General features: G+C 47.6%; 34 protein-coding genes (2 of these 34 only partly in view). 6 read left to right on the top strand and 28 right to left on the bottom strand.

The features are described from left to right. Positions 1 to 496 carry the 5' portion of a hypothetical protein gene (locus BUC30_RS10930; RefSeq protein ID WP_139260831.1) on the bottom strand. The gene continues 314 nt to the left of window position 1, outside the view, so 496 of the gene's 810 nt are visible here — the first part of the coding sequence; its start codon is at positions 494 to 496; the stop codon falls past the left edge of the window. A gap of 268 nt (positions 497 to 764) precedes the next feature. Here BUC30_RS10930 and BUC30_RS10925 point away from each other — a divergent pair, with 268 nt between their 5' ends. Both BUC30_RS10925 and BUC30_RS10920 read left to right on the top strand, forming a co-directional pair. Continuing rightward, complete coding sequence (locus BUC30_RS10925) at positions 765 to 2,159, top strand: sugar porter family MFS transporter (RefSeq protein ID WP_073424889.1); 1,395 nt, start codon at positions 765 to 767, stop codon at positions 2,157 to 2,159. Between the two features lie 113 nt (positions 2,160 to 2,272). Then, a complete protein-coding gene (locus BUC30_RS10920; RefSeq protein WP_073424888.1) occupies positions 2,273 to 3,544 on the top strand; it encodes a polysaccharide deacetylase family protein in 1,272 nt (423 codons plus the stop codon). A gap of 140 nt (positions 3,545 to 3,684) precedes the next feature. Here the strand turns inward: BUC30_RS10920 and BUC30_RS10915 are convergent, their stop codons facing one another. Then, positions 3,685 to 5,868: a glycosyl hydrolase family 8 gene (locus tag BUC30_RS10915; RefSeq protein WP_085491597.1), complete on the bottom strand. Its 2,184-nt coding sequence runs from the start codon at positions 5,866 to 5,868 to the stop codon at positions 3,685 to 3,687. A gap of 144 nt (positions 5,869 to 6,012) precedes the next feature. Next, positions 6,013 to 8,220: an ATP-binding protein gene (locus BUC30_RS10910; protein ID WP_073424886.1), complete on the bottom strand. Its 2,208-nt coding sequence runs from the start codon at positions 8,218 to 8,220 to the stop codon at positions 6,013 to 6,015. Positions 8,221 to 8,504: 284 nt separating this feature from the next. Here BUC30_RS10910 and BUC30_RS10905 point away from each other — a divergent pair, with 284 nt between their 5' ends. Beyond that, positions 8,505 to 10,031: an HD-GYP domain-containing protein gene (locus BUC30_RS10905; protein WP_073424885.1), complete on the top strand. Its 1,527-nt coding sequence runs from the start codon at positions 8,505 to 8,507 to the stop codon at positions 10,029 to 10,031. Positions 10,032 to 10,040: 9 nt separating this feature from the next. Then, positions 10,041 to 10,391, top strand: coding sequence for an Hpt domain-containing protein (locus BUC30_RS10900; RefSeq protein ID WP_073424884.1), 351 nt, complete (start codon positions 10,041 to 10,043; stop codon positions 10,389 to 10,391). 52 nt (positions 10,392 to 10,443) lie between these two features. On the opposite strand, the gene BUC30_RS10895 is transcribed toward BUC30_RS10900, so the two are convergent. Both BUC30_RS10895 and BUC30_RS10890 read right to left on the bottom strand, forming a co-directional pair. Beyond that, on the bottom strand, positions 10,444 to 12,828 hold the full coding sequence (locus tag BUC30_RS10895) for a hybrid sensor histidine kinase/response regulator (protein WP_073424883.1): 2,385 nt from the start codon (positions 12,826 to 12,828) through the stop codon (positions 10,444 to 10,446). Positions 12,829 to 12,946: 118 nt separating this feature from the next. After that, entirely contained in the window at positions 12,947 to 14,095 is a 1,149-nt protein-coding gene (locus BUC30_RS10890) for an acyltransferase family protein (RefSeq protein WP_073424882.1), read from the bottom strand. 155 nt (positions 14,096 to 14,250) lie between these two features. Here BUC30_RS10890 and BUC30_RS10885 point away from each other — a divergent pair, with 155 nt between their 5' ends. Next, the gene (locus BUC30_RS10885) at positions 14,251 to 15,771 is read left to right on the top strand and encodes an HD domain-containing phosphohydrolase (protein ID WP_073424881.1); all 1,521 of its coding nucleotides are present in this window, start codon (positions 14,251 to 14,253) and stop codon (positions 15,769 to 15,771) included. A 147-nt stretch (positions 15,772 to 15,918) separates the two neighbouring features. Here the strand turns inward: BUC30_RS10885 and BUC30_RS10880 are convergent, their stop codons facing one another. From BUC30_RS10880 to BUC30_RS16125, 11 genes are all read right to left on the bottom strand, one after another. After that, entirely contained in the window at positions 15,919 to 19,554 is a 3,636-nt protein-coding gene (locus BUC30_RS10880; RefSeq protein WP_073424880.1) for a response regulator, read from the bottom strand. Between the two features lie 194 nt (positions 19,555 to 19,748). Next, positions 19,749 to 21,515 (bottom strand): endo-1,4-beta-xylanase, encoded by a 1,767-nt coding sequence (locus tag BUC30_RS10875; protein ID WP_073424879.1) that lies wholly within the window; start codon positions 21,513 to 21,515, stop codon positions 19,749 to 19,751. Positions 21,516 to 21,774: 259 nt separating this feature from the next. After that, the gene (locus tag BUC30_RS10870) at positions 21,775 to 23,601 is read right to left on the bottom strand and encodes an endo-1,4-beta-xylanase (RefSeq protein WP_073425022.1); all 1,827 of its coding nucleotides are present in this window, start codon (positions 23,599 to 23,601) and stop codon (positions 21,775 to 21,777) included. 428 nt (positions 23,602 to 24,029) lie between these two features. Continuing rightward, positions 24,030 to 25,907: an endo-1,4-beta-xylanase gene (locus BUC30_RS10865; RefSeq protein ID WP_073424878.1), complete on the bottom strand. Its 1,878-nt coding sequence runs from the start codon at positions 25,905 to 25,907 to the stop codon at positions 24,030 to 24,032. A 202-nt stretch (positions 25,908 to 26,109) separates the two neighbouring features. Next, positions 26,110 to 27,771: a carbohydrate-binding protein gene (locus tag BUC30_RS10860; RefSeq protein ID WP_073424877.1), complete on the bottom strand. Its 1,662-nt coding sequence runs from the start codon at positions 27,769 to 27,771 to the stop codon at positions 26,110 to 26,112. 261 nt (positions 27,772 to 28,032) lie between these two features. Then, on the bottom strand, positions 28,033 to 31,035 hold the full coding sequence (locus BUC30_RS10855) for a glycosyl hydrolase family 95 catalytic domain-containing protein (protein WP_073424876.1): 3,003 nt from the start codon (positions 31,033 to 31,035) through the stop codon (positions 28,033 to 28,035). 335 nt (positions 31,036 to 31,370) lie between these two features. Next, entirely contained in the window at positions 31,371 to 34,868 is a 3,498-nt protein-coding gene (locus tag BUC30_RS10850) for a beta-galactosidase, LacZ type (RefSeq protein ID WP_073424875.1), read from the bottom strand. A gap of 107 nt (positions 34,869 to 34,975) precedes the next feature. Next, positions 34,976 to 35,425 carry a hypothetical protein gene (locus tag BUC30_RS10845; RefSeq protein WP_073424874.1) on the bottom strand — a complete coding sequence of 150 codons (450 nt, stop codon included), beginning with the start codon at positions 35,423 to 35,425 and terminating at the stop codon, positions 34,976 to 34,978. Between the two features lie 27 nt (positions 35,426 to 35,452). Further along, positions 35,453 to 35,623, bottom strand: a complete 171-nt coding sequence (locus BUC30_RS16130; protein WP_170861536.1) for a hypothetical protein — start codon at positions 35,621 to 35,623, stop codon at positions 35,453 to 35,455. Positions 35,624 to 35,646: 23 nt separating this feature from the next. Beyond that, positions 35,647 to 36,192, bottom strand: coding sequence for a hypothetical protein (locus BUC30_RS10840; protein ID WP_073424873.1), 546 nt, complete (start codon positions 36,190 to 36,192; stop codon positions 35,647 to 35,649). A gap of 68 nt (positions 36,193 to 36,260) precedes the next feature. Beyond that, positions 36,261 to 36,431 (bottom strand): hypothetical protein, encoded by a 171-nt coding sequence (locus tag BUC30_RS16125; RefSeq protein ID WP_170861535.1) that lies wholly within the window; start codon positions 36,429 to 36,431, stop codon positions 36,261 to 36,263. 138 nt (positions 36,432 to 36,569) lie between these two features. Here BUC30_RS16125 and BUC30_RS10835 point away from each other — a divergent pair, with 138 nt between their 5' ends. Further along, entirely contained in the window at positions 36,570 to 36,938 is a 369-nt protein-coding gene (locus BUC30_RS10835; protein ID WP_073424872.1) for a hypothetical protein, read from the top strand. A gap of 11 nt (positions 36,939 to 36,949) precedes the next feature. Here BUC30_RS10835 and BUC30_RS10830 read toward each other — a convergent pair whose 3' ends face one another. The 12 genes from BUC30_RS10830 to BUC30_RS10775 all read right to left on the bottom strand — a co-directional run. Next, positions 36,950 to 37,756 carry a hypothetical protein gene (locus tag BUC30_RS10830; RefSeq protein ID WP_244536594.1) on the bottom strand — a complete coding sequence of 269 codons (807 nt, stop codon included), beginning with the start codon at positions 37,754 to 37,756 and terminating at the stop codon, positions 36,950 to 36,952. 236 nt (positions 37,757 to 37,992) lie between these two features. Continuing rightward, complete coding sequence (locus BUC30_RS10825; protein ID WP_073424870.1) at positions 37,993 to 39,399, bottom strand: 5-methylcytosine restriction system specificity protein McrC; 1,407 nt, start codon at positions 39,397 to 39,399, stop codon at positions 37,993 to 37,995. A 4-nt stretch (positions 39,400 to 39,403) separates the two neighbouring features. Continuing rightward, positions 39,404 to 41,014 carry an McrB family protein gene (locus tag BUC30_RS10820; protein ID WP_073424869.1) on the bottom strand — a complete coding sequence of 537 codons (1,611 nt, stop codon included), beginning with the start codon at positions 41,012 to 41,014 and terminating at the stop codon, positions 39,404 to 39,406. A 6-nt stretch (positions 41,015 to 41,020) separates the two neighbouring features. Next, complete coding sequence (locus BUC30_RS10815) at positions 41,021 to 43,069, bottom strand: DUF2779 domain-containing protein (RefSeq protein WP_073424868.1); 2,049 nt, start codon at positions 43,067 to 43,069, stop codon at positions 41,021 to 41,023. A 42-nt stretch (positions 43,070 to 43,111) separates the two neighbouring features. After that, positions 43,112 to 44,533 carry a BspA family leucine-rich repeat surface protein gene (locus tag BUC30_RS10810; protein ID WP_083555767.1) on the bottom strand — a complete coding sequence of 474 codons (1,422 nt, stop codon included), beginning with the start codon at positions 44,531 to 44,533 and terminating at the stop codon, positions 43,112 to 43,114. Between the two features lie 21 nt (positions 44,534 to 44,554). Further along, positions 44,555 to 45,454, bottom strand: a complete 900-nt coding sequence (locus BUC30_RS10805) for a BspA family leucine-rich repeat surface protein (RefSeq protein ID WP_073424867.1) — start codon at positions 45,452 to 45,454, stop codon at positions 44,555 to 44,557. 17 nt (positions 45,455 to 45,471) lie between these two features. Continuing rightward, entirely contained in the window at positions 45,472 to 46,422 is a 951-nt protein-coding gene (locus tag BUC30_RS10800; protein WP_244536593.1) for a BspA family leucine-rich repeat surface protein, read from the bottom strand. 199 nt (positions 46,423 to 46,621) lie between these two features. After that, a complete protein-coding gene (locus tag BUC30_RS10795) occupies positions 46,622 to 48,688 on the bottom strand; it encodes a family 43 glycosylhydrolase (RefSeq protein ID WP_073424866.1) in 2,067 nt (688 codons plus the stop codon). Positions 48,689 to 48,710: 22 nt separating this feature from the next. Then, positions 48,711 to 51,308, bottom strand: coding sequence for a carbohydrate-binding protein (locus BUC30_RS10790; RefSeq protein ID WP_073424865.1), 2,598 nt, complete (start codon positions 51,306 to 51,308; stop codon positions 48,711 to 48,713). Between the two features lie 263 nt (positions 51,309 to 51,571). Next, positions 51,572 to 53,464: a carbohydrate-binding protein gene (locus tag BUC30_RS10785; RefSeq protein WP_073424864.1), complete on the bottom strand. Its 1,893-nt coding sequence runs from the start codon at positions 53,462 to 53,464 to the stop codon at positions 51,572 to 51,574. Between the two features lie 243 nt (positions 53,465 to 53,707). After that, a complete protein-coding gene (locus BUC30_RS10780; protein ID WP_073424863.1) occupies positions 53,708 to 55,195 on the bottom strand; it encodes a carbohydrate binding domain-containing protein in 1,488 nt (495 codons plus the stop codon). Between the two features lie 352 nt (positions 55,196 to 55,547). After that, positions 55,548 to 57,671, bottom strand: the 3' portion of a protein-coding gene (locus BUC30_RS10775) for a beta-xylosidase family glycoside hydrolase (RefSeq protein ID WP_073424862.1). The gene runs 213 nt beyond the window's last position; only the last 2,124 of its 2,337 coding nucleotides appear in the window; its start codon lies off the right edge, out of view — the gene reads right to left on this strand; the stop codon is at positions 55,548 to 55,550.

The raw sequence follows: 57,671 nt of genomic DNA, 5'->3' as shown, positions 1-57,671 counted from the left end.
CATTGTACAGAATAAAACCGTCAAAACGTCCCGTCGGATTTTTCACATTAGGTTCATAATTTTCTTTTTGTTCATTGGAATAATAGCCACCCACAAAAGAGACTCCCGCCCCTAAATATGCAGGGCCAATCCATTGCACAACACTCGGGCGCACCCCAATATCCATCGGAATTGAAAATGGAACAGACAAAAACAATCCGCCCTTTTGCCCTGCAAGCGAGTAATCAAACGAAAGCAATTCTACCCTTCCATTGAAAGCCCCACCACCAACAGAGCTTGTTGTATGCGGGGACGAAATTTCTCTATTTTCATCGCCCGCGAAAATTCCACTCGCCTCGATAAAGCGAAATTTTTTCTGATCTGACGAATACTTGAGAACAGCCGCATCGCCCAACATGTTCCCCGACGAGGTCACCGCACACCCCGAAAAAGCCAATGCAGACAAACAAAGAAAAACGGAGCAGGCACACCATCTTTTAACAAAAGAAAAGAACATATTACCTCCAAAGAGTATTCCAACTTAAACTAATTTACCAAAAATAAATTCACAAAATTCGCAAGAAAATTCGCCCACTGTAAGAAAATTATATATATCTATTAATAAATAGGACGGGAGCAGTGAAGCCACAACTTTCGACTTATGTAAGAAAACCGTTAGTCCTTTTTGGACTATCGAGATTTATTGTAAACCTTGAATTTACAATTTCTTGATAGCTATATTAGCGGCTAATCCATTTGAAAAAATCAAAAACAGAGGTACGAAAATGGCAGTAGAAGACAATTATAAAGTTGGACACGTCGTTATGATAACCCTTTCCGCCGCCATCGGAGGGTTCCTTTTCGGCTTTGACTCATCCGTGATTAACGGAGCCAACGTGGCCCTCAAGGGCTATTTCAACTGTAACGATATGCAGCTTGGTCTTGCGGTTTCTCTCGCATTGATCGGCGCTGCCATCGGTGCATATTTCGCCGGCCGTCTGGCCGATAAGTTCGGACGTGTGCGTTGCATGCTTGCAGCCGCCGTCCTTTTCTTTATCAGTGCAATCGGTTCTGGTCTCCCCTTTACCATCTACGATTTCATCGCTTGGCGCGTGATCGGCGGTATCGGTATCGGTGTGGCATCCATCATCGCCCCGATTTACATTGCCGAAACTTCACCGGCGCACTTGCGTGGGCGACTAGGTTCCATGCAGCAGTTCGCTATCGTTATCGGTATTTTCGTGGCACTGCTTTCGAACTACATCATTGTCCGCATTTCGGGTTCCGCAAGCAACTTGATTATGGGCATTGAATCCTGGAAGGTGATGTTCTGGGTCGAAGCTATCCCGGCTTTCCTCTACGGTGTCGCCGCCTGGCAGCTCCCGGAATCCCCGCGTTTCCTCGTGAGCAAGGGTCGCATGGAAGAAGCTCAGAAAGTGCTTTCGATGATTGCATCCGTCGGCATCAAGGAAAAGGCTCAGGAAATCGAAGACTCCTTCAAGACTCACAAGCCGGCCAAGCTTTCTGACCTCCTCGAAACGGTCGCTGGCAAAAAGCGCGTCGCTCCGATTGTCTGGGCTGGTCTCAGTATCGCCATTCTCCAGCAGCTCGTGGGTATTAACGTGATCTTCTACTATGGTTCCATGCTTTGGCAGAGTGTCGGTTTCGGTGAAAGCGATGCATTCCTTACGAGCGTGATTTCCAGTGCCATCAACTTGACCATGACTATCGCTGCTATTCTCCTTATCGATAAGATTGGTCGTAAGCCGCTTTTGCTCATCGGTTCTGCAGGCATGACCGTTACGCTCGGCATTCTCGCGTGCTGCTTCCTCTTCGGTTCCGACGCTAGCGGTAACCTCACAGGCAATAGCGGTATTTTCGCCCTCCTCGCCGCAAACTTCTACGTGGCTTTCTTCGCCGCTACTTGGGGTCCGGTGATGTGGGTGATGCTTGGCGAAATGTTCAACAACCGCATTCGTGCCGTGGCAATCGCAATATGCGGCCTTGCCCAGTGGGGTGCAAACTTCTTGGTCAGCTGGTCTTTCCCGGTTCTCGTCGGCAAGGACGGCATCGGCATCGGCCCGACCTACTTGATTTACACGACCTTCGCAGCAATAAGCTTTGTGTTAGTCGCCAAGCTGGTGAACGAAACCAAGGGCAAGAAACTCGAAGCCATGTAATCACAAGATTTGCTATAAATCAGCCCATCGAAGGTCTCGGATTTTCCGGGACCTTTCCTTATATAACTATTTTAATTTTTATTGGGTATTTAAATTGTTGTTGGACTAGGATTATGAATTACAAAACATTAGCACTCACTTCTGGACTCGCGTTCGGACTCGCAGGCATTGCCATGGCAAACCCCATCAAAACCATTCCTTGGAACGGCCATGTCGGAGCCGTAAGTTTCACTTTCGATGACGCTCTCGAAAATCAAATCGAAAATCTAAAGCCTGTGCTTGACAAACTGCCCGACGTGCACGTCACGTTTTTCCTCACAAGCATGGGGAGCGGCTATAGGCAACAGGCTGACGGTTATGCAGCGCTCGCAAACAGTGGTCACGAAATGGGCAACCATACCGAATCGCACGGGCACCTGACTTCGATTAGCGACAACAGCGAATTGGAAAAAGAAATCATCCAGTTTGCCGAAAACATCGAAAAGACGCTCGCGGACAACGGAGCAAACATACGCGTGATTTCATTTGCCACTCCTTTCTGCGAAAACAATGACAATATCAAAAGCATCATTGCCAAGCACCATTTCATCAACCGCGACTGCGGTTGGCATGGGCGCAACGAATGGGATACCGAACCGGACTGGTTAAGCCTCAGAGCAAAAATCTGGACGCGCTCAGGCGCCACCGTAGACGAGATGCTTTCGTCGCTCGACACGGCGGCTTTCATCGGCAACTTCGAAGGCGCGAACCCGTGGGACGTTCAAGTGAAAGGCGGTTCTTGGCTCGTAGTCTTGAACCATGGCGTCACTGACGACCAGGGCGACGATTACGCCATCGACCCTGCGGATATCGAAAAGCAATTCAAGCACGCTATCGAAAACAAGCTTTGGGTCGCACCGTTTGGCACCGTAGGCGCCTATTACCGCGCCCACTTTATCGTCGATGCAGCCAAAGAAACCGCAACAGACGATGGTTTTACTGTAGAATGGGAAATTCCTAGCGAGTACATGCCCGCAAGCATTCCGCTCCGAGTAAACATCGACACTCAAAGCGTTGGCGAAAATGCAATCGTAGAACAGGGCGGCAAAGCCATCAAGCGCGAAAGCGACGGCAGCTACGTTATCGAATTCACGGAAAAAAGCCTCAAGGTTCGAAAGCCAAAGCCTGGCGAGAATCCCGATTCGGAAACGTCACTTCCGAGCGTAGCAAAACGCCCACTCGCAGGTTCTCAAAACTACACAAAGTACACACTCTTCGACTTGAACGGAAATGCTCTTGGGAACGTCAACGGCTTTGAAGTGCCTGCAAAATTTCCAAAAGGCACGTACATCATCCGCGCCGAAGCGGCCAGTCAAATGCCTTTAATCAAAAAAGTTCATCGATAGCCTTCTTGACCTAACGAAAATACAAGAAATAACTGGATCCTTCGGGCTTAAGCCCTCAGGATGACAGGCCGGGATGACATCAAAAAAAACCGGGGCTTTCGCCTCGGTTTTTTTGCAAATTCGCTTTGTAACGTTGCGGATTACTTGACGTTGACGCGGTTCATTTCAGAACCCACGCGAACGATGTAGGAACCCGTAGCCGGAACGTTAACGGTCAAGCTGCTGCTCATCAGCATGCCACCAGCAATTGCCTTGCCCTGCATGTTGTAGACAGCGAACACGCTACCAGCCTTAGCACCGTTGATTTCGAGCTTCATGCCGTTTGCACGGACACTGAAGGTCGGCATCATGGAGACCTTGTAGAGGCTGACCGGCTTGATTTCCACGCCAGTGAGCTTGACCGGATCAATAGCCTGCTTAGAACCATCGAGGAATTCGACAGCCTTGATGGAGATTTCACCAATGCCACCCTTAGCATCCTTGACTTCCCACTTGAGGCCCTTGATAGCCTTGAGGATCTGAGCGCCTTCCGGAGCATTGTTTCTGCTGACCCAGTCAAGAATGGTAATTTCACTCTTGCCACCCAAGCCAACGAAACCGTAATCGCTCGGGGTCATATCATAGGTCACTTCCTTGTAGTCTTCGGTGTTGTCAACATAGACACCCGGTTCAGAACCAGCACCAGCGTTTTCGACCTTCTTTTCTTCGTTTTCGTCAGTAATGGTATTGAGAATAGCCATGCGGATCGGGCCAGTAGACTTAGCCGTCACGCGGATGTACTTAATGCCGAGAGCAGAGAAGTCCACACCGCAGCTCTTGTCCTTCTTGCAGTCATCCTTCTTGAAGGAAACGGCGATACCAGCAGACGGATACTTGAGGGTACCAGCAGCGGCAGCTTCCGGAGTCCATTCCGGTTCCGGACCGATTTCCATAGAAGCGCGGGCAATGATAGAACCATCATCCAACTTGTAAAGCGGAGAGTCACCAGAATCCGGGACCATCTTGGTACCGATACCGAGCTTGTCGTGGTATGCACCCCAGTTCCAGAGGCCAGAAACACCAACAGTCGTATCACCAAATGCCAAGTGTTCACCATCGCCTTCCTTGATGGACGGAGCCTTGGACGGATCCGGAGTGAAGGCGGTAAAGCCAGTCATGTTATAGAAGTTCGGCATGTTACCCGTCACGAGGAGGAGGTAGAGCATGTTCAAAGTAGCCGGATAGTACTTTTCACCAGCGACAGAACCTTCACCGCAACCCTGGGCGGTAGTGCAGCTTTCCTTTTCCTTAAGGACCTTGTAAACCGTACCGAGATAGGTTTCAGCTTCCTTGCTATCGATAGAAGACGTTGCAAGGCCGAGACCGCCGGAGAACGTAGAAGAAACAAAGTTACGTTCGTCGCTCTTGTCAGCCATGAAGATGCCACCAGTGTACTTATAACCAGAATTTACGCCACTAGCCGTGCGGGTTTCCGGAATGAGCCAGTCCACAATCTTCTTGTTGAAAGCCTGAGCCTTGGTATCACCGTACCAGTAATATGCCCATGCCATACGCCACGGCGTACGGGCTGCGTCATCGTAGAAACCAATGTCATTGGCAACGGCTGCAGACGTCAAAATCGGCTTGTGAGAGTTCCAGTCGCACCAGTCCGGAACAAGACCTGTCTTGGAATCCTGGCAAGCGTTCAAGTCCGTATAAGCCTGAGAGATGACGCTAGACCAAGAACCACCGGCAACGTCCTGGAAAAGCTGGAAGTTGGCTGTCGTTGTATAGCTCGGGTTGAAACCGTCGTTCCACTGGTTACCCGGCTTAATCTTGTTGCTGCCGATATCGTTAGAAGCAATCCAGGTAATGAGGGACTTACCGGCAGTGAGGTAAGAAGCATCATTCCACTGCTTAGAAGCCATCACGAGAGCGAGAGCAGCATCGAAGTCAGCGTCAGATGCAGTACCTGTACCGCCACTGCATCCGATACGCCAGTTCATACCACCATTGGCACCAACACTGTTGCTTGTCCAAGTCTTATAAAGATTTTTGAAAACTTCCTGATCATCCATATAGACGGTAATCAACATACCGTAAGCAATAGCTTCAGAAACGGTAGAACACGTTCCTTCCGGAGCGAGCACATAACCATTGCTAGCCTGGTACCAAGCCTGTTTCCACTTTGCATAGTGGGACTTGATCATGTCCGTATCGGCGTATTCAATAATCTTGCCGTGCGGATACTTCGTGTTCTGCGGAAACGGGAAGTTTCCTGCAGCAGATGCTGTCACTGCAGTTGCGGCTGCGAGGCCCAGCATAACTTTTACCAAATTCTTCATATGAATTCCTTTAAAAAAAAAGATTTCACCCATCCAAGCTAAAAGATAGTTTGATACTATATAAAAAATCAACCCTTCTTTTGTAAAAGGATTGACATAATGCGTAAAATCACACAAAAAGTGTTCTTAAAGTGTTCCTATACATCAACTTACGTTAACTTTTCTTTGCATTAAGGAGCTCATCGTCCCGAGAACCTTCGCCGCGACAAACGGTTTCTCCAAATGAGCATCCATTCCCGAAGCCATCGACTTCTGACGGTCTTCTTCAAAAGCATTCGCAGAAAGCGCGACAATAGGTAACTTTGAACTCGGATAAAGCTTACGGATAGCCATCGCTGCCTCATATCCATCCATCACAGGCATCTGCACATCCATCAAAATGCAGTCGTAATAACCCGCCGGTTGCTCGCTAACTTTCGTCACCGCCTCTAATCCATTTTCGGCACATTCGACAACCATTTCGGCATCATGCAAAAAATCTTGCGCGACTTCACGGTTGAACTCGTTATCTTCAACGAGCAATACACGCTTGCCCTTTAAAAATTCGGCATTTTCAAGCGAACACGTCTCTACATTTTCCAGGGAAACATCGCTTTCGCTTACAATTTTGAACTGTGTGCGCACATGGACTGTTGTTCCCAAGCCAATTTCACTCTGGACATCTATTTCACCTCCCATCATATCGACAAGGCGCTTTACAATAGACATGCCCAGCCCCGTTCCCGGCACTCCGCTTTGGGTCGAAGACTGTTCACGGGCAAATTCATCGTAGATATGTTCCAAAAATTCCTTGGACATACCAAGACCGTTATCACTTATTTCAAAGTTGAATACCGCAAATCCACTAACACGGCACGGGAGTTCTTCAACGGTAAAAACGACACGCCCGCCAAACGTCGTAAACTTTTGCGCATTCGAAATAATATTGTACAGGATTTGGCGCAGGCTATTCACATTGGCGACGACAAAGTTATTCTTGATTGCCGAAAAGTCCCTGACAAACGAGATATTCTTATGCTTCATCATGGGTTCACAGGCATCGCAAAGCTCGTCCATGCAGGAGGTAAGATTCACCATGCGTTCCTTGAGCGACACTTGCCCGGACTCTATTTTCGCCATGTCCAGCACTTCTTCAATCAGCTGGAGCAAGAAACCGCCCGACAGGCGAATTTTCCGCAAGGCATCCTGGACATCTACCTGGTTTTGAAGGTGGCGCTCGGCACGGTCCGCATAACCGATAATCGCATTCATCGGTGTACGGATATCGTGACTCATGTTGAGGAGGAACTTAGATTTTGCCTCTTTAGCCTCAGCAGCATAGGCATTCGCCTCGCGCAACTTGAAGTCCAGTTCATCTTGGCGATTTTTTAAGCGACGTCTAAAAGCAATCCAGACAAGCGAGCTAAGCAACATCAGTCCAAGAATCCCAAAGACAGCGCCAAACACAACCATAATCTGAGAATACTGGTGTTCCACCCCCGAGTAATTGGGCATCCGGAAACCGGCATACTTGATGACTTTCGCACGAACAGTCTTTGGAGAAATCGCCAGCATGCTCTTCGTCAAGACAGAAGCCAGTTCACGAGGGACATCTCTTGGAACGGCAATGCGCAAGCCAAGCAACAAGCTGTCGTTATGGTCAAACAACCGGTCGCGCAAATATTCCGGCGTAAAGACCCACCAATCGTCACCGCCCGCCATGTCATACGTTGCATCAAGAACTATCTGCAATTTCTTGAATTTAACGCTATTATCGCCATCATTTTCTGACGGTTTAACAAATTCATACTTCAAGCCGTATTGCCCTGCAATTTCAGCAAAGAGATCCATCAAGACGCCTCTTGCGACATCACCATCCATATAGGCGTACGGGAATTTTGCATCTTGAACAGTAACCTTCAAAAACTTGTTAGATTGTTTCAAAGCCTTCAGAAACAACCGTTCGCGTTCGCTAAGCACCGATGAATTATTTTGTTCTTTATCAAAATATTTAAGATAAAGTTGGTTTCTCCAGCTTGGGTTTTCATCATCCATTTGACCAATCGCATAATTGATTTCGTCAAGCAAACCCTTATCGGACTTGCGGACGAGAATGCAATCATCATTGGGTCCGACAGGCAAAGAGCAGGTAAACAACGCCCCTAGATTTTCAGTCTTTTGATTCGATGTTACAAGGTCAATATCGCTACTTTCGAGCATCTTGAGCATGTCGTTCCAAGTCTTATCGTAGCCGACAAATTCAAAATTCAAATCGGCATAGCGCGACATCAAGCGGAGCAGCTCGTATACGTAGCCGCCCTTTTCACCCTTTGGAGAAATTTCATGATAGCCGGAATTAGCGAAAAAGCCCACTTTAACAGTCTGTGGACTCGCAAAGATCTGCCCCCCAACCAGCAGAAAAAACAATACACTTAAGAGCGTTACGCGCATAAGCAAACATCCAGCCAAATTTTATTATAATTATATTACAATATATATACAATTTTTATAAAAATGGCAATATTGAACATATTAGCACAAAAAGAGCGTTGTGACGGCAAGCAACTTTTTCAACGAAGTTACAATTTTCTTACACTTGATTTTCAAAATTATATACATTTATTACGTATTGTATTTGGGTTTCAAAGGATTGCGTTATGGATGTGAAACGCCCTCTTATACTGATTGTTGACGATGTGGCCATGAACAGGGCACTGTTATCGGACGTACTCAGTGACAAATACAACATTATCGAAGCTGAAAACGGCAACGAAGCGTTGCTGATCCTCCGAGAAAAGACCTCCGAAATTTCACTCGTGCTCCTCGACATGGTGATGCCCGAAAAAGACGGCATGGAAGTGCTCGCCATCATGAACAAGAACGGTTGGATTAACGAAATCCCGGTCATCATGATCTCTGGCGAAACCGCACACGCGCTTATCGAAGGCGCCTACATGCTCGGCGTGACCGATTTTATCGGACGACCGTTCGACGAGATGGTCCTCAAGAACCGTGTAAACAACACCATCCGCCTCTACCAAAAGCAAAAGAACCTTTCGGACCTCGTCTTAAACCAGATTTACGAAAAGACTCGCAACAACAGCATGATGGTGACTATGCTGAGCCACATTGTGGAATTCCGCAATGGCGAAAGCGGCATGCACGTGCTGCACATCAACACCATCACCGAAATGCTCTTGCGCGAACTATTGCACCGTTCGAACAAGTACCAAATCAATAAAAACGATATCGTGATTATCTGCACGGCATCTTCCATGCACGATATCGGAAAGATTACGATTCCCGACGAGATTTTGAACAAGCCCGGCAAACTCACGCCCGAAGAGTTCAACATCATGAAGGCGCACACCGTCAACTGTGCCCAGATGCTCAACGCGGTCCCGGTCGGGAAAGACGAACCGTTGATGAAGTACGCCTACGAGATTTGCCGCTGGCACCATGAACGCTATGACGGCCGCGGATACCCAGACGGTCTCAAGGGTGACGAAATCCCTATAGCCGCACAAATCGTCTCCATCGCAGACGTGTACGACGCTCTTACGAGCGAGCGCTGCTACAAGCACGCCTTCACGCACGAAAAAGCACTCGAGATGATCCACAACAACGAATGCGGCGTATTCAACCCCATCCTGATTGAATGCCTCGACGCCATCGCCGACAGACTTGTGACTGCGCTACAGACGTTCGACTGGAGCAAGCAAGCGGACAAGGACTTTTACTACATCGCCGATGCGATGATGAACGACCAAAATCATCCGATTTACAATCAGGCGTTCAGGCAGTTAATTGACGAACGCAAGAAATGCCACTTCTTTGAATACTCACTGAACGGGATTCTTTTCGAATACACGTTCACCCCGTCGGTCATAAAGCTTTCTTCAAAGGCATCACAAAAGCTTGGATTACCAAGAACAATTATCGACGAATACAAGCCAAACGAAGAAGCCAAAGACGTCGCAGAAAACCTCGAAAAGATCAGGAAAATTATACGACGCAAATCGACACCCAAAGATAAGCCAATCCTTATCAAGCAAACATTCAACATAGACGGTCAAAGCACCCCCTGCAATGTCAAGGCGCTTCAGATTTGGACTAAAGGCGCGAATGATGTTCCGGTCTTATCTGCCGTTTATGGACACATCGATATTTCAAAACAAGGTTAGGATAAATTTATGACACTCTCTGAATTTTACAGCTCTCTCGGTGAATCATTGGACGAAGTTCTTGAAAGACTCCGCATGGAATCTCGCGTTGCAAAGTATTTGGGACTTTTTTTGAACGACCCGAGCTTTAATGAACTCAAGACAGCCTTTGCCGGAAACGACGCCAAGACGGCATTCCGCGCAGCACACACGCTCAAAGGCGTTGCCGCCAATCTCGGACTGAACAAGCTCTCCGCATCGAGTAGCGCACTCACCGAAGACCTGCGTCCGGAAGCATTTACCGCCAATTCTCAGGCACTCCTCGAAAAAGTCGAAGCAGACTACGTTGCAGCAGTGGCTGGAATCAAGCAATTGACCTAATTACTCAGCTTCACTGGATCCTTCCGCTTTCAGCGTCAGGATGACGGAGTAGCTATTTCTTGAGATACTTCTTCAACGCATCTTCGAGTTGGGCGATGACGATGGGCTTTGCCAAGTGACCATCCATGCCCGCTTCGAATGACTTGCGACGGTCTTCATCAAACGCATTTGCCGAAAGCGCAATAATCGGAATTCGCTTGTCCGGGAACATCTGGCGAATAGTACGCGTCGCCTCAAAGCCGTCCATTACCGGCATCTGGATATCCATCAAAATGCAGTCGTAGTAGTCAGGACCTTTTTCTTTTAATCGTTCCACTGCGATGGAACCATCTTCTGCCGATTCCACGACAACACCAGCACTTTCCAAGATATCTTTGGAAATTTCGAGATTCAGTTCGTTATCTTCGACGACTAGAACCTTAAAGCCCTCGAACGAAACCGCTTCCTGCTCGGAATGCGCAAAGCGCACCTGTTCAACGTCTTCGGGATGTTCCTGAATGCGCATCGGGATACGGATAGTAAACTTGGACCCTTCCCCTACCTTGCTATCCACTTCGATGGAGCCTTCCATCATATCGATAATGCGCTTGGTAATCGCAAGTCCAAGACCTGTTCCCTGCTGCTTACTGACTGTAGATGTCCGCTCACGGGAGAATTCATCAAAAAGGTGCTGCTGGTATTCGGCACTCATGCCGATTCCCGTATCCTTGATGACAATCTGGTACAGTCCATAGCCTTCCCGTTCCGACGGAATCTGGGATATATCCACCGTCACAGAACCGCCCGACGGCGTATATTTCACGGCATTCGAGACAACATTGATAACCACCTGATTCAAACGCAAGAAGTCGACATAAACGTATCGATTCTGGATATCATGTTGTGCAAAATCAAAGTGAACGTTTTTCTTTTCGGCAAGGGAACGGAGCATCGGCACATAATCTTCGCTATTTTCACCCAAATTCACCGGATTCAAATCCAGTTCCACCTTGCCACTTTCAATGCGAGACATGTCCAGCACGTCGTTGATTAAGGACAAAAGATGCTCACTCGAAAGTTTAGACTTATTGAGGCAATCAAGCGCTTTAGCCTTGTCATCGATATTCTTGACCGCCATATCGGTAAAGCCAATCATCGCATTCAGCGGCGTACGGATGTCGTGCGACATGTTGAAGAGGAATGCACTCTTTGCCTTGTTCGCAAGTTCCGCCTTTTCGAGATTCGCCATTTCGCGTTTTGTCTCGGCATCGACGCTATGGAAACCCGCAATCACATGGTTCTTGAAGTTTTCGTCCTTGACGAATTTAATTTGGTAGTAAATATCTTCGCCACCGACCTGCAACCTGAAGTTGACAAAGTACATGTGTTCCCGTTCCACCATGTCGAGAACTTTTGCAGGTTCTGTCGCAGCGCAGAACGATTCACGGTCACTCGGGTGGACTACCGTATCGACAAGCACTTCCAGACGTTTGCCGAAATTGTTGATTTTGGACCAACCCGGTACCATCTCATCAAACATCGGGTCAAAGCGATAGTGCACCTCGGATAGCGTTTCATAATCCACGTACACCACGCAGCCAAAGTCATCGGACAGGCCAGAAATCACCGCCATGTCGCGGTTGGCAATCGCCTTGCGTTCCGCCTTGGCGGATTCCTCTTCATCGACGTTTTCAAGCGTCACGACAATGTGGTTTTCGGAATCTGGAGTTCGAGTTGCCTTCAAGCGGTAATAAACCAGGCGCCCGTCAAACGAAAAACGGAAAGAGACCGAGACGGCACGATCATTTTCGAGATCGCGAAGCAGTTTTTCCTTGTCGATAAATTCCTGAACAGCCTCCCAGTCTTCCCTGTAAACAACCTTTTCCAAAGCCTGTTCAAAGCCCGCAAAAAAATCACTACAGTTCTTGGCATCGAGAGTCTTCACGACACCTTGGGCGTTAAACTCAATGAACGAATTGTCATTGATATCGACGTAATAAATATTGTCGAAACCATCGCCAAGCGTGTTTGCAATATCGGAATACTGGTCGAGTTCACGCAAGTGCATCTTGAACTCAATCTGTTCGGTCACGTCGGTGCAACAGCCTTCAAGGCGAACGCCCCGCTTGTACTCGTCATTACGCTTGCCGTGATTTTGCAGGAATATGACCCCGCGCGACTGGTGGTTCCAGGCGTATTCCAGTTCGGACATTTCACCACGATTCATCTGCTCTACAAATTCGGCATACGCCTCATAATACGAAAGGTCTACGTTATTGCACCACAAGTTGTAGAGGTCTTCGGGGAGCGTTTCTTCGGGGAATCCAAGAATTTGGAGAAGAGCCTTGTCGGCATACATTCGTGGAGGGCGACCTTCATCTACTTCGATGACCCACAAGCCGACGCCTGCACTAGACAGAATCGCATGAGTCAAGTCTGACGATTCAAGACAGTCCATGATTTAGTATCTCCTCCGACAAGAATATCCCTTCCAACGGGCGTCTCCAGTCGCCCATGGATATAAAATACACTTATTTTTTGGACTTGTTTGAGAAAAGACGAATAAAGTCTTGGATTTAAGCCTTCGCTTTCGCTTTTTTACGGCGCCAGATTTTAAATTCCATGTAAAGTGTACTAACCGTATAGATAAAGAGGAGCAAAAGGATGGTATTCTTCGGACGGTTCAGGTTGCAAATGCCCCATGCAAACGTAATGATGGGCAGATGAATCAAGTACGGGTAGAATGAAGCGCGCCCCACACGGCGCACAAGCGGGATGCAGAAGAACCTCGCCAAGAAACCCTTTCCAGAAAGCAAGCTTACCACAAACATGCCGTAAATGAAAATCGGGAGACTGTGGTGGATGAAGTAATTATAGCCAGGGTTCGCATCCGGGCGCATGAGGAAGAGGCTTCCGTAAAGTGCGAGGAGCAAAAGCGCCTGAGCCACACCGCTCACATAATCTTTCTTGAAAACGTCAAAGACGCCCTCATTGTAAAGGCGGTAAAGCACCATGCCAAACAAGTATTCAAAAACGCGCACCGGTGCAAACATGTGGAAAAAGCGGTATTTGGCATCGAAACCATTAAACCATAAATTGCCCGAATTGCCATACACGACCGCCCAGAGGATTCCCGGAACGAACACTCCGCCAAAGAGAATCCAGAGCGTACGGCGGTTCTGCTTGATAAGCCAACGGCTGAACCACGGCGTAATCGCATAGCAGAGGAAAAAGCTCGTCAAGGACCAGGATGGTTCATTCAACTTCATGCCAAGATCGGGGACAACCGACCACGTAAGCGTGAGGTGCATGATGAGGCTCCGCCACGGGTGGAACATCTTAGCTAATCCCGCCGAAGCGCAATCGCCTATTTCAGAGAATGCGGGTAAATGCGTGTAGCCGCTCATCTTGAATACGACCAGCACAAACATGAGGAGCGTCATGAAAAAGTGCAAACGGTAAAGTTTCGCGATGCGGCTGAACATGAACGGGATAACCGGAATACTGCGATCCGGGTCACTGTACTTGCTTGCAAAAAGGAATCCCGCCAACACATAGAAGATGCCCGCAGCAAAAGCTGGCGCCGAGATAATGGGCATCACCCACTTGCAATCGGACATGTACATAAGAGCATTGGAACTGCCCAAATGGAGCATGACAATGTTCAAGCTTGCGAGGAGACGGAGACCGTCTATAGCGGGGAAGTAATTTGCTGGTTTCGGCATTTTGAGGAAAATTTAGAAAAACATGGTGATTTTGCGCAAATGGAAGGGGTATTTTGATTTTTCAGGAGATAAAACGCTCTTTTTCGTTACATTTTTCTTAAATTAAAGAAGTACAACCACTTAAGAAAGAGAAAATAAATATTGGTGTTTCGACCATGAGCAACGAACGCGCAAAAATTTTGATTGTCGATGATGACGCCATGAACAGAGTCGTACTTTCGGATCTGCTCTCTGACGAATATGATATCATCGAAGCAAAAGACGGCGACGAAGCCCTCGAAATTCTCGAGAAACAAGCAAAAGAAATTACACTTGTCTTGTTGGACATGGTTATGCCCGGACGCGATGGGCTTGAAGTCCTCAAAATCATGAACGAAAAAGACTGGATCAAAGGGACTCCGGTCGTGATGATTTCAGCAGAGACCTCCACCCCTCAAGTGGAAAAAGCTTTTTCGCTCGGCGTGACCGACTTTATTTACCGTCCGTTCGACCAGATGGTCGTGCAGACGCGAGTTCGCAATACAATCAATCTTTATGTGAAGCAGATGCAGCTTTCGGAACTTGTGGCTGACAAGATTTACGAAAGGACGCGAAACAGCGACATGCTGATTTCCATCTTGAGCCACATTGTGGAATTCCGTAACGGAGAAAGCGGCCAGCACGTTCTGCACATCAAAAAGATTACAGACATTCTTTTACGCGCATTGCTCAAGCGCACCCAGGATTACAAGATTACCGAAGAAGAAATCGGCACTATCGCTACAGCATCTTCGATGCACGATATCGGTAAGATTACGATTCCCGACGAGATTTTGAACAAGCCCGGCAAGCTCACAAAAGAAGAATTCGACATCATGAAGCAACACTCCATGAACGGTGCCAAGATGCTCGATGCCATCCAGTTCTTCAAGAACGAGCCGTTGATGAAATTCGCCTACGACATTTGCCGTTGGCACCACGAGCGCTGGGACGGACGCGGTTACCCCGACGGTCTCAAAGGGAACGAAATCCCCATCAGCGCCCAAGTCGTCTCCGTTGCCGACGTATACGATGCCCTTACCAGCGAACGCTGCTACAAGAAGGCGTTCAGCCATGAGAAGGCTCTCGAAATGATCCGCAACAACGAGTGCGGCGTATTCAACCCTTTGCTTTTAGAATGTCTCGGAGATGTCGCTGACACATTGCCCAAGGAATTGAACGACCAACGCACAAGCAAACTCAGCGATGCCGATTTTGCCAAGATCGCACGTTCGATTTTCGAAAGCACCGAAGAAAGTTCAGACAACATTATTTACGAGCAGTATCGGAACGAACGCCGGAAGAGCCAATTCTTTGCCACGCTGCATCGTGGCGTTACATTCGAATACACTTACGAGCCCTCCATGCTGAAGCTCGAGGCCAAGAACGCAAAATCCTTGAGTTTCCCCAAGACTATGATTGAGCCAGAAAACAATAGCGAATTCTGGAACATCTTTGGGCGCGAGAACTGGGATGAATTTGCAAAGTTTTTGCACGATCCGCAGCTGAACAACGACTCGTTCACGTTCAATAGCGAGATGCGAGTCAAAGGCGAAAAGCGTCCGTGCAAGATTAAAGTCCAACAGTGTTGGAACAGGCGCGATCCGGAGAATCCGGAGCTCATTTCCGTCTACGGATGCGTGGAATTCTTTAAGTAATGGTGATCCCGGCACAGAGGCCGGAATGACAACGGAGCCGAGCGATGCAGAAATATGCTTGCATGTTTCTATATCCGAGGCGAACAAGTCAAGCCCCGTTAGGGGAATGACATTGTAAAAAGCACGGGCATGACGGTATGCGAGAATTTATCCTAAGAATTTACGAAGGACTTTCTTGAGTTTTTCAACGTCAATGGGCTTTGCGATATGCTCGTTCATGCCAGCATCCATAGCAGCCTTGCGGTCCTCTTCAAACGCATTTGCGGTCATCGCCACAATCGGGACTTTCTTGAAGTAATCATCGCGCAAAGACCTGATCTGACGAGCGGCTTCGAGACCGTCCATCACAGGCATTTGCACATCCATCAAAATCACATCATAAGCGCCCGGCTTTGCCATTTTGAGTCTTCCTAAAGCGACACAGCCATCTTCGGCATAATCGACGACAAAGCCCATTTCTTCAAGAACGCTTTGCGCAATTTCACGGTTGAGCTCGTTATCTTCAACAAGAAGGATTTTCTTCCCGGCAAAGTTCGCAGACTCATCGCATTCCACTTTCGCATCGTCTTTCAAAACGCCTATGGCACGAGCCAAGACATCATGCATTTCCGTGAGGAATAGCGGTTTGCTTATAAACGATGTCACACCCGCTTCGCGCGCACTCTTTTCAATGTTTGCACAGTCGTAAGATGCCATGACGATAATCGGATTATCATTCCCCGGAATCATGCGCAGTTGTTCCACAGCGTTGATGCTTTCCATATCGAGCAATCGGTCATCAAGAACGATGACGGAATAGCATTCGTGGCGATCAACAGCTTCTTTTGCACGCAGTACAGCTTCACGACCATACATTGTCCATTCCGCACGCATTCCCAAACGGCGCAGAAGGTTTGTAGCGCTGGAGCATGCATTGTAATCACTAGCGACAACGAGAGCGCGGGCATTCTGCAACGCATCGAGATTCGTCAAATCCGCAGAAGTATCCTGGATTTTCAGTTTCAGATGAATGATGAATTCCGTTCCCTGATTAGGGGCGCTCACAACATTTATGGAGCCTCCCATCATATCGACAATTTTCTTGGTAATGGACATGCCAAGCCCAGTCCCTTGCGTCTTGGAAATCGTCGAAGTGCGTTCGCGTTCAAATGGCTGGTACAGGACTTTCAAGAATTCCGGGCTCATGCCGATGCCATCATCCTTGACATGGAACTCGTACGTTCCCGTTTTTTCATCACTAGCGGTCTGACGGACAAACACGTGGATATTACCGCCCACCGGCGTAAACTTGACCGCATTTGAAAGCAGGTTGATCAGCATCTGATGCAAGCGCAGCTTGTCACAAATAACAAGTTCGTTCTCGATATTGAACGTATCCATGTAAAGGTTTTGCTGTTTTTCACTCGCCTGACCTAAGACAATCGTATTCAGGTCATGCATGATTTCGGACAAGTTGCAGTTTACCTCTTCAAGGCGAATCTTGCCCGACTCAATGCGGCTCATATCGAGAATATCATTGATGAGCGAGAGCAAATGCGTACTCGAAACGACAGTCTTGTTCAAATAATTCTTGACCAGCACAGGGTCATCCAAATTATTCAGCGCAAGGTTTGTAAAACCGATAATGGCATTCATCGGCGTGCGGATGTCATGCGACATGTTCGAAAGGAACATCGTCTTTGCATTGTTCGCCTTTTCAGCCTGCACAAGAGCCTGTTCCAAAAGCTTCTGCTGTTCCTCAAGTTCCTGCTTCTGTTCAGCAATCTTTGCATCCAGTTCCATCTTTTGAGCGGTTATATTGTCAATGAACATGAACGCCATAATAAAGGTCACCGGCACGCCATTTCTACGTTCCAGAACAAACGTCGTCACGCGACGCCATTCACCCTTGAGCGCACGGTAGCTGTACTCGCGCTTATCGACATCTGCCAAGTATGAACGCATAAAATCAACGTTCGCCATGTTTTCCCAAGTTTCGCGGAACTCCGGCAAAACCTCCTTGCTGAACTCAAGAATAGCGCTACTGTACTTGATAAAGCCGCCATAAGTTTTACCTTTCTCGTAAACCGCCGATTCACGGATACTGCGGACAGTATCATCTTCGAGATTCACAAAATAAACACCAAAATAATCTTCATAAAGCTTGCTATCAACATAGCGGTTTAGAATTTCGGCATCCTTGTCGGCAAAACAAACAACAACAGCACGCGGCGTTTCATTTTGCGAACCGACTTTCACGAACTTTATCTCGCTAAAACGGGTTCCTCCAGTATCGTATTTTCTGTAGTGCGCTATAAACGATTTTTGGCCTTCAAGCAGTTTCTTGATATGTTCAATAGAAGCAAAATCACCAATTCTTTTCTTATCGAGTTCATGGACAAATCCGTTGACATACGCCTTGAACACTTTAGAATAACATTTATCGTGTTGATACAGCTTTCCGTAATTGACTTCGGCATAGTCGCTCACCGTGTAAGGCGTAAACGTATCCGTATCAAGATCGACATAGTAGACTGAGGTGAATTCCGTCGCAAGCACATTGATAATGTCGAAGTTGCGTTCCATGTTGCGTTCGCGCTCTTTACGGGCAAGGACTTCCTTGTGGATATTGGCAACAGCGATAATAATGTGATCGTCAGCGGCCTTGGACCAAAGCGCCTTGAGGCGGTAGTATTGAGGCTCGCCATTGACCATAAGCCTGTATTCGGTTGAAAAGGTTTTGTCGCCCTCAAGCTGAGAGAGCAAAAAATCCTTATTCATGACCGAAGTCAACCGTTCAACATCTTGCGGGTAGATAATCTTCTTGATGTCTCTCGTACATTCTTCGAAAAAGTTTTGGCGGCTCATCAGGAGCTTGAGCTTGATATAGCTACTTTCCTGGTTGAACACGTCGTACGAATTGTCATTCAAGTTCACATAGTAAATAATTTCGTACTCAATGCTCAACGCATTTGCAATTTCGGAAAATTCGCGGTTCATCACGTCCGAACGTTTTTCTTCGTCGCGGTCTGCAATGCCAAGCACTACTACAGGCGATTTTTCATCGGAAACCCGGACGAATTTCATCTGGAAATAGCGGCCATCGCGATTCTTGTAGTCCACCTCGAAGTGGCTCTGCCTCGAAAATTTTTCACGAATGCTCTCGATTGACGCCAACGTCAAGACTCGCTTGGCATCTTCGCTAGATACAATTTCAGTAGCGTATTTTTCTAACGCCTCGGAATAAAACATTTCGCCGCGAAGCTCTTTTTCAAAAATGCGTGCCGTCTGCGACTTGACATAGGAATGCATTTTTTCCGAATCAAGATCGATGCGGTAAAGTGCATTGAATTCCATGGCAAGGGCCTGGATGACGCGGTAGCCTTCCTCGACCTTCATGCGTTTGCGGATTTCGTCATCGACATTCAAGAAGCAGATGGCCATGTGGTCTTCATCACGGCCACGGGTCACTTGGAGCTTGCAATAGCGTTCCTTGCCGGTCACAATCTCACGCACTACAAACGAGAAACTGCTTTCTTTTTTAAGGCGGCCACGGACATAAGCTACAGATAGCATATCCTTCAGCACATCGCGGTCATCGGGATGGACATCTTCGGAAATAAACTTCTGGAGGGCAGATACGGCATTATCGCCATCGCCATACTTTTTTTCAAGCCCCTTTTTGCGATAGTAAACGACATACGAGAAATCCAGCAAATTCACATAATATGCGGAAATGAACTGTTCGTAAAATATTTCCGAGAACAGTTCAGCGTATGCAACCTGATTTTTACTATCACTCATAATCGCTCCCTTTCTGCAATTAATTAAAATACATCAATTTTATGGATTAAGGTACAACAATCCCTATAAAAACCCTATTTTTCGTTTTTTTTGATTTTTCGCACAAAAAGAACCTTCGAGGGGGTACCTCGAAGGCCTTTGGGTGTAATAGGCTCCCCTTTTGGTTCAGAGGAGTTATGGATTAGGAATTCTAGTTAGCGAGCGATACGGACCGACTTCACTTCACCCGTTTTGACGGAGCGGAGCATATACATGCCCTGGACCTTGATGGCGCTCGTATTCTTGAGCGTTGTCACAGCTTCGTCCATGGAGTAGGCGCTCATACGACCGATGCGCACTCCGTTCACGTCAAAGACGTAGTAGTCGCTGACTTCCGGATATTCGTAGCGGACCTGGGTCTGGATAGCGATAGGCGGTTCATCACTATCGCCCTTTGTGAAGTTGATGTAATCGATATCGAAGTATTGCTTAGTCACATCCAGACGGAGGATATGCTTACCCGCCGGGAGCGTCACTTTTTTCTTCACATCAGAGAATTCATCGAAGCTGGAGCCTGAAACATCGAACTCACCGATAGACTTTCCGTCAATGGAGAGTTTGAAGGAGCCAGAACCATCCGTAGCGACAGATGCCGTAGCCGTGTAGTCGCCCGCTTCTGCGATGTCGACAGAGTATTCCAGCCAGTCACCGGTCGTGTTGTAGCCAACAATGTTCCCTGTAGCCTTCTTGTAGATATCGACATCGGAAGCATCGCTCTTGCGGTAGTCGGAATCACCATGGTTTTCCGGGTCGCCATCGCTGTAAGACACATTGCTTACGCCATCCGTTTCACCGACGCCGGTAATATCAAAGTCTTCAACTTCAATCTTGCCCGGGATTGCCAAAGCAGAGCCCTTGAACGGCTTGCGCGGCACCGGCTCAGGCGGGACATACGGAGCAAAGAGACCCGTATTGTCCTTACCATCCTTGAGGTGTTCCTTGAAGTACTGCTTGAGCCAAGTCATTGCCGGACGGTCACTACCATTCTTGATAAGACCGGAGTTACCGTTCGTGGTCCAAGTGGCGCCGTAAATGTATCCCCAGAGGGTAATGCCTGCGACCTGAGGAGATTCCCAGAATGCGGGAATCTGTTCGGAGTAGCGCTGTTTCTGCTGGTTGTCGTTATCCGTACCGATATCGTATTCGGTAATGAAGAGCGGCATCGGTTCGCCCTTGGCATTCTTGACGCTATTCTGGATTTTGTTCAAAGCACTCTTAAAATCGTTGGCGTTCATATCGGTCAAGTCATGAGCCTGCTGACCATAAGCATCGACCGGAGCACCCTGCTTCACGAGTTTGTTCACGAGGTCGATACCTTCGTTAATCTGCCACCTGAACGTGTTGTAGTCGTTGTAGATAAGGATTGCCTTCGGCCAGCGTTCGCGCGCCATCTTGAATGCAGTCGCCACGAATTCGTAGTTGCCGTTATCGCCACCGAGAGCCGGGATAATGTTGTTGTTTCGGCCATAACCGGAGTGGTAGCTGCCACCCGACTTGATGGCTTCATTCACCACGTCAATCATTTCGAGATCGGGGTAATGAGCGGCAACGGCATCGAACCATGCGGTAATCGCCTTCTTGGTTTCGTCCGTGCTAAGGCCATTGAGCCAGTTCGGGTACTGGGAGCCCCACACAAGAGCGTGGAACTTGAACTTGCCACCATTCTTTTTTGCCCAATTATAGCAAGCATCGCAGCCCGACCAATTGTAACGACCGCGAGTGCCTTCGATGGACGCCCACTTGCATTCGTTTTCGGCGGTAATCTGGTTCCAGTAAGTCCCGAAATCGGACTGAACCTGGCCGCGAGTTGTAATGTTACCTAGAAACTTTGCACCACCATCGGCCATGCCGGGGCCTGCAAAGGAACTCACTGCACCCAATAGGGCAACAGACACAAAACCCTTAATGAATTTTGATTTCATTTTCCAACATCCTCTTTGGTTAGTACTCTAACACTATTATAAACTTATTCTCATTTTCATCAGTTTATTCAAGATTGCGAAAATTTATCATTGCCAAAATGTCGACAAACAGAAGTTTACATTGTACGAGATGGTGACCCCGGCACGGAGGCCGGGGTGACAAAGCACAAAAAAAGAACCTTCGAGGGGAACCTCGAAGGCCTTTGGGTATTTAAGGCTCCCCGTTTGGTTTAGGGGGAGTTATGGATTAGGATTCCTTTTAGCGAGAGATACGCACGGACTTCACAGCACCATTCTGGACAGAGCGGAGCATGTAGATGCCGTTGTTCTTGACTTCGTTAGAGCTCTTGAGAATCTGCATGGCTTCGTTCATGGAGTAAGCGTTCATGCGGCCAAGGCGGACACCGTTTGCGTCGAAGACGTCGTAGCTGCCAATTCTCGGAGCCTGATACTGAATCTGCTGCTTGATGGAGATCGGCGGTTCATCGCCACCACCCGGATTGTCGGCAACTTCACCCTTCACAAAGTTGATGTAGTCTATGTCGAAGTACTGCTGAGTCACGTCCATGCGGAGCACGTGCTTACCAGCCGGGAGTGTTACCTTCTTCTTCACATCGGAGAAATCATCGTAGCTTGTGCCAGTGACTTCGAATTCAGCGAGAGACCTGCCATCGAGGGAGAGCGTGAATGCGCCCGTGCCTTCGGTAGCGACAGAAGCGATTGCAGTGTAGTCGCCAGCTTCGGCAACGTTGATGGTGTATTCGTACCAGTCACCCGTAGTGTTGTAGCCGAGAGCAACGCCAGTAGCCTTCTTGTAAAGGTCAGCACCGGTATCCTTGCGGTAGTCGGAGTCGCCATGGTTTTCGGAATCGTCGCCATAGGATTCATTGCTCGTACCGTCTTCGTTCTTGCCCTGGCCCGGCTTATCGAAATCTTCGACTTCAATCTTGCCCGGAACAGCGAGAGCTTCGCCCTTGAACGGTTCCTGCGGAACAGGGTCAACCGGAGTGAGAACACCAGTATTGAGGCCAGTCGTGTTCACGCCCTTGTTGCTCTTGAGGTACTCCCTCATCCACTTCAAAGCGGCGCGGTCCTGGCCATTCTTGACAATGCCGGAGCAGCCACTCGCAGTGCCGTTACAGTCGAGCCAAGTGCGACCATAAATGTAGCCCCAGATGGTAATGCCGGCAATGTGTTCGTTTTCCATGAAGTGAGAAATCTGTTCGGAGTAGCACTGCTTCTGGATATTGTCGTCGGTAGTTGCAATGTCGTATTCGCTGATGAACATCGGGGTCTGGGTCTTGTCCCAAATTTCCTTGAGCACACTCTTAAGGGTGTTGATGTTCAAGCAGACGCCGCCGCCACCGGTACCGCCCTGACCACCGCCCTGGCTCATCATGTCGTGGGCCTGCAAGCCGTATGCGTCAACCGGAGCACCGTTTTTCTTGATGGTCTGGATAAGCTGAATGCCCTGATCCTTGTTCCACTGAACCGTGTTATAGTCGTTATAAATGAGGATAGCCTTCGGCCAACGTTCGCGCGCCATCTTGAAGGCGGTCGTTACGAACTGGTAATTGCCACCATTATCGCCACCGAGTGCCGGAATGATGTTGTTGTTCTTGCCATAAGGAGAATGATAGCTGTTGTTGCCCGTGCGGATAGCTTCGTTCACCACGTCGATCATTTCGAGATCGGGGTAATGTTCCTTGACCGCATCGAACCAGGCGGTAATCGCCTTCTTCGTTTCGTCTGTGCTAAGGCCATTGAGCCAGTTCGGATACTGGGAGCCCCACACCAAAGCGTGGAACTTGAAGTGACCCCCGTTCTGCTTTGCCCAGTTATAGGCAGCATCGCAGGCACCCCAGTTGTAACGGCCACGAGTACCTTCGACGGAACCCCACTTACAGCCGTTTTCGGCCGTAGCCTGGTTCCAAAGCGCAGTAAAGTCTGAGCCGACACTATTACTCTGGGTAATGTTACCAATGAACTTGGCCGCGCCATCGGCAAGGCCAGGACCTGCGTAAGAACTTACTGCACCACCCAAAAGTGCAGCAGCCAATAAACCTTTCAAATATTTTGATTTCATTTTCCACATCCTCATAGGTTAAGAGTCCCATACAACCATTATAAACATATCTTTGTTTTTAAAAATTGCCCCAAAAAGTCCAAAATTTATCATTGACAAAATGTCCATAATGGAATTTTTACAAAAAGATGTTTTTTAAGTTAAAACCTTTTAAAATTCCATTACTATTCAAAAGTACGTCATGCGGGCGGGGCCCCAGCTCGGAGTTGCGAAGGCCGCACGGGCCCCTCCCTGCACCCTCCCCATCCTTGGCCGACGCTTTATTCTCACAACGACAATAAGCAATCATTTAATTACACAAAAATCTCGCATTATACCGAAAAAAAATGTTTTGTAATTAATGCAAAAAAAGGACCTTCGAGGGTGAGCTCGAAGGCCTTTGGGTATTTAAGGCTCCCCCATTCGGGGAAGTTATGGATTAGGATATTTTAACGGGTCACGCGGACGGATTTTACCATGCCGCTCTTGACGGAGCGGAGCAGGTAGATTCCCTGGACCTTGATGGCGCTCGTGTTCTTGAGCGTTGTCACGGCTTCGTCTACGGAGTAGGCGCTCATGCGGCCGAGACGCACACCGTTCATATCAAAGACGTCGTAGTCGCTGAGAACCGGGTAATTCATGCGGAGGTTCGAGTGGATGGCATCCGGAATTTCTTCTTCGATCGGTTCGGGGTCGGTAGCGTCCTTGCCCTTCACAAAGGTGAAGTAGTCCACGTCAAACCAGGCGCCGGTTACATCCATGCGGAGAACATGTTTGCCTTCCGGGAGAGTCACGTTGGCCTTGACCTTGTTGTAGTCGTCGTAATTTTCTTCACCTTCCTTGGCAGCGGGGACAGTAATCTTTTCGGTAAGCGCCTTGCCATCGAGAGAAAGTTGGAAGCTGGAGGTAGAACCTGCGGCAGCCACGGCGGCAAACATCGTGTAGTCGCCCGCTTCCTTAACGTTCACGGTCCATTCGAGCCAGTCGCCTTCGCTGTTGTAACCCACGATTACACCAGTCGCCTTCTTGTAAAGGTCAACGCCCGTGTCCTTGCGGTAATCGCTATCGCCGTGATTTTCGGAATCGTCGCTGTAGGACTGGTTGCTCGTACCGTCTTCGTTGACGCCCACACCCGGAATATCGAAATCTTCGGCTTCGACCTTACCCGGAATGGCAATCGCTTCACCCTTGAACGGAAGCTGCGGTTCGGGTTCAACCGGAGTGAAGGTCACATCGTTCTTGCCCTTGCTCAAGTTCTTGGCGAAGTAGTCTTCGAGCCAGTTCATGGAAGCGCGCTTGCGGCCATCCTTTTCGATAAGGCCGGTGTTTGCAACCCAAGTAGAACCATTGATATAGCCCCAGATGGTAATGCCTGCGACCCAAGGAGTTTCCCACATGAACGGAATCTGGTTTGCGTAATCGTTTTTCTGCTTGGTATCGTCGGCTTCGCCGATATCGTATTCCGAAACGAGGAGCGGGAGGCCCGTCTCGTTATGGATACGGGTCATCTTGCTTTCGAAATCGGACTTGCTCATGCCCTTGCAGTCGTGAGCCTGCTGACCGTAGGCATCGATCGGAGCTCCATTCTTGACGATTGTCTGGATGAGTTCGATACCTTCGTTGATCTGCCAGGAGAGCGTGTTATAGTCGTTATAGATAAGCACAGCCTTCGGCCAGCGTTCGCGGGCCATCTTGAAGGCGTTCGTGATAAAGTCGTACTGGTGCTTGCCATTTACAACGCGGTCACCGCCGAGGGCTTCGATAATGTAGGAGCCGCCGCATTCGGTATCGTCGGTGCTGTGGCCTTCGGCACCTGCAGCAGGCTTGCCGTAACCGGAGTGGTAGTTGTTACCCGCCCAAATAGCTTCGTTCACCACGTCAATGTATTCGAGGTCCGGGAACTTCGCAGCAACGGCATCGAACCATTCGGTGATGTACTTTTTGGTGAGTTCTACGGTAATGCCCGGATTTTTCTTTTTGCAGAGGAAGTTCGGGTACTGGGAACCCCAAACGAGGGCGTGGAACTTGAAGTGGCGTTCGCCCGGTTTTTCCTTGGCCCACTTGTAGGCACTTTCGCACTTGTCGAAGTTGTCCCAAGCGAACTTGCTTGTACCGCTGTTGCCATTAGAAAGGGAATGGATAGAACCCCACTTACAGCCGTTTTCGGGCGTAATCTGGTTCCAATATTGAGCAAAGTCGCTACGAATCTGGCCACCCGTAGTAATATTGCCCAGGAATTTTGCACCGCCATCGGCTAAAGCGGCATTTGCAAGAGAAGTAAATCCGGCGATGGCTACAACAGCAAGAGAAAGAGAGATTTTTTTCATAATCCTAATCCTATACCCAAAAGTTGAATACCCGTATGACTTTTTTAAACATATCCTCTTTTTTGAAAAGTGCTCCAAAAAAGCAAATACTTATCATTGATAAAAAGTCCATAATGGAATATTCGTAATGGAGATGCCCGATCATCCCCGTCAAGCGAGGACAGGCGTCGGGCATGACAGGCTTCGGCGGGCATGACAATGCTTACCTGATGCGGTGGCCGGTGAGGTCGAAGCGTTTGCCATTTTTCTCGACGAAAAGCTTGTTGTTTTGGATGCGGAGACGGGGGGCGGAAGCATTTTCGAGAGTGCGCACGGAGGAAGCGCGATTTGCGCGGATTCCGACGGTTTCTTCGCATTTTTCGCCTTCGCAGAATTCGAGCCAGTCGATGTTTACGTAGTTCCCGACGACGAGCATTTTAAGCACGTGTTCGCCCGCAGCAAGCTCGCCCACCTTGGCCTGGACGGCGCTATAGGTGGTCCAGTCTTCGCCTTGCGTAGCGATGATGCTATCGGAAACCGCCTTGTCATCGACAAAGAGCTGCACGCCAGCCTTCTCGGAAGCGGTCGCCATCTGCACGGCAACGCTATACGTTGCGGTCTTTTCGACGTTCACCGTGTATTCCATCCATTCGCCGGCTTGCGTGTAGCCAATGGCATGGCCCTTGGAGGCGTCCGCAGAATCAAGAGCGACAATGTCCACGGCGTCCTTGCGGTAGGCCTTGCCTTCGTTGTCGGTCGATTTGTCGTAGAACGAGACGCGGCTACCACCGAGGTCGTAATTTTCGGCCTGAATTTTTCCGGGGAGCGTTGCAGGCTTACCAGCGATGGCTTTTCCGTCTGCATCAAGGCCGCCAAACGGGTCCTGTTGAGGAGGCGTTGTTTCAACAGTATCGGCCCAGGCCATCTGCATGCGGTCCACGCCAGACTGGTTCACTATCTGAAGTTTGGTGTTTACGCCTTCCCCGCTGCGCTTGGTCATACTGTACCAGTCGCCATCGCGGAGGCCCGGCCAGTAGAAACTGCCCATTTCCCATTCGCGGAGCTGATCGGACATGCCGCGGATGTAAGCCGTGAAGTAGTTGGTGGGAGCCTTGTTGTAATCCTGATAGTCGTAATGCACGCCAGCCTTGTCGCCAGGACTCATGGCGCCGCCCCATTCCGTGCAAACGGTGCGGTCAATGTACTTGCCCACCTTGCCCTTGAAGCTGTTTTTCCAACCCTGTTCAGTGGTGATGCTCATGTTCCAGAACGTGTATTCATGAACGGCAAAAAGGCAGCCTTCGAAACGTGGGTCGTCGGCAATATCCGGAACGTTCCATGCGAGGCCGGAGCCATCGAGCAAAATGTGGTCGCGCGGGACGTTCGGGAATTTCTTGAGCCAGTCCGCATAGAGATTGCGAAGGTCCGTCTTGTTATACATGTGCGGTTCGTTGAAAATTTCAAAGTAGGCGTTCGGATGGTCGCCGTATGTTTCGACGAGTTTCGCCCACATTTTCCACCAATCGTCCATGTTTTTGGGGCCCGCAGGCTGCGCGGGGCCCCAGTAGCCCATAGCCACTCGACCATGTTCAAGAGCAGCATCCAAAGCACCCGAATACATGTCAAAAGCTTTAAGAATGGTCGGTTCGTTCACCGGCATGCGCACGCTGTTTGTACCAAGCACTTCCTGGAACTGCCCGACAATACGGTCGGCAATGGCATAAGCCGATTCATGATTGTCGGAAAGGCTTAAGCCCGAAAGCACGAGAACGTCCGAGACGAAGTTGTCGCGCTTATCCGCCCAGTTGACGCCGCGGAACTGGCTTGTAACAGCGAATGAGTTTGCGCAAAGAAGAAAAGCTAAACCAAGAACTCTCTTTTTCATGAGATCCTCCCTTTTTTTATTAACCTACTATCCCCACCCATAAATGTATGCTATTGGATGTGGAATGTCGTATGCGTGAATGCAAATTGTTTTGTCAATTTATCAATAGGAAGAATCTGTAATTGCGAGTGTGTATGGCGACCCCGAAATAAATCCGGGGAGACATAACACGAAAAAGCCCGGGACTGCGAAAGCCCCAGGCTTTGTGAGTGAGGAGGAAAGTGTGTAAGGCGACCCCGCAACAAGTGCGGGGTGACAAGCTTAATGGACAGTGAGTTTCATGGTCTTTTGCATGGAGCCGCTCTTGACGATGGCAAAGTACATGCCAGGAGCGAGAGGTGCATTCTTGCCAAACTCAGCGAGGCCTTCGCCGTGGCCGCGCTGCGAGCCAATGAACTTGCCGTTCACACCAACAAGATGGACAACAAAGTCACTGGAGGCCGGAGCTGTAACCATCAGCGCAATGGATGCGTGAGAGTACGGCACGCGACTTACGGAGAGCGAAGCATTACGCATGACCGGCATTGCAACAGATGTCGGGTCGGCTTCAAGATTGTACCAGTCTACGTTGCCAAGGTAAGTGTCTTCGCCAGTGTACGTGAACGTGAGCTTTTGCTTGCCCGCCGGGAGCGTAATCTTCGTAGTTGCTTCATACCAATCGTTCCAGCCCTTAGACTTTGCGGGGTCCACAGAGAGCGTTCCGAGAATCTTGCCCGTAGAATCCGTGACCGTGATGACGCTTTCTTTTTCGGAACCTGTTGCAACGCGACCCGTCAAAATGTAACTACCAGCAGCCGGAACATTGATGTAATACTGAGTCCAATCGCCATCGTTAATCCAGCCAATGTTCGGAGAGCCAAGAGAATCTTCTTCAATTTGCACGCCGTCCATAGCCACATAGTTTTCAGCCTGAATCTTGTCCGTAATTTCAAGCGGTTCGAACGGAGCGTTCGTCACCTTGAGATTGCCGTCGAATTCATAGACCTTGCCGGGAACGGTCGAGGTCGAGAATTTGTTAGAACCCGATGTTACATTAAGCGTGCTACCAACGAGAGATTTTATTGCAACATAGGTCAGCTTGCCGCCCTTCCATGCCATGGAATCAATTTCGAAACCGCCACGGGCGCGGATGCCCTTCACGGAGCCGTTCGCCCACTGCGACGGGAGTGCCGGAAGAAGATTAATTCTGTTGTTGTGGCTCTGCATGAGCATTTCGTTCACGCCAGAGACTGCACCGAAGTTACCATCAATCTGGAACGGCGGATGCGCATCGAACAAGTTATTGTAAGTCTTGCTCGGCGTGAGAAGCATGCGAATCATTCTGTAAGCATGGTCGCCATCGTGCATACGTGCCCAGAAGTTGATTTTCCAAGCGAGAGACCAACCGGTAGCATCATCGCCGCGCTGTTGGAGCGTAACGCCTGCACCCTTGATCAAGTCCGGAGTTTCTTCCGGAGTAATCTGAGCACTCGGGAAAAGGCCGTACAAGTGAGAAATGTGACGGTTCTTGTTGTTCGGATCATCCCAATCTTGGAGCCATTCCGTAATTTGTCCGTACTTACCCGTCTTTGTCGGTGGGAGGCGCTTGACGGTTGCTTCCATCTTGGCACGGACATCTTCGTCAACGCCGAGAATCTTGGAAGCTTCAATCGTGTAGTTCAAAACGTCGCGGATAATCTGGTTGTCCATCGTCGGGCCAAAGCAAACGTTGTATCCACTGTGGTCATTTTCCGGAGAATCGCTCGGAGCGGTGACTAAATACTTGTTGCCCGTAGTCGGTTCTTCGACGAGGCTGTTCACGAAGAAGAGTGCGGCACCCTTCATCGTCGGGTAAACATCCTTGAGGTATTCCTTGTCGGTCGGATTGTAGAGGAAGTGTTCCCAAAGGTGCGTGCTGAGCCAGCCAGCGCCACTCGGCCAAAGTCCCCACGCACCGTCAATCGGAGCAGAACGGTTCCAGAGGTCGGTATTGTGGTGTTCTACCCAACCTTCGTCAACGCCCCAATGCACTTTAGCAGTCTTTTCGCCCTGCGGCACCATGGACTTGATTTTGTCAATGAGCGGCCAAACGCATTCATCAAGGTTACCAGATTCTGCCGGCCAGTAGTTCATTTCGAGGTTGATGTTCGTGGTGTACTTACTGCCCCAAATCGGGTTCGTGTCCTTGTTCCAGATGCCCTGCAAGTTGGCCGGCTGGCCACCCTTACGGGAGCTTGCGATGAGCAAGTAACGGCCATACTGGTAATGAAGTTCTACGAGAGACGGGTCGTTCGTGGAATTGAAATTCTTGACGCGGGTAGAGGTGATATCGCCTGCGCTCTTATCCGCCGTACCGAGGTCCAGCTTGACGCGGTTGAAAATCGTCTGGTAATCCTTGAGATGTGCTGCAAGCAAATCTTCATAGGACTTCTTTGCAACCTTCGACATGATTTCGGATGCGATAGCACCCGGATCGCCACTCACATCGTTATAAGACTTGAAGTTCGTCGCAGTCGTGAGGATAAGCGTTGCGCTGTTTGCACCTTCGACATTGATGTTGCCGTTTACGACGCTGACCTTGCCGCCATCGGTAACAACAGTCAAGCGATTCTGAAACTTGATGGAGTTGACGGTAACATCGTAAATGAGCGTGTTGCCGCTAGAGGTCATGCGGTTATTGCGATGCGGAGTTGTCATCGTAGCGCCAAAGCTCACGGAGCCATCCTTATCGGCAGAGAGATGCACGACAATCACGTGATCGGGATAGCTTGCGAAATATTCACGGGTATGCTTGACGCCGCCCACCGTGTAGGTAGTCTTTGCGATTGCAGTCTTGAGGTCAAGTTCACGGCGGTAATTGGAAGAACCCTTGTGCGAAGTAGAAATCACAAGATCGCCCACCGGCTGGAAACTTGCAGGCCCCGGTCCAATCATGTACTGGCTCACGATGGATTCTGCCGTGCGATAGTCGCCACGCCACAAGGCATCACGGGCATCTTTCAAATGGCTTGCCGCCCCCTGCTTGTTGTTATCGCCAGGGCCACCTGACCAAACTGTACTTTCGTTGAGGCCGATGTAATCCTTTTCGACACCACCGTAGATGAGGCCACCCATGTAGCCGTTACCTATCGGGAGCGCATTCGTGAATTCGGAACCGGCATCGCTATTGTACCAAAGCGTAAGCGGATTGTCTGTCGTTGCGGCGACATTCGAAAAGGCTACGGCACAAACTAATGCCGCAGAGCCAAGGATTCGGCTTGCTAAAGATTTCTTTGTTCTAAACATAGTGTTCTCCATTAACCCAAAACAACACCGTTTTCATAGATCCTATCGAGTTCTACGAACTCTCCAGGATGACAATTTTCCCTTATAAAAAATACCCCTCAGAGAGGGGATTTCATATAGGCGGAGAATTCTTCTCATTGATTTTTTATCAATGCATTTTCTATAAAAAATTTCACTGGATCTTCTTAAATGGTGCCCCCGGAATAAATCCGGGGTGACATCAAAAAAGTCTCAAGAAGGTGGCCCCGCAACAAGTGCGGGGTGACATAATGAAAAAAGTCATCGCGGGGCGCTGTTGGAAGCCTCGCGATGACAGTTCTTCAATCGATTATTTCTTACTTCTTAACGGTGATGCGGAAAGCTTGGCCACCGTTCTTGGACTTCACGATATACACGCCAGAATTCTTGACGAGCCCAGACGTAATCGCATGGAGGTCTTCGACACCGCGAGTCGTAAATGCACCGACCTTCTTGCCCTGAGCATCAAAGACATTGTAGTTCTTTTCTGCGACAGAGAGGTCACGAATCTCGCCCGGGAGCGCTACAGGAATAAGCCCTTCCGTATCAGGATTTGCACCTTCCGTAATGTCCTTATCCGGCTGATTTTCGTAAATCTTGTTGATCTCGTCACGGCCGTATTTTGCAGGCGGAATTTCCTTGTTCCAGCCAAAGTTCGTGAAACCAAGCAGCGAGTATTCTGTCGGATCGTTCAACTGCTTACGAATCGGAGCTATGCGGAACTTGTGAGAGTATTCGCGATTGGCATTCAGGCGGTAAGCGTTGAGCGGTTCTGCGCCCCAAGAGTTGATGCCACCGACACCCATTTGGTGCAAGTCCACACGGAGCGTGATATCCTTGTCGCGCTTGAGTTCCCACGGGAGCTTTACATTAGTGAGCTGTTCCGGAGTGTAGTGCTGGGCGCTGAATTCCATGCGCGGGTTACCCACAATCATAAGGCCCTTGCCCGTCTTTTCGTTTGTAAGCGTAGCCCACTTGACATCGGTGCGCTGGCCCGTTTCGCCAATTTCCATGTACATGACGGTCATAGAGTCTGCATACGTCGAATAAAGTCCCATGAAGCTACCGCGGTTACGTCCGATGTAGTTTTCGTCCGGACCACGGCCAAAGTAACGGACCTTTTCGTAACCACCAGGAACAGTGAAGAGCGTACCCACGTTCGGCAAATAGCTCTTGGACCCATCTGGATTGAGCGTGTATTCCACAACGATATCGCCACTGCCGTAAACCGTGTATGTAAGCTTCATGCGGGTGCTGCCCACATCCGGGAATCCGAAATTGAACGTCACCTGCGTTTCGCGAGCGGAAACTTCCTTGACTTCGGAAGTGACAGAGCGGTTGTTGCTTGCCTTGCGCCATTCGCCATGGCCGCGTTCCATGTTGAAGCCCTTGTCGTTATCAATCGGGGCGCGCCAGAAGTTCGGACGGCCGCCGTTCTTGATAATCGTATCGCCATCAAGAACGTAGCTTGCAAGCGTACCGGACTTTTCGTCAAACTTAATCTTGAAATCAGAGCCTTCAATCGTGAGACCATTGTTCTTAGTGACCTTGTGGGCCTCCATGGAGCTCACATCAATTTCAGTAGACCAGAGCTGGCCTAAATCAATGCCGAACTGTTCATGACCGATGCTGTAGCCCGCCTTAGCCCAGAGTTCATCTTTTTTGAGGCGGAAATCGATATCCAAGAAGTACTCGGCACCGACTGTCGTTTCAATCTTTGGCATGTCAATCGTTACGGTTTTCTTCTGGTTCGGACCGATATTCATCTGGGAACCGTCAATCTTACCTTCCTTAATGACCTTGCCGTTTTCCTTAATCTGCCAGAAGGCATCGAGGAAGTCGCCAAGATTCTTGTAGAGGTAGCGGCTTTCAATTTCAATCTTGCCCTTTGCGGCGTCTACGTTATGGACGCGAACTTGACTGTACTGGTACTTGACTTCCCACATTTCCGGCTGGATTTTACGATCGGGGAACACGAGACCGTTAGCGCAGAAGTTGTCGTCGTTCTGCCAGTCGCCCCACATACCGCCAAATTCGAAGTACGGAGTTCCCTTGTGGCGCAGGCCCTGGTCAATGAAGTCCCAAATGAAGCCACCGAAAGAGCGCGGGTTACCGTAGAAGGCGTCCATGTATTCCTGCAAATCACCCACAGAGTTACCCATTGCGTGTTCGTATTCGCACAACATAATCGGCTTGTTGGCATCGCGATAATTCTGGACAGCATCTGGACCAAAGTACATCCAGCTGTTCACATCGGCATTGTTCCAGTCGCCTTCGTAATGCACAAAGCGCGTAGAGTCGATTTCATGAGCACGCTGACGTTCCGAGGCGAACACGTTACCGTTACCGGCTTCGTTACCGAGAGACCAAAGAATAATGGACGGATGGTTTTTATCACGCTGCACCATGGAATTCATGCGGTCCACAGCCGGAGCGCGCCAATCATCGCTATTCTTCGGAAGATCGTTGTTGGCACCGTGGCTTTCGACGTTCGCTTCGTCAATCACGTAAATACCGTACTTGTCGCAGAGATCGTACATCACCGGATTGTTCGGATAGTGAGACATACGGAGCGCATTGATATTGAAACGCTTCATGAGAATCACGTCTTTTTCCATGCGGTCGTAAGTCACAGCACGGCCGTTATCCGGATCAAGTTCGTGACGGTCCACACCATGGAACTTCACAGGCATGCCGTTTACGTACAAACGCGGAGCACCATTGTCTTTCTTGATTTCAATCTTGCGGAAGCCAATCTTGTTACTTTCAACCTGGATAATCTTGCCGTCAGCATCCTTGAACGTGAGCACTGCGGTATAGAGGTCCGGCGTTTCAGCAGACCAGCGCTTCGGAGAAGAATACGGGATTTCGAAGTGGACACTCTTTTCGGCACCATTCGGACCAATGCCGGAAACCTTCTGGGAAGTCGGCTTAATCACTTCGGCACCGGAAGCATCGTACAAAGAAAGTTCCACGGTGTAATCGCCAGACTGCTTGCCCGTAGAATTGTAAATCCAAGCGGTCGTCTTTAAGAGACCATCCTTGTAGTTGTTCGTAAGAGTAGCATCAATCTGGAAGTCCTGAATATGGACCTGCGGCACAGCGTAGATATACACATCGCGCATAATACCAGAAAGACGGATAAAGTCCTGGTCTTCGAGCCAAGAACCGTCGCACCAGCGGAACACCTGCACGGAGATGTTATTTTCGCCCTTGCGGAGGTACTTATTGATATCGAATTCATGACCCGTGAAAGTATCTTCACTGTAGCCGACATAATTGCCGTTCACCCATACATAGTAAGCGGATTCAACACCTTCAAAGTGCAAACGGATGCGCTTGCCGTCCCAAGTTTCGGGGACCGTGAACGTACGGCGATAATGACCGACCGGGTTAAAATCCGTCGGAGCATACGGTGCAGAAACGCGGTTGTTCTGGGACCACGGATAAATAACGTTCGTGTAAATCGGATGGTCATAGCCTAAAAGCTGCCAAGAACTCGGGACCTTGATTTTATCCCACTTGGACACATCGTAATTATCCTTGTAGAAATCATTGTTACGCTGGCTAGGCTTATCGACATGGTAAAATCTCCATTCGCCCGAAAGCGTCTGGTACCATTCCGAAGCGTGACGGTCGCCCTTCACAGCTTCTTCGACTGTCGTATATGGCATCGAAGTCACGTGCGGATTCAACCTGTTCACACCAAAAATTCTTGGCTTGCCATTCCATTCATCGTTGGGCTGGGCAAACAAAGATACTGCGGACAATAGTCCAGCAGACAAAACCAAAGACAAACTAGAACCAAAGTTCATAAGTCCTCCCTTATCATATTCCTAATTCAAAAATACCCCCAAAACAGGGGTATTTTACAAGTGATTTTGCTAATTTCGTGGATATATTGTCAAAGGGAGGGGTGTTTTTAGAGCCTTTTATGTTGCAATTTGGAATATTCTTCCGCAAAAGCACTCTTGCCCGGGTCCCATTCTTCGCCGGTCCATTCTCTTACGTAATTTGCGGTTTCTTCGAAATCAATGCAATGGTAAAATGCGCCATCGCGGACTTCACCGTGGCCAATTCCCCACTCTATCATGTCTTCGGACTGCCAGTCAATTTTGAAAATGAGCCCGTCTTTCGCCATTTTTTCGTAAACAGGGATCGGTGGCAAATCTTCCGTATCAAAAGAGACCTTTCCACTTAATATAGTACGCAATTCGAGGCCCTCGCCGTTCTCATTCTCACGGGCATCATTTTCGGCGTATTCGGGGAGAACCCTCGCAAGCGAAAAATTCCCATCGCCTTCGCCATAGAGCTTGATGAACTTTTCAATCTGTTCATCGTCCATCGTAATATAATTATAGACTGAAAACATGAAGGACCTCCTGTTTGACTTGCTCAATTAAACAAGTTCTTTCAATCGTTCTTCAACTTCTTCAAGTTCGGCACAAGTGCTTACAGCACCAATTGTAACTTCGCCGTATTTTTCTAAATCTTCTTGAATGGTTTTCTTTAGGGTTTCCCTAAGTTTAAGCAAATCTTCTTTGGGCATCGTTGGAACATAATTTGCCATAGCTACCACCTCAATTTTTGAAGTTAGTCCGGGAAATGTGCAAGATAAGCGTCTTTCAGCACATCGTCGTGAGAATCGATGATTCGTTTCAGTTCGGGGATTAAGGATTCCACATCACTTCCGTTCTTCAACGATTCCTCGATAGGAAGCAACGATTCGTCACGAGTCTTTTTGTAGAGAAGGTCGATTAGTTCCTGAGCACTAGAGCTATCAAGCGTAAGGTCTTCGGGATGGTCCAAAGCATAGCACTCATACACAGATTCCAACCCCTCGACGGAACACCCTGCAGAGTTATCGTCCAGCCAAAGGATGAAATACCGACAAACTTCCTTGCCGTCCTTATTTTTGCAGTAAAATTCACGCCGCCAGTACGTGACATCGACTTCCATTTCGTTTCCGCAATGTGGGCATGTGTCATCGGAAGGGATCGTAGAGCAAACCTTGACGAAATTCAGGCGTAAGTCCCCTGCGACCTCTGCAAAATTCGGACTCATTGTAGATTCCTTTCCGCATTCGGAACACGAGACACTAACCTCTTCAGAAAAGACGAAAATTTCATCGTTTGACATAATGAACCTCCTTTATTGCTTTTGAACGGTTATAATATAGATACCGTATGCGACAAATGGAGACTGAATTATACAAGTTCCTTCAATCGTTCTTCAACATCTTCTAATTCAGCATATGTACCTACTAACCCAATTAACGTTCCTTCACCTTTTTCTTCGGCTTCTTTAATTGTCCGCTTTAGGATTTCTCTTAGTTCGAGTAAATCCTTTTTGGACATTGTCGGAACATAATTTGCCATAAAAGCCTCCTTTGTCGCATTTGAATGGCTATAATATAGATTCAGCATACGACAAATAAAGACGCATTCGTGGATTTATATTACTTTGCAAGGCGGTCGACCCTACCGCAGATTTCGAGATAAATCTATATTAAATGCATGGACAAATTGAACGTGAAACAGAATGATTGCGTGGCATACGCAATCATGGGAAAATACCCGCCCGGCGGCAGATACATCGTTTACGCATCACCCCGCAGGGAACCCCTGCAAAAGATTCTGGACGACTCCCCCGAGTTGGGCTCCATCGAAGAAAAGGATTTCGGCTTCGACATCTCTGGAATCGATAAATTCTACAGCGTCAATATCAAGATCTTGCCCGAATACGAGCAATATTCTTGCGACGCAGGAAAATACTTTCTCGATTACGCGGACGCCTCAAAGCTCGCAACCGGTGAAGAAGAGATTATGGCACCGGACACACCGCCTCTCGTTTTTGAGGTCGTCACGATCAAGGTTGTGGAATAAAAGGTTACTTTTTATTGCTCATAAAGTTTTTCCGCCTGCTGCAAAAGAGTCTGGTTAAACTCTATCGGCTGGCGGACAATCTCGCGGAACAAAGCCTCAAGACGCAGATCATCAACATTGCCCAAGTTCCCCTTGATGTATTCCACCCAGTCCAAGAGGGCGTCAATTTTGAAGCACAAAAGCCACTTGGCATTTTTCCATGCCTTCCAATCAAATACCCGATTGGAACGGAACAGATTCAAACCCAGCGCATAATTCGCCGACTGTGTTTTTACGAAATCCGTGACATATTCCATCCGGTCAAATCCATTGGTCGTTGACGGGCCGACAGAATCTAGGTAATAGAGGGCAATCATGTTAGCCAAAGGCTCCTCAACCCATGTTTTCAGACAATAAAGGCCCGACGTTGGAGCATCCATAATAGCATGCCCCAGCTCGTGAACCAAGGTCAGAGCCGTAGTGTATTTTGAATCCTGCCATTTCTGATGCTGGTTGCGAATTTTTTCGTATGAGACCCAAATTTCTGGTCCTTGGGCCTGGAGCACGCCATTAGGGAGGTAGAGACCAATGGGATCAGCCCTATCTACTAGAGCCGTTTCTAGTTTCCAAAACCGATCTTCATCCACGATATCATGGAGTTTACGTAAATCATCGGAAACGCCACAATCAATCGCCAGGCCCTTTTGGTTGATGGCCTTTTCACTGACAAAAAAAATAGGGATTTCGAGGGCCTTGCTGTAGATGCCGTAACCGCACTCTTCTTCAGCAGGAGCTATAATGTGCTTTTCAAAATACATAAGCATATCGTCTGACGGCATAACCGTCTCTGACGTGTCTGGCTCTTGTTGGAATTTGATTTTGTTCACGAATTTTGGCTTTGGCATTAGGTAAACCACACTTTCTTCTTGGGGTAATATATATAAAATTTATGGGTATACAAAAAAGCCTCCGCGGAGCTATTTGGGGTCACAGAGACTATTTCGTTAGAGATACGTTCAAGGCGATAATTTCTTTTTCATGTTCAAAACAGAGCGATTTGATGATACATTTTGCATCAACTATTCAAAAAAAACTTCAATCGCTCAATAAACGCATCTTCGGCATCCGCAACAGAATATTTGGAGTCCAACACAGAACAATCATCCACCCCTTTATAAATTCCATCAACCATAAACTTTGCTTTACTACCATCATGCACACGATATTCTTCAGTTAAGCCATAAAGACTCGCTTGATTTTTTTCCAACACCTTTTGAGAAAGCGGGTATATCAAACCGCAGCGGATGTCTTTCACGCCCCGTTCTCTATAATAGCCTGCATAGGAATGTATTTGAAAAAGGTCTTCTCTATCAACATCGCTATATTTTTTATAAACTCCATCCATTCTCTTGAATTTGGCATCTAGTACAGCAATACAACTTCCATCATCTTTCCGCAAAACAAAATCGGGACGATTTTCACGTTTAAAGAAACAATCCTGATACAAGTTTATTTTTTCTTGAGCAGAAACACTCCAACCATCTAATCTTGTTTGCAACAGATGTTCCAAATAAACTTCCCAAAGCGAAGCCACATCTAATAAATACCCCGAAGCAATTGCACTGTCCTTCGCATCCGGCAGGATGGCATTATGCCTTATTACAATTTCTGCAAATTTCAACGTTTGCTTAAAATCTGCAAACATTGGATTGTTTAACACTCGGTGCGTTTGAGCTTTCAGAATAGTTTGTTGCGAAGGAAATTTTCCTGAGTAAGATGCATTTAACTCATTCTTTATTAAGTTTAATCTCTTAAAATTCTTCTCTATTTCGCCTCTGCATGCTTTTAAAGCAGTAAAAAGAACATCTACAACACACTGAACATAATGCCGCTCATTTTTTTGTGACGAGATTCGTCCCATAAACGGAAAATCTTTTTTGATATAGTTCTGGATATCTAAGCCACCGTGAACTTTTATATCATGATACCGTTGCTTAGAATATTCTTGAGGAAGCCCCATGACAGAAGCACGCTGCAAAGAGCTTAAAAAGAGATATTCTATCAGCGGAAAATCACTGTGATCTTTTCTTTCGCCATTATCTTCAGTTTTATCAATATAAATATGATTTGCGTAATTGAGCATCTGTTCATACAGAGCATTACTGCAATCCGGTTTTATATTAAACAAAACATCGCCATAGGAAATACGACCAGCATACAAGCCAGTCTTAACATAGAACTCATCTACATCATTTTTTCTTCTTTTTTCTATAGCAAGAACAAGCCTATCGTCTTCGGATTCAACATTACTATTCAATAGAAAATCCTGCCGAAATGATACAACAGCAACATCTCGTTCTGCCGTTATTCGACCCAAAGAAAGTGCTGATTTTTCCGCAAGATTTTTTAATTTAGTTGAAGAAACGCTTTCTGGCTTTTCAAAATGGAAATTTTGATTAACGGACGCATCTATTATTTCCATACTATCACTGCTTTGGATTTTTTTCAACTATTTCTTTTACAAAAACATTTCTTGCATCGCTAAGCTTTTTTTCTAGTTTTCCTTCTTCAGGGCACAAGCTACGTAAATATTCTTTTAGTGTAGGTTTCAAATAACCATCAAACAATTCTTCCTTATGGACCTTCTTTATGCTATTTTGCCTACATACATCCTTTATTTTAAGAAAATTAGCATGTCCAAACTCAAAAGATGCACCTAACTCCAATTTACTAGACACATCCTGTTTCACTTTTTGCATATCTTCATCAGACAATCCCTGACTTTCTTTCGGTTCACAACCTGAAATGCAATAATTCAGTTTGGCGCAAGAAATAATAAATTTGTCTACATTTCCCAATACAATATTATCACGAATAACGCTATAATCGCAATCCATCCTCACCCATTTAAATCGGCGACGCAAAGCCAAATCAAAGGCATCAATACTTTTATCAACGTCATTCATCATGCCAATAAATCGAATGTTTCGAGGAACGCCAAATTTTCCTTTATACTTTTCCTCTTCTTCATAGAAGATTTCGGAATTTGCACTATTCCGTTCTAATTCAGAGTATTGAGTTTCTATTAAATGACGTTGTTCTTTAGCATCATTTTCGATCTTACGGAAATCTCGATAACCTGATTCTAACAGAGACAAAGTTTCACCAAAAACAGCCGAAAGATTTGCTCGATTTATTTCATCCGCAACAAAATAATACTCTTCAGATAAGTTTCCTTTAGCTTTTTTACAAAAATTCTTAAATTTGCCATTTACTAATTTTAAATTGACAGATTCATTACTTATTCCAATAGGCTTTATACCCTCGATAAAGTCTTCATAAGAATATGACGGATGAAATTGCACCCAACAAACATGCTCTTCGTAATTGTCTTCAAATTTCTTTTTCAAATATTCCTTAACATGATAAGTCTTACCCGTTCCTGGAGCACCATAAAAGATTACATTTGGAGAATCTTCCGTCGGATAAATTCTATTACTTGAAAACTGAACCCATGTAGGAAATGCTTTTAAAAGAAAAATTTTATCTTTTCTCGGATCGTTAGTTCCATCAGAACCTGTATTTGAAACAAGAGGCTTCAATTTTTCGTTTAATTCAGCATTCATTTCTAGCCAAGAGCCTTTTTTTAATTGCAGCTGGCATTTTTCTTTCAAGATTCCACAACAAGATTTAAACTTTCCAACAGATGGTATAAAAGAACATTCATTATCAAATATGGAAGCAATTCTATTTATTCTTGCTTCGAAATTGGAAGCTTGTTTATTTCTTCCCTTATTAAAGAGGTTCGTTAAATTTTTTTGTAAAGACTGGAAAGTTTCTTTATCGCATTTCTCTACAAAGACCTTTATTTTTTCCAAACTTTCTTGATCCAAATCATTAATTACAGCACCATCACCTCTCGCAGAGCATATAGAATTGTCATAAACAAGGTCTTTCCAATCTTTAGGTTCATATTCTTTTGCTTTATTACGAACCTCATTCCACTTTTCGTATATATTCCATGGATATTCTGAATCAGGACATAACAGAAAATCCTGAAATAAATTTTGCAGTTCTTCGTTAATTTCTTCGCTCATTTTCTCTTACTCCTCACAGTTATTCCTGAAGTATTCCCAGATGCGGACCATTGCGAGGGTGTCGACTTCGCAGTATTTGAGGGATGCCTGGCGGATTGCTTCAGTATGCAGCTTGTTGAAGCGACCGGCTTGCAGCATCACGTAATCGAGCTTGCTGATGCCACCGCAGTTGATTTGCTTTTCATCGTTCCAGATGTCGGAATCGTCGAAATCGGCTGGGAACTTGTTCGCATCAACTTTTGCGGCAAATTCTTTTAACATCGGCAAATTATGGTAGGGGTCCATATCGTCACCGTAATGGTCGCGGAAATAAGTCTCATCACTAGCCAAAATGGCAGGAAACACCTGCTTGATGGAATTGGAACTCCCCATCATCGGATGGTAGAAGTATTTTTGAGCGACAGCCTTCAAATCCAACATATCACGGGGTCCTGCAGTAAACGGGTACTTACAACTTCCCGTCGGGTGCGTAATTTTTTCAATAAAGCGAACCAACTCGTCCTTGTCGGATTCGTCTGATTCAATCAACTGAACTCTAATAGCGTTGAGAATAATATTTTCATGTTCTGCATAACGGAAGATCGTTCCGTCATCATTGTCCAATTGTTTTTTCAGTTCACGGACAAATTTGAAATTCGGATTCTTGCCAGCCTCTAGCGAAATGAACTCTCCCCCACGCCCTTCTTTGTGTTCATAATGTCCATCCTCATAACAGACATGGTGAGAGAACTGGTAGGCAACTTCTTCGTTCGGGCGCGAGCCCTTGAACAGCGGGACAGCACCTTGATAAGTTTCAAAATCGATAAAATGCAGCGGATAGGTCCACTTCGCCATTTCAGCTTTCGCGGCAGCCTTCAAGAAAGTCGGAGCCACTTCACCGGTCTTTACGCTGTGAACATGCAAGAAACGCAGGTCATTATCCGAAAGTTTCGTGCGTTTTTGGAACGCTTCAGGAGTCGCATCTTCAGCAGGAACATATTCGTATTCGTTGATATCGGTCAGGAGAAGCTTTTTCTGTTCAAGCCAGCCATTGCCCTTGAGACTTGGCGGCAGTCCCTTTGAACCACCCTTGACATCTACAATGCAAGGTTTCCCTGCAATATCAACTCCAAGCATATCCTTGAAGAACTCTGCACAACCATCTTTCTTGCCAGCTTTGCGTTCCTCGTCTGTGGCGTAGAACGGACAATTAAATTTTTTCACATCAACTTTACAGAGGCTATAGTCCTTGCGGTTGTTGACATACATGTCCGCAACTTTTTCGACAAAATCCACAAAACAACCATTAAATTTTTCATTAGCAATTTCAGGAATCTCGTCAGCAATAATCTTGTCACAGAGTTCATCCACATCGATAACACGGGCAATGTTATTTTTGCCCTGCAATTTTTCACGAATGTCCGAAGCACATTCTACTTCGCGATGACCATCCTTGAACTTAATCTGTAACAGCGAGCTCAAAGAATCAACATCGCTTACGGCATCGGTGTTTACAAGCATCAGCTTGGCACGAACCTTGAGGTGCGAATAACTTTCAAAGAACTTGGTAAACTGCTGCACCACGTATTTCTGGAATGTAACATCCAAAATCTTATCTAGGTAATCCGATTTGAACTTGCCGCCGCGACCGTCAAAAGAATACAGCGGTTCATCGGCACCAATCCCCTTCGACTTGACTTCAATAATTTCGAGGGTATCACCCCGCTTGTGCAAGATATCGACATAGACCAAGAAGTTGTTCGTGCCAAAGGCGGCTTCAGCCACATCGGCATTTTCCATACGGAGAAAGCGCATCGTGTCTACAAGGGTTTTCATCTGGGCAGGAACCGGCGAAAGCGTCGGATCCCTGCGGATGATGTTTTCGTCGGGAACGCCCTCGTAAACGCGGGCAAGTGCACCAAACTGGTCGCCCACTTCGGCAATGCCATCGACTCCATCAAAGTGGTAGGCGTAGTCTTTGGAATTGCGGTAGTAATACGCATACATCGCACATTCTACCGCCTGGTTGAACGCCGACTTGGTGAACTTTTTCTCGTGATACTTGTTGTCAAGCATGACACCCTCGTTTTAATTAGTCCGTCAAAAATTAGTTAAACTTTATTTCTTGTACCACTTGGGAGTCTTCTTTTTCAGGGGAGAATCCGCAAACATATCGGACATATCAACATTTTTCGACACGTTCCATTTATCAAGATTTCCTTGAAATTTAGAAGATGCGAACATTTCACTCATTGTCTCAACGTTTGACACATCCCATCCGCTGATATCACCATTAAAAATGGAATTTTTAAACATAAGCTTCATGTTTGTAACATTCGACACATTCCATTTACTGATATCACCATTGAATTGCGATTCTCGAAACATATGACTCATATCTGTAACGTTTGACACATCCCATTTACTGATATCGCCATTAAAATCCTTATAACAGAACAAGCTTTCCATATCGGTAATTTTAGACACATCGATAAAATTCAAGTCACACTTATCACCATTTTTCGTAATAGCCGCACGAATCAAAGCGTCCAAATGATTTCTGCTTTGAGCAACGACATTTTTTGCAGAGACGTCAAAGATTTTCCATTTTGGAACATATTCTTCATTATCAGATCCATAAAACAATTCCGATACATTACATTCTAAAGAAACATTCCATTTATCAATGTTCCCCTGAAATTTGGAATTTGCAAACATATTGCGCATATCCGTAACATTCGACACATTCCATTTGCTAACATCTCCATTAAATTCTGAGCCATCGAACATGCCGGTCATATCAGCAACTTTTGATACATCCCATTTACTGAGGTCGCCATTAAATTGCGTTTCACTGAACATGTTGGACATATCAGTCACATTTGAAACATCCCATTTACTGACATCGCCATCAAATTGAGAGTTACAGAACATGCTAGACATATCAGTCACATTTGAAACATTCCATTTGCTGATATCGCCATTAAAACTCGAATATTGAAACAGGCAACTCATTATAGAGACATTCGACACATTCCATTTACTAATATCACCATTAAACGCAGATTCTTCAAACATCTGTTGCATATTAGAGACATTTGAAACATCCCATTCGCTGATGTCTCCATTGAAAGGCGTTTTCAAGAACATTCCCATCATGTCCTTTACCTTGGAAACATTCCATTGGCAAACATCACCGTTAAAAGCAGACCATGCAAACATGGCTTTCATATTTACAACATTTGACACATCCCATTTACTGATATCACCATTAAATTCGCTATTCGCAAACAAATCGCTCATATCCGTAACTTTAGATACGTCAATGAAATTCAAATCGCAATTTTTGCCATTCTTTTTAATAGCGGCTTTTATCAATTTAGTTAAATCATTTTTGTCTTTAGCAACTACCGTCTTTTGTTCAGCGGTCTTTTTGGCAGCTGTAGTTTTCTTAGTTTCTACAGTTTTCTTGGCAGTAGTTGTCTTTTTAGTGGCAGTAGTCTTTTTCACTTGTTTAGTTTCTTTTGTTTGTTCTTTCATATTTACCAGCCTTTTAGTTCTTTATTTTTCCAAAGAGCTTTCCTTGTACCACTTAGGAGGTTTCTTTTTCAATGGAGAATCATCAAACATCATCCCTATAATTTTCACTTTAGATATATCCCATTTGCTAATATCGCCATTAAAACGAGAATTAGAGAACATGCTGAACATATTGGTAACATTTGATACATTCCAATCGCTGATATTGCCATTAAATTGAGAACCATCAAACATCAAGGACATATTTGTAACTTTAGACACGTTCCACTTACTGATATCGCCAGTGAATTTCGATTCTTGGAACATCATGAGCATTTTCTTTACTTTAGATACATTCCATTGACTGATATCACCATTAAATTGAGAACCGTAGAACATTCCAGACATATCTGTAACATTTGAAACATTCCACTTGCTGATATCACCATTAAATTGAGATTCACTGAACATATCGTGCATATTCTTTACCTTAGATACGTTCCACTGGCTAATATCGCCATTAAATTGAGACTGACTGAACATAAATGTCATGTCCTGAACTTTAGACACATCCCACTGACTAATATCGCCAGTGAATTGCGATTGCATAAATAAATTGCTCATATCCGTAACATTTGATACGTCAATGAAATTCAAATCACAATTTGTACCATTCTTTTTAATGGCGGTTTCTATCAATTTAATCAAATCATTCTTGTCTCTAGCGACAACTGTTTTTTGACCAGCGGTCTTCGGTGCAGCAGTTTTCTTTGGAGACGCCACAGCCTTCTTAGCAACCGTAGCCTTTTTAGCTGTAGTTGTCTTTGAGGATTCTGCAGCTTTTTTGGTGACTGTTGTCTTTTTGGCGGCAGTAGTCTTTTTCACTTTTTTCGTTTCTTTTGCCTGGTCTTTCATATTCACTTGTCCTTTTTGCTTTCGCATTTATTTACTGTTAAATTTTATTCCTTGTACCACTTTGGAGGATTACATTCCAAAGGAGATCCAACAAACAATTCAAACATATTTGCGTCTTCTGACACCTTCCATTTACTGATGTTACCGCTGAATTCAGAATCTGCAAACATGGCTTCCATTGTAGTTACTTTGGACACGTTCCACTTGCTGATGTCGCCATTGAATCGGGACCGATCAAACATAGAATTCATGCTAGTCACATTCGATACGTTCCATTTGCTGATGTCGCCATCGAACGGAGATTCTTTGAACATAAAGTCCATACTCGTCACATTCAACACATTCCACTGACTGATGTCACCATCAAATTGCGAATCAGCAAACATAAAACTCATGTCGGTCACATTGGATACATCCCACTTGCTGATGTCACCGTTGAAAGCCGATCCGCAGAACATAAAGTTCATACTCGTCACATTTGATACGTTCCATTTGCTGATATCGCCACAGAACGGAGTATGTTTGAACATAGAGTCCATAGTCGTCACATTTGACACATTCCACTTACTGATATCGCCGTTAAATCGGGACCCTTCAAACATAAATCTCATATCAGTCACATTGGACACATCCCACTTGCTGATATCGCCATTAAATTTGCTTTCCATGAACAGTTCGTTCATTTCCGTAACTTTAGATACGTCAATGAAATTCAAATCGCAATTTTCGCCATCCTTTTTTATGGCAGCTTTTATCAGCTTTATTAAGTCATTTTTGTCTTTCGCGACGACAATTTTTTGTTCAGAGGATTTTTTAGTTGCTGCGGGCTTCTTGGCAGCAGCGGGTTTCTTGGTTACAGGAGACTTTGGAGATGCCGTAGTCTTCTTGGCCGTAGGAGACTTTTTGGCAACCGTAGCCTTTTTAGCAGTAGTTGTCTTTGATGATTCTGCAGCTTTTTTGGAGACAGCTTTCTTTGCTTTTGTTTTTTCGGTCATATTCACCAGCCTTTTTGTTTTGAAATAAAATATACTCTAAATACTACCCTATACGCCAAAAACGTTTCAAAAAGCTTACATTTTTCAGAAGTACCATTTTTGAACAAAAAAAAATGGCGGCCCGGAGGTCGCCATTTTGAAATGTTACTGGATCCTTCGACTTCGAGGCTACGCCTCTTCGCTCAGGATGACGCACTCGTTACTTCACGAGGACGCGGAAGGTCTTGGACTGACCAACGCTGCGGACCATGTACACACCCGGCGTAAAGCCTGCAGCACGGATGGACTTAGCAACGCTCTGACCGTTGACTTCGACGTTGCCGAGGAACTTGCCGGTCATGCCAAAGACTGCGTAAATCTTTTCAGGAATCTGGAGTTCCACGCGAGCCTTCTGGAGTGCAATCGGGCTTTCTTCGCAATCAAAGCCCATACAGAACTTGAACCAGTCCACGTTCACGAAGTTCCCGACAATCTGCATTCTGAGTACATGTTCGCCCTTCGGGATTTCCTTGGTCTTTGCTTCAACCGTAGAATAATGATCCCAATCTTCGCCCTTTTCGGCCTTGATGACATCGGTAATTTCCTTGCCATCAACGTAGAACTGGACGCCGACATCATCAGATGCCGTAGCCATGTTCAAACGAACCGTGTATTCAGACGCAATCTGGTTATCGATAGTGTATTCCACCCATTCGCCATCTTCGGTGTAACCGAGAGCATAGCCCTTAGACTTGTCCGCAGAGTCAATTTGCACGATGTCCACTTCATCTTCGCGATAGGCGCCGCCCTTGTTTTCGCGGTCGTTATCGTAGAAGGCCTTGTTGTGACCACCGACATCGTAATCTTCTGCTTCAATCTTGCCCGGGATTGCAGATGCGACTTCCTTGAACGGAGTCTGCGGAATAGCAGTCTTTTCGCTTTCCATGTACCAGTAGTCGAAATCGAAACCACCCTGCTTGACGACGAAGAACAAGTCTTCAACGCCTGCGGCATCGCTCAAGTCGAAGGTGTTTTCTTGCCAGCTGGAGCTTGCCGGGATGTTCATTGTTGCAAGTGTTGCTCCAGTTTCAGACTTGGCGTGGAGTTCAATCTTACCGCCATTACCTCTCGTGCAAACGATGATGCGGTCTGCGCCATCACCCATGTCCACAGAGCGAACCTTTGTATAGAAGTTCGAACCCATGTTGGTGAGGTAGACGTTATCGCCCTGCTTTGCCACGTGCTTGATGATGGTGTATCCACCGCTCTTGTCCACATTGATGCCACCGACCCAAGATTTTGTTTCGGCTTCAACGCGAGTGAACGGGTCAAGGTTCTTAATCGGCTTCTTGACGCCATCATTCGTAGACTTGATGGTCGGAATCGAACCGTCTGCATTCCAGGTGAATTCTTCGACGGCGGTAGAACGGCTATAGCCACCGCCGCTCACGTTCTTTTGGTTGTGATAGAAGAAGAAGCTACGGCCCTTGAAGTCAATGAGACCGGAGTGGTTCGTGAATGCAGTGTTGTTACCCTGATCCATGATGATGCCCCCCCACTTCCACGGACCCGTCGGAGAATCACTGGTGGAGTAAGAAATCTTTTCGGGCACGCCATGAGAAGCGTAAATCATGTAATACTTCTTATCACGCTTGTGGATCCACGGGCCTTCTGTGTAAACGGAGTTTCCGCTCGGAGAGAAACCACGACTCATATCCGTCACCTTGATATCGCCATCGAACTCAATCATGTTTTCTTTGAGCTTGGCGTAATAGAGCTTCGGGTTGCCCCAGTAGAGCCATGCCTGGCCATCATCGTCAATCCAAACGGTCGGGTCAATGTAATCCCAGTTCGGACCTGCAAGATGCTGACCATTACGAGCATCCTTGAACGGACCTTCCGGCTTGTCGGCCACAGCGACGTTAATAGCGCGGCCACCGCGAGTCGATTCTACAGTCACGTAGTAGTAATACTTGCCATTGCGACGAACAACTTGAGCAGCCCAGTCACCGTTTTTCTTGGCATTGCCACCAAAGCTTTCATTCGTGAGGATGAGTTCGCCCATATCGGTCCAGTTCACCATATCGGTGGTGCAAGAGACGCGCCAACCGTGCATGGTAAAGAAGGAACCGCCTTCGTCGTTACCCGTGTACACGCAGACGGTATCGCCAAACACAACCGGAGCCGGGTCAGGCGAATAGTACGTCTGGATAATCGGATTTTCAGCAAGCGCATTGGACGCAAAACCAAGTCCAAACGCGAGAAGTATTTTACTAGTCATCTTCATATTTCACCCCATTTTCCCTAAACTACTTCACCTGAATCATTTTGCCAAAGGCCTTGTTCACGCTCTGGACAAAGTAGACACCAGACTTAAAGTTATTTGCATGCATAGCCTGCATCACAGAGCTTGTCGTCGGCAAGCCCATCAAGCGGATAGCACCCATGTGATGACCGCGGATATCAAACACGTTCAACGTAGAGCTGCGAGAGATATCCATGTTCAAACCGTAACGGACGCTCGGCTTGATCGAAAGGATTTCTTCCTTGGACTTGCCAAACTTGATCCAGTCAATGTTCAGGTAAGCACCCGTGATAGCCACGCGAAGCACATGTTCACCAGCTTCGAGAGCGGTCGTCTTGCCTTCGACAGTGCCATAAGTATTCCAGTCTTCGCCCTTCGGGGCAACAATCGTATCGCTGATAGCCTTGCCATCCATGAAGAGCTGGAAGCTAGAGCCTTCGAGACCAGAAGCTACGTTTGCAAGGAACACGTATTCACCAGCTGTGACATTCACGGTGTATTCCATCCATTCACCAGCTTGCGTGTAACCCACAGCGTAGCCCTTAGACTTGTCCGTAGAATCAATCTGAGTGATGTCCACGCCATCTTCGCGGTAGGCGCCGCCTTCGTTCACAAAGTCCTTGTCGTTGAAGGAAACGCTCTGGCCACCTTCATCGTAATTTTCCATTTCGATGGTGCCCGGGATTGTCATGTTGTCGACAAACGGAGCCTGCGGAACCACATTGGAGAAGTCCGGAAGCGGGATAGTGTTGATGCGGTCACCGATGTTCTTGAATTCGCCCTGGAGGCCCGCAGCTTCGGCAACAGAAGCGATGTAGCCATTGTTGTTCTTTTCGGTAAACTGACCCGGAGCGTTACGGCCAACGCCGCTCGGAGCGTTCTTGTAAGAGTTGTTTTCGACAGCAAAGCCACTAGAGCCTTCGTCAAGATAAATCGGCAAAATCCAGTAATCCGACCACTTGGACTGGGACATATCATGGATGTAGTTTTCCTTGATTTCGCTACCCGTGCCCTGGTTGCTCAATGTATAAATCGGACCGGAGTCGCAAAGCAAACGGGCAATGTGGTGGATGTTGTTCTTATTAATTTTGTTGTTCGTCATGGCTGTTTCGCTCTTGGTCCAGCCATAGCCCACAGAGATACCGGAATAGTTTGTATAGGACACTTCGTTATTTTCGATGACGACATAACGCGGATACCCGGCGGCAATGCCCACAGCGCCCTGATGTTCATTCGTCACGTTTGTCACGAGGTTGTAACGGATTGTATCGCGGGTACTGATTTCGTCCTTGTCCTTCGGATTGTACGGGATGTGAATTTCGGTCGTGGAGTCTTGAGAGAACTTGCCGAGCATAATGCCGCAGCCGCCGATTTCATAGAATACGTTGCCTTCAATCACGTCATCATTTGTACCAGAGACAAAGTCAAGACCAGTTGCAGCCATCTGCGTGAACGTGCAATTCTTGATTTTGAAATGGTGCGCATTTTCGACGCGGAAACCAGCATCCGGACGCCAGAGGAGGAACTTGTTAGAGCCAAGACGGCCGTTTTCAGCCATGACTTCGATGTTGAACATACTTGCCTGCAAATCCAGGAAGCCTTCTTCGCTCGGACGCAAGAAATTGGAGTTTGCAAAGGTTATGCCTTCAAAAGACATGTAACCAACTTTGTTCTTAGTGTCCTTACCGAGGATGCTGAAGAGCGTGTTGACGCGCGGTGCAACGACGTTTGCGGTTGCCATGCTTTCGCCTGCGCGGGCCTTGTAGTAAAGCGTGTTGGTCGATTCGTCGAGGTACCATTCACCCGGCTGGTCGATAAATTCGTATGCGTTTTCGAGGTAGTAGACCTGCTGCTTCGGCGGATTGCTCATGAAAGCGGTACCGAGCATCGGGTACTTGCGGCGGAAAAGCTTGCTTCTTTCAGGATCCTGCGGTTCAAACTTGAAGGTATTGCCCTGCTGGGAAATCTTGTCAAGACGCAAGATGCTTTCGGTCCATGCAATCATCAAATGGATTTCGACCTTCTTCGGATTCTTCCAGTCCGTAGACTTGATATCGCTGCTGTTCAGGAGGAAGGCGCTGCCGGCAGAGTCCACTTTGTTCAAGCGGAAGAAGTTATGGTCGCCGTTATCGAGCAAGTTCGGCATACGCGCGCGAATAGCCTTCTTACCGTTCACGTAGAGCTGGCGGAAGCGTGCGTCAACGCCTTCGGCCTTCCAGATGTTGTTCTTTTCATCGTGAATCGTCCAGCCAGACATCGGGATACCGCCCGTAATAAGCGGAGTTTCGTTCGGATAGGCTTTATAGCGGACGTAAAAACCATCCTTACCGCCATCAGCCTCAGTAAAATTGACCGTAGACGAAAGCTGATAGGTTCCGCCACGAAGAATGACGGAGATATCGCCCGTCATGGTGCCGTTGATGGCACGCACAGCCTTCTGGGCCTGCGTAATCGTCTTGAACGGGGCCTCTTCGGTACCCTTGTTGGAATCGCTACCATTGGGAGCGACATAGAATGTAGCCTGATCAGCGGCGGTAGCAACAGTAACACCCAGGAAGAGTGCAGAAACTGCGGCAAGATGACCAATTGTTTTGAAGCTCATACCTAACCTCACGTTTAAAAACCAAACATAGTTTGCCCTAACAACACTTTAAAATTATTCTCGAAAATGCTTTTTTTTCATGTTTTAAGGCGAGATATTGTGGACGGTTTATCCATAGCTATGGGAGGGTGGAATATTCTTTTTTAGAGTTAGGAATTACACAAAATGCCTCGCGGAAGCGCGAGGCATTTTGAATGTGTTTGTGAGGAGAAATCTCAATGCTGCCCCGGCACAAAGGCCGGGGAGACAACGCAAAGTGCTATTTAGCGAACGTTCACACGCTGGATTTGGTTACCCTTGACAGAGCGCACCATGTACGTGCCACGTGCATACCCAGCGTTCTTGAGCGCCTGCGACATGCTTGCACCATTCAAGTCCACGCAGCCAAGATGCTTACCTGTAGCGCTGAACACGTTATAGGAGTTTTCGGATTCAAACGACGTGAGATGAACCTTATTCAGCCCCACCGTTCCATCGGTAAACTCAATCCAGTCAATGTCCATCCAGTCACCGGTTACCGTAAAGCGGAGAATGTGTTCGCCTTCGGTCAGGCTCACCTTCGCTTCAACCGTGTTGTAGTCATCGTAATTATCTTCGCCAGAGCTTGCCTGCGGAACAGCGATTTCTTCGGTAATGTCCTTGCCGTCCATGGAGAGCTTGAAGCTCGAGGTGCTATTAGCAGAAGCCACAGAAGCGCTCATTGTGTAAGTACCCGTCTTGGCAACGTTCACAGTGTATTCGAGCCATTCGCCAGCCTGGTTGTAACCAACGATAATGCCAGAAGCCTTCTTGTAAAGGTCCACGCCAGTACCCGGGCGATAGTCAGAGTCGCCATGGTTTTCGGTATCATTTTCGTTGTAGGTGGTGTTGCCCTCACCCACGCCGTTGATGTCAAAGTCTTCCACTTCGATTTTTCCCGGAATGGCGAGAGCCTTACCCTTGAACGGTTCGCGAGGAACAGGCTTGAGAATCAAACGGAGCAGTGCAGAGCCGTGAGCCGGGAGTTCGATAGAAACGCGGGAAACCGGTCCCAAGTCCTTCTTTTTCCATGCATCGCGAACTTCGACTTCGCCTTCTACGCCAATATCTTTAAAATCGCATTCAACAGTCTGGGTAGAGCCGTTATTATTGAGGAGCGCCACGGCAATATCGCCATTCTTCAAGGGTTTAGTCCAAACCTGCTTGCCTTGCTTGTCAGAAATGCGGTGGCCCTGAACGCCAAGAGAGTCCTGGTTGATGGCAATCATGTCCTTGTTCAGGTAGAGTTCCTTGGTCTCGTTGCTCATGTTGCGCACATCGGAACTGATCATGATGGGAGCAGCCATGATGGACCACATCGTCATCTGGGAGCGCTGTTCCTCGTAAGAGAGGCCTCTGTTACCTACTTCGAGCATGTCCGGATCGTTCCAATGGCCAGGCTTTGCAATTTGCCAATACTTGTTGTTGGCATCGATAATTTCATAGACGCCGCGGTACCACGAAGTGGAAATCCATTCGGGACCAATGTCGAAAGTGGTGCGCCAGAGGTTAGCAATTTTCGGCATCCAGTCCTTGTATTCCCACATGCAAATGCTGAACACGATGTCGCGTCCGGAATTGCGGAGAGCGTTGGACATTGCAGTGTAATCTTTTTCCTGCGTTCTCGGATCCGAGTCGCAGTTATCGTACTTCCAGTAGTCCACGCCCCATTCAGCCAATTTCTTGGCATCCTGTTCTTCGCGGCCATTGGAGCCACTTTCACTCTGCCAGTTGCTATTGTAATGGTGGCAAGTACGTTTGCCACGGTCGCCGTAAAGACCGAATTTCAGGCCTTTCTTATGCACGTAATCGGCAATGGCCTTCATGCCACTGGGGAAAGTTTTCGGGTTGTTCTGGAGGTTGCCCTGGGCATCGCGCTTGGTATCCATCCAGTTGTCGTCCAGATTCAAGTAAATGTAGCCAGCGTCCTTCAAACCGGAACTGACCATCGCGTCGGCAATTTCCTGAATCTGCTTTTCGTTGATGTTTTCGTGGAAAACGTTCCAGCTGTTCCACCCGAGCGGGGGCGTAAGCACCAAGCTATCCGGATGCGCAAAGGCCTGGGAAACCAATCCCGCTAAAGCCAAAGAAGCTAGCACTCCAAACTTGCGACCATTTTTCTTGTTCAAACCAAACATAAGCACTCCTGTATCCTAAGTATTAATCATCCCCAAACTAAAAATACCCCCTAAAAAACAAAAAAATCAATCTTTGCAAATAATTCCTTTGACATATTATCCATAATGGATATTAGTCACTGGTCATTGGTTATTGGTTACTAGTTATTAGTCAATAGTCAGTAGTTATTGTGGAACGCACAAAAAAAGAGCGTCCCCGAAGCCAGGGAGCGCTCTTGGAGAGAGAACGAAACTTTTTGCCTTTTAGCGATCCACCGGCAGCATGAACGAACGCGTTTTGCTGCGCAAGATGTAGACGCCCTTGCCAAAGCCAGCATTTTTCATCGTTTTTTGCATATTCGGCACATCGTTTTCGATGATTTCAACAAAACCGAGGCGCTTGCCCGCAAGGCTATAAACATTGTACTTGCCAGCGGTAGTTGAGAGGCGAAGTGCCGTCGTTAAACCAACTGAGGGTTCCGCAATTTTCTTGAGCGTGACATTATCGAGCGTGAGCGTACCCGTCGAGGCGCCCGCATTGAAACTCAAGCGAGAATCTTTATCGGTGGTGGCGGTCATCTGGAACTGGAAGGAATACTTCTTGGATTCCGTGCCGAGTTCGAAATTTGCCTTTTCGGTGAGGTAGCTTGCCCACGGATCCGTGTGCTGCTCCACGTTCACTTCGAGCGTGCGGGAGGCGCCAGCGCTAGCATCAAAACTCACTTCATACCACTGACCTTTTTCGAGGTGCAAGTCGTGCTGGATGAGCTGCACTTGGTAATTCTGGTCGCCAACGGCGGTGATGTTAAAATTGTACTTGCCGTTTTTCACATCGCCTGTTGCGGCGGCACTGCCGTGAGTCTGCAAAGTCCAGGCGACATCGGTCGAATCGAAACCGCCGTTGAAAATGCTGTCGCGGTCGGTCGGCACCTGAATTGGCGGCGGAAGCGAAGAGCCGTCCAGCGAATAATTCTTGACAAAATTCCAGATTTCAACACTCGTATTGACGCTGACGGCCTCGTCCATGGAATACCAATGGCCCTTGCCAGCAATCGTGAGCAAACGGACTTCGACATTGTCGTTGCAGCCGCTCCAGACTTCGAGAGAGGCGGCAGAACCCGGCTTGCTTGATGGATACGGCTTTGTGACCTTGGAACTTGAAGAGCATTTTTGCGCAGAGACCCAGCCCTTGAGGGTATTCACGGTGCTGTTGTAATTCACCACGTCATCGGAAGTGCCGTGGGTATGCATAATCGGCATGGCGCGCTTGGGCGAGTTCACGCCACCGCCACCAGAAACCGGGGCAATGGCTGCAATCATATCGCCCATCTTGTTTGCCGCATGGTAGCTCATCATGCCGCCCATCGAGAATCCCGAAACATACACGCGATTTTTATCAATGCCGTACTTGTTGTACATTTCGTTGATAATAGCCTTGAGGAAATTGATGTCCTTGTCACCACCGATGTCCCAGGCCTTGTTTTGACCGTTCGGGAACACGACCACAAATCGTGCGGTATCGGCAATCGGTTCCCACTTGGCGGCGTTCTGCTGATACGGGGCATCCTGATTCATTCCGTGCATCTGGATAATAAGCGGACGGCCCTTTTCGATATTTCTCGGAGCATACACATTCATGGTACGGTTCGTGCCGTTCACATTAATGTTGTCTGCAAATGAAAAAGTCGCGAAGCCAGCCAAGGCGACAACCGTCAAGGCGCAGTGCGCCTTCTTGAAGATTTTACCAAACATTCCTCTACTCCTTGAGGTTTATTTCCCATTTTACCTATGAAGAAAATACCTTTTGGATTGGCGATTATCACTTAGCGGTAAACATTTTCCATTGCGGTTTTGACAATGGGTTGAGGGGATAAAATGTGTAGTGGGGGGTGTTTACAGAACAACCAAAAACGGTCAGGATATACACGCAGGAAAGCAAGCTTTCCGAGATGTGATTCTGGCCTCTTGGTTGTTCTGGAAATGTGTGATAGGGTGTTTTAAGAACAACCAAAACGGGCTGGAAATGCATATTTGAAAACTTCGTTTTCAATATGCGCTTCCAGCCCTTGGGGGTGTTTGAGGAGCTATGAATAAACTATAGAGATTACTTTGTTACGGAGAGGCGGAGGGTGGTGCCGGTGGTGAGGGACTTGACGACGTACACGCCGTTTTCCTTCACGAGGCTGTTCACCTTGCTACGCACATCGAAACTGTTGGAGGCTTCGACGCGACCGACAAACTTACCGTTCAAACCATAGACGCTATAAGACTGTACGCCTTGCACATTATGGAGAACGCCCTTTGCCAAGCCAACAATGGGATCCGGATCCGTTGCATTCGCACCCTTCACAAATGTAAAGTAGTCGATATCAAGCCAGGAGCCAACAACCGTGAAGCGGAGTACATGTTCGCCTTCCGGGAGTTTTACGTTTGCTTTTACCTTGTTATAATCGTCATAATTTTCTTCGCCGGAACTTGCGGCAGGCACCGCAATTTCTTCGGTGATATCCTTACCATCCAAGGAGAGCTTGAAGCTCGAGGTGTTGCCCGCTGCTGCGACAGCCGCAAACATGGTGTAATCTCCCGCTTCCTTTACGTTCACGGTATATTCGAGCCAGTCGCCTTCGCTGTTATAGCCCACAATGACACCGGTTGCCTTCTTGTAAAGGTCAACGCCCGTGCCCTTGCGGTAGTCGCTATCGCCGTGGTTTTCGGAATCGCCATCATAGTAAGAGGAACCATCTTTGCCCTTGCCCGGCACGTCAAAGTTTTCAGCTTCAATCTTGCCCGGGATTGCATTTGCAGGGCAGTTTTCGCCTGCAGCGCAGAACGGAGTCTGCGGAACAGGTTCAGAACCAGCGCCGTCGAGATAAATTTCATCGTTCACATCGGTACCGACCTTGAACCAGTCGAAGTCCGCATAGCCGCCGGCCTGCTTGGTAGCCATGTTAAAGAGGCCCCAACGCACGCCCACGAACATGTGGAGGTCATAATTGAGCTTCACATCGCTACCAATCTTTGTCCAAGTGTTGCCATCGGTGCTGTAGTAGAAATATGCAGTACCGCGGTCAATGGGCAAATCGAAATCAATTCGCAAATAAACCTTGGAGTCCGAAAGAGCTTGGCTTGCAGCTTGTCTTTCGCCGTCCTTGTTTCCAGTGTACATCACAACCTTGTAGTTGCCGTTTTCCTTAGCAAGCGCGACAAAGCCCTTGTCATCCTGCAAAGCAACGAGGCCCGCCATGTCTCCATCCTTCATGCCCTTGCCGTCAACAAGCGTACGGCCAGAACTCTTAGGGCCAAAGGAACGCTGTGTCAAAGTGTTCTTTGCATTCACGACGCGGCTATCGGTGCGGCCTGTTGTAATGCGGAAGTAACCCGGATTTGCAGACAAGCTCCAATTCTTGTTGTCGGGGTTATGGTTAAACTGCCATTCGAGAGCAAGTTCGCCAGATTCAAAGTCGTCGCTGGTGACCATGCCATAGCCCGGAAGCGGAGATTCCGGCAAGTCAATTGTCGAAGGAGCCTTGGAGCCGCTCGTAGGCACTGGCCAACCATCCTTCCATTCCATCGGCACCAGGTGCGACATACGGCCAACCGGGCCGGAATCGCGGAACAGGAGTGCATACCATTTGCCATCCGGCGTATCGAAAATGCCACCCTGCGCAACACCGTTATCAGAGAGGAAAACTCTTCCTGTATATCCGCTCAAGAGGTTCTTAGAACGGTAAACCACTTCGGTACGGCAGGAACCGTTCGGCCAAGAAATCGTGAACAGATAGTATTCGCCGTTTACCTTTTCCATGTGCGAGCCTTCCTGCTGCACGATATAGCCGCTCTTGCCGGTCGCTTGGTTCACGCTCACGCCGCCGAGCTTACCGCTACGGCCACCAGCCTTCACGCCGCTAGCATCATCGTTCAACTGCACGTAGCTAATCTGGTCGCCGCTGCCGTAGAACACCCAAACAGTGCCATCGTCATCGAAGAACAAAGAGGGGTCGTGATAGAACGGGAGCTGCACTTCGGACCACTGGCCACTTTCCACATCGGCGGTCTTGTACAAATGAGTTTTGCCCGTCGTGTAAGACGGGGTCAGCACGTAGAAAAATCCCTTGTGGTAGCGGATGCTCGATGCCCAGGAGCCCTTACCGTAGGCATCCTTGCCGCCATTCAAATTCTGCTGGTCATTGTTGGTGAGCGTCTGGTAGGCATAACCCACCGTGCGCCA

Source organism: Fibrobacter sp. UWB7, from assembly GCF_900142945.1.
Classification (GTDB): domain Bacteria; phylum Fibrobacterota; class Fibrobacteria; order Fibrobacterales; family Fibrobacteraceae; genus Fibrobacter.
The sequence above is the reverse complement of the archived record's forward strand: the minus strand, read 5'-3'. Positions and strand labels throughout refer to the sequence as shown.

Excerpts from the sequence above, each read along its gene's own strand:
- BUC30_RS10890 (WP_073424882.1), bottom strand. The coding sequence starts at position 14,095 with ATGCCGAAACCAGCAAATTACTTCCCCGCTATAGACGGTCTCCGTCTC.
- BUC30_RS10900 (WP_073424884.1), top strand. The coding sequence starts at position 10,041 with ATGACACTCTCTGAATTTTACAGCTCTCTCGGTGAATCATTGGACGAA.
- BUC30_RS10820 (WP_073424869.1), bottom strand. The coding sequence starts at position 41,014 with ATGAGCGAAGAAATTAACGAAGAACTGCAAAATTTATTTCAGGATTTT.
- BUC30_RS10905 (WP_073424885.1), top strand. The coding sequence starts at position 8,505 with ATGGATGTGAAACGCCCTCTTATACTGATTGTTGACGATGTGGCCATG.
- BUC30_RS10790 (WP_073424865.1), bottom strand. The coding sequence starts at position 51,308 with ATGAGCTTCAAAACAATTGGTCATCTTGCCGCAGTTTCTGCACTCTTC.
- BUC30_RS10875 (WP_073424879.1), bottom strand. The coding sequence starts at position 21,515 with ATGAAATCAAAATTCATTAAGGGTTTTGTGTCTGTTGCCCTATTGGGT.
- BUC30_RS10835 (WP_073424872.1), top strand. The coding sequence starts at position 36,570 with ATGGACAAATTGAACGTGAAACAGAATGATTGCGTGGCATACGCAATC.
- BUC30_RS10880 (WP_073424880.1), bottom strand. The coding sequence starts at position 19,554 with ATGAGTGATAGTAAAAATCAGGTTGCATACGCTGAACTGTTCTCGGAA.
- BUC30_RS10805 (WP_073424867.1), bottom strand. The coding sequence starts at position 45,454 with ATGCGAAAGCAAAAAGGACAAGTGAATATGAAAGACCAGGCAAAAGAA.
- BUC30_RS10795 (WP_073424866.1), bottom strand. The coding sequence starts at position 48,688 with ATGAAGATGACTAGTAAAATACTTCTCGCGTTTGGACTTGGTTTTGCG.
- BUC30_RS10895 (WP_073424883.1), bottom strand. The coding sequence starts at position 12,828 with ATGGACTGTCTTGAATCGTCAGACTTGACTCATGCGATTCTGTCTAGT.
- BUC30_RS10865 (WP_073424878.1), bottom strand. The coding sequence starts at position 25,907 with ATGAAAAAAATCTCTCTTTCTCTTGCTGTTGTAGCCATCGCCGGATTT.
- BUC30_RS10840 (WP_073424873.1), bottom strand. The coding sequence starts at position 36,192 with ATGTCAAACGATGAAATTTTCGTCTTTTCTGAAGAGGTTAGTGTCTCG.
- BUC30_RS10800 (WP_244536593.1), bottom strand. The coding sequence starts at position 46,422 with ATGACCGAAAAAACAAAAGCAAAGAAAGCTGTCTCCAAAAAAGCTGCA.
- BUC30_RS10845 (WP_073424874.1), bottom strand. The coding sequence starts at position 35,425 with ATGTTTTCAGTCTATAATTATATTACGATGGACGATGAACAGATTGAA.
- BUC30_RS10815 (WP_073424868.1), bottom strand. The coding sequence starts at position 43,069 with ATGCTTGACAACAAGTATCACGAGAAAAAGTTCACCAAGTCGGCGTTC.
- BUC30_RS10830 (WP_244536594.1), bottom strand. The coding sequence starts at position 37,756 with ATGCCGTCAGACGATATGCTTATGTATTTTGAAAAGCACATTATAGCT.
- BUC30_RS10860 (WP_073424877.1), bottom strand. The coding sequence starts at position 27,771 with ATGAAAAAGAGAGTTCTTGGTTTAGCTTTTCTTCTTTGCGCAAACTCA.
- BUC30_RS10810 (WP_083555767.1), bottom strand. The coding sequence starts at position 44,533 with ATGAAAGAACAAACAAAAGAAACTAAACAAGTGAAAAAGACTACTGCC.
- BUC30_RS10870 (WP_073425022.1), bottom strand. The coding sequence starts at position 23,601 with ATGAAATCAAAATATTTGAAAGGTTTATTGGCTGCTGCACTTTTGGGT.
- BUC30_RS10850 (WP_073424875.1), bottom strand. The coding sequence starts at position 34,868 with ATGAACTTTGGTTCTAGTTTGTCTTTGGTTTTGTCTGCTGGACTATTG.
- BUC30_RS16125 (WP_170861535.1), bottom strand. The coding sequence starts at position 36,431 with ATGGCAAATTATGTTCCGACAATGTCCAAAAAGGATTTACTCGAACTA.
- BUC30_RS10825 (WP_073424870.1), bottom strand. The coding sequence starts at position 39,399 with ATGGAAATAATAGATGCGTCCGTTAATCAAAATTTCCATTTTGAAAAG.
- BUC30_RS10855 (WP_073424876.1), bottom strand. The coding sequence starts at position 31,035 with ATGTTTAGAACAAAGAAATCTTTAGCAAGCCGAATCCTTGGCTCTGCG.
- BUC30_RS16130 (WP_170861536.1), bottom strand. The coding sequence starts at position 35,623 with ATGGCAAATTATGTTCCAACGATGCCCAAAGAAGATTTGCTTAAACTT.
- BUC30_RS10885 (WP_073424881.1), top strand. The coding sequence starts at position 14,251 with ATGAGCAACGAACGCGCAAAAATTTTGATTGTCGATGATGACGCCATG.
- BUC30_RS10920 (WP_073424888.1), top strand. The coding sequence starts at position 2,273 with ATGAATTACAAAACATTAGCACTCACTTCTGGACTCGCGTTCGGACTC.
- BUC30_RS10780 (WP_073424863.1), bottom strand. The coding sequence starts at position 55,195 with ATGTTTGGTAAAATCTTCAAGAAGGCGCACTGCGCCTTGACGGTTGTC.
- BUC30_RS10915 (WP_085491597.1), bottom strand. The coding sequence starts at position 5,868 with ATGAAGAATTTGGTAAAAGTTATGCTGGGCCTCGCAGCCGCAACTGCA.
- BUC30_RS10925 (WP_073424889.1), top strand. The coding sequence starts at position 765 with ATGGCAGTAGAAGACAATTATAAAGTTGGACACGTCGTTATGATAACC.
- BUC30_RS10785 (WP_073424864.1), bottom strand. The coding sequence starts at position 53,464 with ATGTTTGGTTTGAACAAGAAAAATGGTCGCAAGTTTGGAGTGCTAGCT.